At 60.1% G+C, this 57,671-nt stretch carries 45 protein-coding genes and 1 riboswitch (2 of these 46 running past the window's edge); of the genes, 34 read left to right on the top strand and 11 right to left on the bottom strand.

The window, feature by feature from the left end:
• Positions 1–5, bottom strand: partial view of a response regulator gene (locus BM235_RS05465; RefSeq protein ID WP_090110322.1) — the 5' end (the start) only. 694 nt of this gene lie to the left of the window's left edge; only the first 5 of its 699 coding nucleotides appear in the window; the start codon lies at positions 3–5; the stop codon falls past the left edge of the window.
• Positions 1–1,563: the 5' portion of an ATP-binding protein gene (locus tag BM235_RS05460; protein WP_090111045.1), read on the bottom strand. Its footprint begins 3 nt before the window's first position; 1,563 of the gene's 1,566 nt are visible here — the first part of the coding sequence; its start codon is at positions 1,561–1,563; the stop codon falls past the left edge of the window. The genes BM235_RS05465 and BM235_RS05460 overlap by 8 nt, the downstream gene beginning before the upstream one ends.
• Before the next feature lie 340 nt (positions 1,564–1,903).
• A riboswitch (cyclic di-AMP (ydaO/yuaA leader) is annotated at positions 1,904–2,067 on the top strand.
• A gap of 2 nt (positions 2,068–2,069) precedes the next feature.
• Here BM235_RS05460 and BM235_RS32455 point away from each other — a divergent pair.
• From BM235_RS32455 to BM235_RS05400, 13 genes are all read left to right on the top strand, one after another.
• Positions 2,070–2,198, top strand: coding sequence for a hypothetical protein (locus BM235_RS32455; RefSeq protein WP_255374069.1), 129 nt, complete (start codon positions 2,070–2,072; stop codon positions 2,196–2,198).
• Positions 2,199–2,258: 60 nt separating this feature from the next.
• Positions 2,259–2,375 carry a K(+)-transporting ATPase subunit F gene (gene kdpF, locus BM235_RS05455; RefSeq protein WP_090110320.1) on the top strand — a complete coding sequence of 39 codons (117 nt, stop codon included), beginning with the start codon at positions 2,259–2,261 and terminating at the stop codon, positions 2,373–2,375.
• Between the two features lie 43 nt (positions 2,376–2,418).
• Positions 2,419–4,101: a potassium-transporting ATPase subunit KdpA gene (kdpA, locus tag BM235_RS05450; RefSeq protein WP_090110318.1), complete on the top strand. Its 1,683-nt coding sequence runs from the start codon at positions 2,419–2,421 to the stop codon at positions 4,099–4,101.
• An 18-nt stretch (positions 4,102–4,119) separates the two neighbouring features.
• Positions 4,120–6,156, top strand: a complete 2,037-nt coding sequence (kdpB, locus tag BM235_RS05445) for a potassium-transporting ATPase subunit KdpB (RefSeq protein ID WP_090110316.1) — start codon at positions 4,120–4,122, stop codon at positions 6,154–6,156.
• Between the two features lie 61 nt (positions 6,157–6,217).
• The gene (gene kdpC, locus BM235_RS05440; protein WP_090110314.1) at positions 6,218–6,865 is read left to right on the top strand and encodes a potassium-transporting ATPase subunit KdpC; all 648 of its coding nucleotides are present in this window, start codon (positions 6,218–6,220) and stop codon (positions 6,863–6,865) included.
• 14 nt (positions 6,866–6,879) lie between these two features.
• Positions 6,880–7,671, top strand: a complete 792-nt coding sequence (locus BM235_RS05435; protein ID WP_090110311.1) for an alpha/beta fold hydrolase — start codon at positions 6,880–6,882, stop codon at positions 7,669–7,671.
• A gap of 23 nt (positions 7,672–7,694) precedes the next feature.
• A complete protein-coding gene (locus tag BM235_RS05430; RefSeq protein WP_090110309.1) occupies positions 7,695–10,019 on the top strand; it encodes a histidine kinase in 2,325 nt (774 codons plus the stop codon).
• 161 nt (positions 10,020–10,180) lie between these two features.
• Entirely contained in the window at positions 10,181–12,565 is a 2,385-nt protein-coding gene (locus tag BM235_RS05425; protein WP_255374068.1) for a helix-turn-helix domain-containing protein, read from the top strand.
• A 274-nt stretch (positions 12,566–12,839) separates the two neighbouring features.
• Positions 12,840–14,456 (top strand): type 2 periplasmic-binding domain-containing protein, encoded by a 1,617-nt coding sequence (locus BM235_RS05420; RefSeq protein WP_177244193.1) that lies wholly within the window; start codon positions 12,840–12,842, stop codon positions 14,454–14,456.
• A gap of 80 nt (positions 14,457–14,536) precedes the next feature.
• Positions 14,537–15,469 (top strand): ABC transporter permease, encoded by a 933-nt coding sequence (locus BM235_RS05415; RefSeq protein WP_090110307.1) that lies wholly within the window; start codon positions 14,537–14,539, stop codon positions 15,467–15,469.
• Positions 15,470–15,481: 12 nt separating this feature from the next.
• The gene (locus BM235_RS05410; RefSeq protein ID WP_090110304.1) at positions 15,482–16,357 is read left to right on the top strand and encodes a carbohydrate ABC transporter permease; all 876 of its coding nucleotides are present in this window, start codon (positions 15,482–15,484) and stop codon (positions 16,355–16,357) included.
• 12 nt (positions 16,358–16,369) lie between these two features.
• Entirely contained in the window at positions 16,370–19,504 is a 3,135-nt protein-coding gene (locus tag BM235_RS05405) for a glycosyl hydrolase family 95 catalytic domain-containing protein (protein ID WP_090110303.1), read from the top strand.
• 103 nt (positions 19,505–19,607) lie between these two features.
• Positions 19,608–22,397, top strand: coding sequence for a discoidin domain-containing protein (locus tag BM235_RS05400; RefSeq protein ID WP_090110300.1), 2,790 nt, complete (start codon positions 19,608–19,610; stop codon positions 22,395–22,397).
• Between the two features lie 115 nt (positions 22,398–22,512).
• On the opposite strand, the gene BM235_RS05395 is transcribed toward BM235_RS05400, so the two are convergent.
• The 8 genes from BM235_RS05395 to BM235_RS05365 form a co-directional block, all read right to left on the bottom strand.
• Positions 22,513–22,761 (bottom strand): hypothetical protein, encoded by a 249-nt coding sequence (locus BM235_RS05395; RefSeq protein WP_090110298.1) that lies wholly within the window; start codon positions 22,759–22,761, stop codon positions 22,513–22,515.
• On the bottom strand, positions 22,758–23,990 hold the full coding sequence (locus BM235_RS05390) for a Ger(x)C family spore germination protein (protein ID WP_158543904.1): 1,233 nt from the start codon (positions 23,988–23,990) through the stop codon (positions 22,758–22,760). The genes BM235_RS05395 and BM235_RS05390 overlap by 4 nt, the downstream gene beginning before the upstream one ends.
• The gene (locus BM235_RS05385; protein ID WP_090110295.1) at positions 23,971–25,086 is read right to left on the bottom strand and encodes a GerAB/ArcD/ProY family transporter; all 1,116 of its coding nucleotides are present in this window, start codon (positions 25,084–25,086) and stop codon (positions 23,971–23,973) included. The genes BM235_RS05390 and BM235_RS05385 overlap by 20 nt, the downstream gene beginning before the upstream one ends.
• The gene (locus tag BM235_RS05380; protein WP_369803474.1) at positions 25,083–26,633 is read right to left on the bottom strand and encodes a spore germination protein; all 1,551 of its coding nucleotides are present in this window, start codon (positions 26,631–26,633) and stop codon (positions 25,083–25,085) included. Before BM235_RS05380 ends, BM235_RS05385 begins: the two co-directional genes overlap by 4 nt.
• The gene (locus BM235_RS05375; protein ID WP_090110293.1) at positions 26,630–27,721 is read right to left on the bottom strand and encodes a GerAB/ArcD/ProY family transporter; all 1,092 of its coding nucleotides are present in this window, start codon (positions 27,719–27,721) and stop codon (positions 26,630–26,632) included. Before BM235_RS05375 ends, BM235_RS05380 begins: the two co-directional genes overlap by 4 nt.
• Before the next feature lie 207 nt (positions 27,722–27,928).
• On the bottom strand, positions 27,929–28,081 hold the full coding sequence (locus tag BM235_RS31955) for a hypothetical protein (RefSeq protein WP_158543905.1): 153 nt from the start codon (positions 28,079–28,081) through the stop codon (positions 27,929–27,931).
• Between the two features lie 157 nt (positions 28,082–28,238).
• Positions 28,239–30,599: an MMPL family transporter gene (locus BM235_RS05370; protein ID WP_090110291.1), complete on the bottom strand. Its 2,361-nt coding sequence runs from the start codon at positions 30,597–30,599 to the stop codon at positions 28,239–28,241.
• 51 nt (positions 30,600–30,650) lie between these two features.
• Complete coding sequence (locus tag BM235_RS05365) at positions 30,651–31,268, bottom strand: TetR/AcrR family transcriptional regulator (RefSeq protein ID WP_255374067.1); 618 nt, start codon at positions 31,266–31,268, stop codon at positions 30,651–30,653.
• A gap of 215 nt (positions 31,269–31,483) precedes the next feature.
• Between BM235_RS05365 and BM235_RS05360 the strand changes: the two genes are divergently transcribed.
• The 21 genes from BM235_RS05360 (at position 31,484) to BM235_RS05265 (ending at position 56,413) form a co-directional block, all read left to right on the top strand.
• Positions 31,484–32,509 carry a helix-turn-helix domain-containing protein gene (locus BM235_RS05360; RefSeq protein ID WP_090110286.1) on the top strand — a complete coding sequence of 342 codons (1,026 nt, stop codon included), beginning with the start codon at positions 31,484–31,486 and terminating at the stop codon, positions 32,507–32,509.
• 134 nt (positions 32,510–32,643) lie between these two features.
• Positions 32,644–33,438, top strand: a complete 795-nt coding sequence (locus tag BM235_RS05355) for an SDR family NAD(P)-dependent oxidoreductase (protein ID WP_090110284.1) — start codon at positions 32,644–32,646, stop codon at positions 33,436–33,438.
• Between the two features lie 173 nt (positions 33,439–33,611).
• Positions 33,612–34,781 (top strand): GntR family transcriptional regulator, encoded by a 1,170-nt coding sequence (locus tag BM235_RS05350; protein ID WP_255374065.1) that lies wholly within the window; start codon positions 33,612–33,614, stop codon positions 34,779–34,781.
• A 233-nt stretch (positions 34,782–35,014) separates the two neighbouring features.
• A complete protein-coding gene (locus BM235_RS05345) occupies positions 35,015–36,106 on the top strand; it encodes a glycoside hydrolase family 76 protein (protein WP_090110231.1) in 1,092 nt (363 codons plus the stop codon).
• Between the two features lie 25 nt (positions 36,107–36,131).
• The gene (locus tag BM235_RS05340) at positions 36,132–37,445 is read left to right on the top strand and encodes a glycoside hydrolase family 125 protein (protein WP_090110229.1); all 1,314 of its coding nucleotides are present in this window, start codon (positions 36,132–36,134) and stop codon (positions 37,443–37,445) included.
• Between the two features lie 79 nt (positions 37,446–37,524).
• Complete coding sequence (locus tag BM235_RS05335; protein ID WP_090110227.1) at positions 37,525–38,859, top strand: ABC transporter substrate-binding protein; 1,335 nt, start codon at positions 37,525–37,527, stop codon at positions 38,857–38,859.
• 87 nt (positions 38,860–38,946) lie between these two features.
• The gene (locus BM235_RS05330; RefSeq protein ID WP_090110225.1) at positions 38,947–39,834 is read left to right on the top strand and encodes a carbohydrate ABC transporter permease; all 888 of its coding nucleotides are present in this window, start codon (positions 38,947–38,949) and stop codon (positions 39,832–39,834) included.
• A 13-nt stretch (positions 39,835–39,847) separates the two neighbouring features.
• Positions 39,848–40,777 (top strand): carbohydrate ABC transporter permease, encoded by a 930-nt coding sequence (locus BM235_RS05325; RefSeq protein WP_090110223.1) that lies wholly within the window; start codon positions 39,848–39,850, stop codon positions 40,775–40,777.
• Positions 40,778–40,795: 18 nt separating this feature from the next.
• Positions 40,796–41,998 (top strand): glycoside hydrolase family 76 protein, encoded by a 1,203-nt coding sequence (locus tag BM235_RS31950; protein ID WP_255374064.1) that lies wholly within the window; start codon positions 40,796–40,798, stop codon positions 41,996–41,998.
• 78 nt (positions 41,999–42,076) lie between these two features.
• Entirely contained in the window at positions 42,077–43,159 is a 1,083-nt protein-coding gene (locus tag BM235_RS31945; RefSeq protein ID WP_177244202.1) for a glycoside hydrolase family 76 protein, read from the top strand.
• Positions 43,160–43,408: 249 nt separating this feature from the next.
• Positions 43,409–44,380 carry an ABC transporter permease gene (locus tag BM235_RS05315; RefSeq protein WP_090110221.1) on the top strand — a complete coding sequence of 324 codons (972 nt, stop codon included), beginning with the start codon at positions 43,409–43,411 and terminating at the stop codon, positions 44,378–44,380.
• 28 nt (positions 44,381–44,408) lie between these two features.
• Entirely contained in the window at positions 44,409–45,299 is an 891-nt protein-coding gene (locus BM235_RS05310) for a carbohydrate ABC transporter permease (protein WP_090110218.1), read from the top strand.
• 88 nt (positions 45,300–45,387) lie between these two features.
• A complete protein-coding gene (locus tag BM235_RS05305) occupies positions 45,388–47,124 on the top strand; it encodes a type 2 periplasmic-binding domain-containing protein (protein ID WP_090110216.1) in 1,737 nt (578 codons plus the stop codon).
• A 127-nt stretch (positions 47,125–47,251) separates the two neighbouring features.
• Complete coding sequence (locus BM235_RS05300; RefSeq protein ID WP_158543906.1) at positions 47,252–49,120, top strand: cache domain-containing sensor histidine kinase; 1,869 nt, start codon at positions 47,252–47,254, stop codon at positions 49,118–49,120.
• Positions 49,120–50,685 (top strand): response regulator, encoded by a 1,566-nt coding sequence (locus tag BM235_RS05295; protein WP_090110211.1) that lies wholly within the window; start codon positions 49,120–49,122, stop codon positions 50,683–50,685. The genes BM235_RS05300 and BM235_RS05295 overlap by 1 nt, the downstream gene beginning before the upstream one ends.
• Before the next feature lie 104 nt (positions 50,686–50,789).
• Complete coding sequence (locus tag BM235_RS05290; RefSeq protein ID WP_090110209.1) at positions 50,790–51,164, top strand: hypothetical protein; 375 nt, start codon at positions 50,790–50,792, stop codon at positions 51,162–51,164.
• A 596-nt stretch (positions 51,165–51,760) separates the two neighbouring features.
• Positions 51,761–52,675: a hypothetical protein gene (locus BM235_RS05285; protein WP_090110207.1), complete on the top strand. Its 915-nt coding sequence runs from the start codon at positions 51,761–51,763 to the stop codon at positions 52,673–52,675.
• Between the two features lie 71 nt (positions 52,676–52,746).
• Positions 52,747–53,517, top strand: a complete 771-nt coding sequence (locus BM235_RS05280) for an ABC transporter ATP-binding protein (RefSeq protein WP_090110205.1) — start codon at positions 52,747–52,749, stop codon at positions 53,515–53,517.
• Entirely contained in the window at positions 53,486–54,238 is a 753-nt protein-coding gene (locus BM235_RS05275; protein ID WP_090110203.1) for an ABC transporter permease, read from the top strand. Before BM235_RS05280 ends, BM235_RS05275 begins: the two co-directional genes overlap by 32 nt.
• Before the next feature lie 10 nt (positions 54,239–54,248).
• On the top strand, positions 54,249–55,730 hold the full coding sequence (locus BM235_RS05270) for a sensor histidine kinase (RefSeq protein ID WP_090110201.1): 1,482 nt from the start codon (positions 54,249–54,251) through the stop codon (positions 55,728–55,730).
• A complete protein-coding gene (locus BM235_RS05265) occupies positions 55,727–56,413 on the top strand; it encodes a response regulator transcription factor (protein WP_090110199.1) in 687 nt (228 codons plus the stop codon). The genes BM235_RS05270 and BM235_RS05265 overlap by 4 nt, the downstream gene beginning before the upstream one ends.
• A 26-nt stretch (positions 56,414–56,439) precedes the next feature.
• On the opposite strand, the gene BM235_RS05260 is transcribed toward BM235_RS05265, so the two are convergent.
• Positions 56,440–57,567: a glycoside hydrolase family 88/105 protein gene (locus BM235_RS05260; RefSeq protein WP_090110197.1), complete on the bottom strand. Its 1,128-nt coding sequence runs from the start codon at positions 57,565–57,567 to the stop codon at positions 56,440–56,442.
• Between the last annotated feature and the right edge of the window lie 104 nt (positions 57,568–57,671).

Genomic DNA, 57,671 nt, shown 5'->3' with positions numbered 1-57,671 from the left:
TTCATTGCCACCGTCCTCCGTCTCCTGTTCCTTTAATCGATCTTGCCGAGTTTGCCGTTCAACCGGCTTGCTCATCGGAAGCGCGATCGTCATGACCGTGCCTCGCGGCTCGTTGCGCCTTCCCGATATCGTACCGCCGTGCAGCTCCGCGATTCCTTTGCAGATGGCGAGCCCCAATCCCGTGCCCGTCACTTGCCTGGTGGCATCGGCGCGATAAAACTTATCGAAGATCCGGGCATATTCCTCATCCGCGAGTCCGACCCCCTGATCGGCCACGGCAATGACGAGCGTGTCCGAATCGGACGACACCGCGATGTCGATCTCGCTGTAGTCCGGGCTGTACTTGATCGCATTGCCGACCACGTTCGCCAGCATCTGCTCCAGCAGCACTTCATCCCCGGACACCAACGGAATTTGCTCGGGCAGCCGTACCTGCAGCTTGCGATGCTCCTTGTAGTCCTGGACCTGAGCCAGCGTCACCCCGATCAAATCCTCCACGCCGCACCAGTTTTTACGCAGACGCAGCATGCCGCTTTCCAGCTGGACCATGCTGAGCAGATTTCTTACCAACCGGTTCATCCGCAGCGCGCCGTCGCGAATGTTGATCAAGAGCTCCTTCCGGTCCTCGGGCGTAAAAAGATCGTCGTCCGCCGCCAGCACGGTGGCGGAGCCGATAATCGCAGCAAGCGGCGTACGCAGCTCATGCGATACGGAGTCGAGGATGGCCGTGCGCAGACGTTCGGATTCGGCCGTCAGGTGGGCGAGCTTGGCCTCCTCGGCCAGCTTCGCGCGGGCGATGGCGCTGGCCGCCAGTCCGCCCAGCGCCTCGAGCATTTCCCGCTGCCCGGCGTTAAAAAAGCTTTTTCGCTCCTTCAGATTCAGCGCGAGCACGCCGTATACGCGGTCCTCGGTTCGCAGCGGCAAGTAGTAGCCGGGCAAGTCCCGCAGCGTATACGAACCGTAGCCGATCGCTTCGCCGTGGTCGAAGGCCAGCTTGGCGGTCGCTTTTTCCGCATCGCCTTGTCCCCAGTCGCTATCCGAAGCAGAGCGGTGGGTGAGCGCCAGAAGTCCCGAGGGGCCTGGCATATAGATCGCGATCTCGCTGCCCATCGACTGCGCTGCTTGGAGCGAGACGTTATCCAATAAGGCATGCACGTCGGTGATTGCGTTCATCTGCCTGCTCAGCGTATATAAAGCAGCCGTTTGCGCTTCTCTCTGCTTGGAATAGCGCAGCTGCTGCTTGAGCCTCGAAGCCAGACTGGCGGTCAGCGCGGCGACGGCTACATAGACGGCGAATGAAACCAAATACCGCAAGTCCGCGACCGAGAAGCTGAGCGTCGGGGGCACAAAAAAGAAATCCAACGCGACGATCGCGAGCACGGCTGCAAAGACCGCAGGCCGAAGGCCCCACCACACCGCGCTGACCAGCATCGGAAATAAATAGATCAGCGCAATGTTCACCAGGTCGAACGCAAGTCCGAGCAGATGCATGACCAACGTCATGAGCGCGATCAGGAGGGCGATGCTGGCATAAGGCCGCCAGAGCGCCCATAAAGCTTGCATATTCCGCACGAAATTCCACTTCCCGCCCGCTCGATTTTCCGGACTCGTTTTCCTTAAGGTTACTGTAAAAAGCGGAGAAAATAAACCGTAAAAGGGTGTAAAAATACTATAAAAATCACTCATAATCGTAATAATATTTAGCATTTGAGAGAAATCCGGAGCTTAAGAGTCTATTTATTTCCATCCCGAGCGAATGTTATAGAATATCGTCTGAAATGAAAGTTGGGTTCCTTTACAGCAATTGCGGCCGGGCTTAAGATACGTGCAGAACGATGCCTCGCAAGCAAGGAGGCGCGGATTTGACGGCTCGATGAAAGAAGGGATCAAGAACCGCTTTACGCATCGTTAGACGCTGAATCCTGGTACGACCAGGAACGGGGGAACCAACCGGAGCCATCATCGGCTCCAGGGGTGAATCGCTTGGCACAAGAACCGTGCCCGGCGTAGGGCGACTCTCGCGCCCGAATCCGACAGCTAACCTCGCAAGCGTATCGGAGAGGCAACGCTTGTCGCGCGCGATCCAAGACGACGGTCTTGATCAAGAAGCCGCGGTAAAGGTTCCTCCTTTGCCGGGCTTCTTTTTTGTTGCTTTTTTTCTACTTGCGGAAGGAAAAGGAGTGTATGAATTTGCTTGATATTTGGATGACGTTGACGTTGATCGCCGCCTTCGCGCTTGTCGTCGGGTTCGTGATCTGGTGCGACAGATCGATCGACAAGACGGGAGAGGAGCGCGCATGACGATCGTGCTGATCTTCACGGGCCTGCTGCTGATCTACCTGGTGTACGCCCTGCTGCACCCGGAGAAGTTTTAAACATGTTCTCGTCTGAGTCGCTAATGCCCAAGGAGGAAAGGCCATGGATTTCTTGCAAATCGTCATCGTGATCGGCTTGCTCATGCTGATCGCGCAGCCGCTCGGAAATTACGTCTTCCACGTCTTCTCGAACGAGCCCAATCGGACCGACAGGCTGTTCGGCTGGGTCGAGAAGCCGATCTTCGCGCTCGTCGGACTTAAAGTCCGCGCCGGGATGAGCTGGAAGCGGTATGCGTTCAGCTTCGTCGCCATCAACTTCGCGCTCGTGGCGGTCAGTTATATCCTGCTGCGCGTACAGAACGGGTTGCCGTTCAATCCGAACGGAATCGGCAATATGGAGCCGACGCTGGTGATGAATACGGTCATCAGCTTCATTACGAATACGAATCTGCAGCATTACAGCGGCGAGACGGGCTTAAGCTACTTTTCGCAGATGGCGGTCATCATGATGATGATGTTCACGTCCGCGGCGACCGGCTTCTCGGTGGCGGTGGCCTTTGTCAGGGGCATTACGAGCAGAGGCAAGACGCTGGGCAACTTCTTCGAGGACTTCGTCAAGGCGCACACCCGGATTTTTTTTCCGCTTGCGATCATCGTCACGCTGCTGTTGGTCGCGCTGCAAGTGCCGCAGACGCTGGATCCGACGCTGTCGGTGACGACGCTTCAAGGCGCCGCGCAGCAGATCGCGATCGGGCCCGTCGCCTCGCTGGAAGCGATCAAGCATCTGGGCACGAACGGCGGCGGCTTTTTCGGCGCGAACTCGGCGCATCCGTTCGAGAATCCAAGCGCGCTGACGAACGTGATCGAGATTCTGTCGATGTGGGCGCTGCCTGCCGCGCTGCCCTTTACGTACGGCCGGTTCGCGAAGAGCCGCAAGCACGGCTGGGTCATTTTTTCGGCCATGATGGCTTTGTTCCTCGTGTTTCTAACGGTTGCATATACGACGGAAAAGAGCGGCAATCCCGCGCTTGAAGCGCTGGGCATCGACGCTTCGCAGGGCAGCATGGAAGGGAAGGAAGTGCGCTTCGGCATCGCCCAGTCCGCGCTGTTCACTACGGTCACGACGGCGGCAACGACGGGCACGGTCAACAATATGCACGATACGCTCACCCCGCTGGGCGGACTGGTGCCGCTCTCCGAGATGATGCTGAACGTCGTATTCGGCGGCAAGGGCGTCGGACTGGTCAACATGCTGATGTACGCGATGCTCGCCGTGTTCATCTGCGGCCTGATGGTCGGCCGAACGCCGGAGTTCCTGGGGCGGAAGATCGAGCCGCGCGAGATGAAGCTGATCGCGGTCGCCATATTGACGCATCCGTTCATTATATTGGCGCCGACGGCGATCGCCTTCCTGACCGATCTGGGCAAAGGCTCGATCTCGAATCCGGGTTTTCACGGCATCTCGCAGGTGCTTTACGAATATACGTCGTCGGCCGCCAACAACGGCTCCGGCTTCGAGGGCCTGGCGGACAATACGCCGTTTTGGAATATTACGACCGGCCTCGTTATGTTTTTCGGACGCTACGTATCGATGATCGCGCTGCTGGCCGTCGCCGGTTCGATGACGCGCAAGCAGTGGGTGCCGGGGACGATCGGCACGTTCCGTACGGACAATGCGCTGTTCACTTTTCTGTTAATAGGGACGGTCATTCTGATCGGCGCGCTGACCTTCCTGCCCGCGATCGTACTCGGACCCGTCGCGGAGCATCTGACGATTCGCCAATAAGAGATGGAGTGAACTGCCGTGAACGATAAACGCAAAAAAAGCATGTTTTCCGGACCGCTGGTCGCAGACGCCCTGAAGGCGAGCGTGATCAAGCTGAATCCGGCGGTCATGATGAAAAATCCCGTCATGTTCGTCGTCGAGGTCGGCACGGCGATCGTACTGCTCATGACGCTGTTTCCCGGTTACTTCGATGCGAAGGACCGCATCGGCTTCAATCTGGCGGTATTCCTGATCCTCCTGTTCACGGTGCTGTTCGCCAACTTCGCCGAAGCGCTGGCGGAGGGCAGAGGCAAAGCGCAGGCCGACACGCTGAAGCGGACGAAAAAGGAAATCACCGCGAATAAAGTCGTAAACGGCGGCGGCGTGAAGACTGTGCCCTCGACCGAGCTGCGAAAAGGAGACGTCGTCGTCGTCTCGCAGGGCGAGATGATCCCCGGAGACGGCGAAGTGATCGAGGGGCTGGCCTCCGTCGACGAATCGGCCATCACCGGCGAATCCGCTCCCGTCATCAAGGAAGCGGGCGGGGACTTCAACTCCGTCACGGGCGGCACGCGCGTCATCAGCGACCGGATCAAGGTGAGGATCACGAGCGATCCGGGGGAGACGTTCATCGATCGGATGATCGCGCTCGTCGAAGGCGCCAAGCGGCAGAAGACGCCCAACGAGATCGCCTTGAACACGCTGCTCATCAGCCTGACGATCATCTTCCTGATCGTCGTCGTCACGCTCGGGCCGATCGCCTCCTACGTGGACGTCGAGCTGGAGGTGCCGGTGCTGATCGCGCTGCTGGTCTGCCTCATCCCGACGACGATCGGCGGGCTGCTGTCGGCGATCGGCATCGCCGGCATGGACCGGGTGACGCAGTTCAACGTGCTCGCGATGTCGGGCAAGGCGGTCGAGGCCGCGGGCGATATCAATACGATGATCCTCGACAAGACCGGCACGATCACCTTCGGCAACCGGATGGCCGGCGATATCGTGCCGGTCGGCGAAGCCCGCATCGACGAGACGGCAGCCTGGGCGGCGATCGCTTCGACTCAGGACGAGACGCCTGAGGGCCGTTCCGTGCTGGAATGGATGAAGAGAAACGGAAAAACCTACGACGCTTCGCTGGGCGTGGGCGGCAGCTTCGTGGAATTCAAGGCGGAAACACGGATGAGCGGCATCGATCTGCCTGACGGACGCCAGGTCCGCAAAGGCGCGGTCGACGCGATCCGCAAGTGGGTGTCGGCGCAGGGCGGCGCCGTTCCCGACGATCTCGGCAGGCAAGCGGACCGCATCGCCTCGGAGGGCGGCACGCCGCTGGCCGTGGCGGTCGACAAGCGGGTGTTCGGCGTCATCTACCTGAAGGACACGGTGAAGCCGGGGATGAAGGAGCGGTTCGACCAGCTGCGCGCGATGGGCATCAAGACGATCATGTGCACGGGCGACAATCCGCTGACGGCGGCGACGATCGCCAGGGAAGCGGGCGTGGACGACTTTATCGCGGAGAGCAAGCCGGAGGACAAGATCGCGGTCATCCGGCGCGAGCAGGCCGACGGCAAGCTGGTCGCCATGACCGGAGACGGGACGAACGACGCGCCGGCGCTCGCGCAAGCGGACGTCGGACTGGCGATGAACAGCGGCACGACCGCGGCCAAAGAAGCGGCCAACATGGTCGATCTCGATTCGGATCCGTCCAAGATCATCGAGGTGGTCGCCATCGGCAAGCAGCTGCTCATGACCCGCGGCGCCTTGACGACCTTCAGCATCGCCAACGATATCGCCAAATACTTCGCGATCATCCCGGCTATGTTCATGCTGGCGATTCCCCAAATGGACGCGCTGAACGTGATGCAGCTCGGGTCGCCGCTGTCGGCCATAGTGTCGGCACTCGTGTTCAACGCCATCATCATTCCGCTGCTGATCCCGCTTGCGATGAAGGGCGTCGCTTACCGGCCGATGAGCGCCTCGCGCCTGCTTAGCCGCAATTTGCTCGTCTACGGATTAGGCGGGATCGTAGCTCCCTTCGTCGGCATCAAGCTGATCGATTTGCTCGTCCATGTATGGATCTGATCGCGACGGCGCATGCCTTTTATTTTACAGGACCCTAATTGAAGGAAAGAAGGAACCCGCCATGAGCACGTTGGTACAAAACGGACAAAACGGACAAGACGGGCAAGAAGAGCGCTCCGGCGGCTCGACGCTATGGATCGCCATTCGCATCAGCCTGCTGTTCATCCTATTGTGCGGCATCGTATACCCGTTGGTCAGCACGGGTCTCGCGCAGTTGCTTTTCCCCCATCAGGCGAACGGCAGCTTGCTCAAGGATAAGGACGGCAACGTGGTCGGCTCCGAGCTGATCGGGCAGTCGTTCGCCGATCCGAGCTATTTTCAGGGACGCGTATCCAGCATCGACTATAAGGCGGAGGCCTCCGGCTCGAACAATTACGGGCCTTCCAATCCGGACCTCCTCGCCCGCGTCAAGGCATCGATCGCGCAGTGGCAAACGGAGAATCCGGATGTGCCGGCCGATCGACTGCCCATCGCGCTGATCACCAATTCGGGCTCGGGGCTCGATCCCCATATTACGCCGCAATCTGCGCTTGTGCAGATTCCGAGAATCGCCAAGTTGACCGGCTTGTCCGCGGCCTATCTGACGTCGCTGGTCGGCGCCTTTACCGAGGACCGCGACCTGGGCGTCTTCGGAGACAAGCGGGTGAACGTGCTGAAGCTCAATCTCGCTTTGAAGGAAAAGCTGGCCAATAACGAATATCCCAAATAAAAGAGGTGGACAGTTTGCCGGTCGTCAATCTCAATGGAACGTCGCTCTACTATGAAACGCAAGGAAGCGGACCCGCCCTTCTATTTATTCATGGGCACGGCTGGACGCATCGCATGTTCAAGCCCCAGCTCGATTACTTTTCCGAACGATACCGGGTCATTGCCTGCGATCTGCGCGGCAACGGGCGCTCCGGCGAATTGCGGCAGTCTCCGGATGATATTATCGATACGCAGTGCCTGGATTTGATCATGCTGCTCAACGCGCTCCAGATCCGCGAAGCGGTGTTCGTCGGCATCGCGTACGGCGGCTTGATCGTTCAGCAGATCGCGAAGCAGTATCCGGAGCGGGTCAAGGCGATCGTCATCGCCGACAGCTTCTGCCGCAGCGAAGTTTCGACGATCTTGGGCAAGCTTCAGCTGGCGGCGGCGTATCTTAGCTGGATGGACTACTACGCGCCAGGCGAGCTGCTGCTCCCCTCGCTGCGCCTCGCATACCGGCGTTGGGGGCTGGCTTACAGCGAGCTCAGACGAAACGTGCTTGACCGGAGACCGCGCGAGCTATACCGGCAGCGGCTGGCGACCAGGCGTATCGACTACTCGGCCCATTTAACCGATTTTAATCGGCCTGCATTGGGCGTCGTCGGCGATTGCACGGTATATGGCGTCGAGCGAATGAAGGAAGTCGTCTCTCATCTGCCGCAAGCCAAATTGGCGATCATCCCCGATGCCAACGAACCGAGCAGCCTATGCCAGCCGGAAACCTTTAATGCCGTTATCGAGCAATTTTTGGAACGGCAGGCGCTGTAATCGCGGATATAGGAGGGGAGCCGGTGACGGAGTATCGGCGCAAAACGCCGGAAGAGATTCTGCATTCGATATCGAAACTGCATCGGGGCCGCTTAAAAGTCATCATCGGCGCGGTAAGCGGATCGGGCAAAACGTATCATATGCTGCGCGAAGGCAACCTCTTGAAGCAGCAAGGGATCGACGTAGTCATCTGCGCGGTATCGACGATGCAGCGCGCGGAAACGGTGCAGCAGACGCTCGAGCTCGAGCGCGTGCCCAGCATCCGTTGGCGCAAGGGCGACATGGAGCAGAAGGATCTGCCGCTCGAGGCGCTGCTCGCCCGCAACCCGGAGGTGGTGCTCGTCGACGGCCTGGCCCACCGCAACCGCGAGGGAGCGCAGTTCAAGACGCGGCTGGAGGATATCCGTTACCTGATGGATCACGGCATCAGCGTCATCACGACGATCAACGTGTACGAGCTGGAAGGGGAAGACGAGATCGTCTACAAGCTGACCGGCATACGCGCGGAGGAGACGGTGCCTTCCGACACGCTGGAGCTGGCGGACGAGGTGCGGCTGATCGACGTGTCGCCGGAGACGATCCTGAAGCGGATCGACGAAGGCGTTCTGGGCGGCCGGCGGCATCCCGCGATGTGCCGCCGCGGCAATCTCGGCGTGCTGCGGGAAATCTCGCTCAGATTGATGGCGGAGGGCGTGAACGATTCGCTGGAAAAGCACCGGGAGCAGCAGGGACTCGTCGGCCCGTCCGGAGCCGCCGAGCGTATCCTGGTCTCGGCGCAGTATCATTGGAACGGCTCGCTTCACGTGCGCAGAGGACAACAAATTGCCAGACGGTTGAACGGCGATTTGATCGTCGTTACGTTCGTGCGTCCGAGGCGGGCGCTGTCGAAGGACCAGCAGGCGTTCAAGCGGTCCATTCAAAAGCTGGCCCAGAAGGTGGACGCCAAGTTCGAGGAGCTGCCGCTCCCCAATAGGCGCCAGCTTCCGTCGCTGCTCGTGCGCTACGCGACCGACAACAATGTCACGCGCATCGTGATGGGGCATTCCGATAAGAACCGCTGGCAGGAGCGGTGGCAGGGCTCCATCGCCAACCGGGTGCTTCGGAAAACGAGGAACATCGACGTGTTCATTATGGCGGATCGCGCGGAACAGACGGGCGAGCGCATCCTGCCGATCAAGCCGAAGCCTAAAGCGGCCGCGGAGCGGTATCGCCGTCTCAGCTCGGGAGAAATCGAGCAAAAAATCGAAACGATCCGCCGCGGCACCTTTAAGGTTTATATCGGAGCGGCCCCGGGAGTCGGCAAAACCTTCAAGATGCTGCAAGAGGGCAACAGCTTGCTCGCAAAAGGGATCGCTGTCGTCATCGGCCTCCTGGAGACGCACGGGAGAAAGGAGACGGCGGCGCAAGTCGGGGGTCTGCCGATCGTGCCGAGAGCCGTCATCCCTTATCAATCGGCACGGCTCGAAGAGATGGACACGGACGCGATCGTCGCGCGCCGGCCCGAGGTCGTCCTGGTCGACGAGCTGGCGCATACGAACGTGCCGGGAAGCCGACACAAAAAAAGGTTCGAGGACGTCCTCCGCTTGCTGGATCAAGGCATTTCCGTCATTTCTACCGTTAACGTGCAGCATCTGGAGAGCCTGAACGACGCGGTGGAGCAGTTGACGGGCGTGCGCGTGCGGGAGACGGTGCCGGACGCGATCCTGAAGCTGGCGGACGAGGTGGAGCTGATCGACGTCACCCCGCAAATGCTGCAGCAGCGCATGCGCGAAGGGAAGATTTACGCGGCGGAGAAGGTCGATCAAGCGTTAGGCTCTTTTTTCAAAATCGGTAATCTGATCGCCTTGCGGGAGCTGGCGCTCCGCGAGCTGGCGGACGACGTGGACGAACGCCTGGAAGCGTGGGACCGCAACGCCTCGCTTCGCGGCCAATGGCGCCGGCAGGAGATGATCTTCGTCTGCGTGGACGCGGGCCCGCGCGCCGAGCGGCTCATTCGCCGCGGGTTCCGTATCGCGCACCGGCTGAAGGCGGAATGGCACGTGCATTATGTGCAGAAAAGCGCCGAGCCTGGCGGCGATGCCGCCAAACGACTGGATACGCTGCGCCAGCTATGCGAACGGCTTGGGGGCAGGATGGAAGTCGCTCCCCTCGGCGGCCGCAAGCGGATCGGCGAAGCGCTGATGCAGCGCATGAACGAGCTCAACGCGACTTTGCTGATCGTCGGCCAATCCCGCCGGCCGCTATGGTACTCGCTGCTGAAGGAGACGGTCGTCCATTTTATGCTCCGCCGGGCGCGGGGGACCGATATGCTGATCGTCGCGGATTTCGACCGGAGCGCCAGGGAGTAAAGCGGCTCCGCCAGACACAAGCCATCCTATGCGGGAGGGCTTGTGTCTCTTTGCTTTGCCGTTCTCGTAAAGCGTTTTCAGCCTAGCCAATGCAGTTGATAGAAGTTATGATATTTAAACAGCCAGGGACGAACTTGCCCCGCCGAACGAGGTGAACGGGTTTGAAGCTTCGAATTCGATTATGGCCGTTTCGCAATCCCAGAAGCGCGCTTCGCACGATGATCGTCACGAGCCTTTGCATTTTGCTGATCCCGCTGTCCATGGGACTGTTTTTGTACATGAAGGCGGAGGGAAGCCTGGAGAAAAGCACGAACCGCTCGAATGCGGCGCTGCTGGAGCAGCTCAAGCTGATGCTCGACAACAAGCTGTCGGAAGTGGACATCCTGGCGCGTCAGGTCGTATTCGACCCCAAGCTGGACTATATGCTCAAGATTCCGGATCAAATGAGCAGCGCCGACCGGTACAAGTTCGTCGAGTTCATGCAGGACAAGATGGCCCGGTACCGCAGCATGATCAGCGATTTCATTTTCGACTACTTTGTTTACTTCGCCCGCAGCGATACGATCGTCAAGTCCGACATGATCACCGACTCGCGAACGTTTTATTCGACGAACTATACCTTCAAGGGGCAATCGTACGAGCAGTGGCAAAAGGGCATGCTGGACAACCTGCAGACCGGGACGTACTCGCCCGTCGCATCGCTGGCGAGAGGTTTGAATCCGCTTGCAAGCCTCGAGGACATCCCGGCGGAGGTCATCGTCTATTCGCAGACGTTGCCCGTCCGCTCGCCGTCGGACAACCAGGGCCAGTTCGTCGCGCTGATCGACGTCGACCTGATCAAGCGAATGTTCGCCCAGCTCGAGTCGGCCAGCCATAGCTCGATCTATATTATCGACGAGAAGGGCCGCACGATCATGAGCACGAGCGAGACGCCGATCCCCGAAGCGCTGCTTAAGCGGACGGAGCAGGCGAGCGCGCCGTTCGCGTACAAGATGGACGGCGTCGATCAGATGGTCTCGTTCGTCTCCTCGCAGCAGGCGCATCTTCGCTACGTTTCCGTCACGCCCAACGATTTCTTCATGCGCCAGGTGAACCAGATTCAGACCTGGTCCGTGCGGCTGCTCATTCTGTGTCTGCTCCTCGGTCTGCTGGCCGTCATCGCAAGCGTCTATCGCAATTACAAGCCATTGCAGCATACGCTAAACGCGATCATGAGCGGCAAGCCGCTGAGCGGGCGCCCTTCCTCCGGCGAATACGAGTTCATCCGGCAGACGATCGAGGGTTCGATCCACGAGGAGAAGCACCTGCGCAGCACCTTGTCCAAGCAAGCCCCGTTCATCCGCGCCAACTACTTGTCCCGGCTCCTTCACGGCTATACGGAGCCGGACCTCTCGGCCGGAGGCGAGGAGACGCTTCGGTTCATGGATCTCAAGTTCAGCGGGGACCGATTCGCCGTTCTGCTCGTCCATATCGACGATCTTCCGCCCGCTTCCGAAGAAGGCGAGCGGCAGCGGGCGCTGGCGAGGTTCATCGTATCCAACGTCAGCGTCGATCTGATCGAGCCGTACCATGCCGGATTTCCCGTCGAACTGGACCGGGACCGGATCGCGATCATCGTCAATATCGGGCCGGAGCGGGAGCCCGAGGGGCCAGCCGACATTCGGACGATCGCGGAGTCGCTGTTCGACACGTTGAAGCAAAGATTCAAGATGAGCCTCACCGTCGCCGCCGGCGACATCCATCAGGGGCCGAAGGCGGTCCGCGATTCCTGCACGGAGGCGCTCGCCGCGCTGGAATACCGATTGATCATGGGTAACGACGTTATTATTCATTTCCGGGATATCGTCGGCTCGAGCGAGCACTATTATTATCCGCTGGAGACCGAGGTTCAGCTGATCAACCTGGTGCGCGGCGGCGATGCCGACAATGTCGCAAAGCTGCTCGATAAAATCTTTTCGATGAACTTCGATGCCAGTCCGATCACCCCGGAGCTTGGAAAATGCTTGTTTTTTAACGTCATCAGCACCTTCCTGAAGATCAGGAACGCCACGAACGCGAATCCGGAAGCCGAGCTCGGCTCGGACTTCGATCCGATCAAAGCCGTGTTCAGCCATCAGACCGCGGAAGGCATGCAGCGAATCACGAAGGAGCTGTACGCCAAGCTGACGCTCTCCTTCAACGTCGGGCGCACGGGGCATCATGCGCAATTGCTGCAGGAGGTCGTCGGGCTCGTAGACGGCAGTCTCGGCGATCCGAACCTTGGACTTGCGATGGTCGCGGAGCGCCTCGGCATGACGCCGCAATATATATCCACGTTTTTCAAGAAACACCAGGGGCAAACCCTTCTCGAGTACATTACGCAAAAACGGATCAAATCCTCGAAGCGGCTCATGCGCGACAAGGAGCTGACGATCGGGCAAATCTCCCAGATGGTCGGATACAACAACGACGTCGTGTTCATCCGCGCGTTCAAAAAACTGGAAGGCGTCACGCCGGGCAAGTTCCGGGAGGCGTTCGCGATGGACCCGGCCGGCGACCCTTCATAAACACGACGACCCAAAGCGCGGAATAATTCAAAGGCATCGGCAGCAAACCGGGCAGCGCCGACTGCCCTTTTTTTCGTTGCCGGGCCGTTTTCGACTGACGTTTTTAAAGGCGCGACCGATCTTTTTTAAGCACCGGCGTTTTTCTTACGATTGTACAACGGATGTGAAAAAGAGGTCGTATACGGCATCCGGACGCGGCGCCTACACTGATGACGAACGACGAGAACAGGCCGGGTCCGCAACAGCCCGCCAACGATTAAAGGGAGGTTCGAATATGATCAGAAAAAAACAGGTCATTCCGATCATCATGTCCGCCGCGCTCGCATGCTCGCTTGCCGCATGCAGCGGCAAGGACGGCGGCACGAATGCGGCAGCCGGATCGGCGTCGGCGTCTCAATCGGCCAATCCGCCGAAGCTGACCGATTTGAAGTACTGGGTGGCGAATCATACCGCGGCCACGTCCCAGATGAAGACGTACGCCGAGATGGGCATGTATAAGGAGATGGAGAAGCTGACCGGCGTAAAGGTCGACTTTCAGCATCCGCCGATCGATACCGCCCAGATGCAGGAGCAGTTCAACCTGATGATCGTCTCGAACGAATTGCCCGACGTGATCGAGTACAACTGGATCAACTTCCCCGGCGGGCCGCAGAAGGCGATCAAGGACAACAAGATCATCAAGCTGAACGATCTGATCGATCAATACGCGCCGAACCTGAAGAAGCTGCTGGACGCGAATCCCGATTGGAAAAAACAGATCATGACGGACGACGGCAGCATCTACGCATTCCCGTTCCTGCGCGGCGGCGAGAAGGTGAGAGTGTTCTTCGGCCCGGCGATCCGGCAGGATTGGCTCGACAAGGTCGGCATGCGGATGCCGACGACGATCGACGAATGGTACAACGTTCTGAAAGCGTTTAAAGAAAAGGATCCGAACGGGAACGGCAAGGCGGACGAGATACCGATCTACCTGGACAAGGATTTGTTTAATATCGATGCGCCTTTCCTCGGCGCCTGGGGGATCAACAACAGCTTCTACCAGGACAACGGGACGGTCAAGTTCGGCCCGATTCAGCCGGAATTCAAGTCGTTCCTCGAGACGATGAACAAATGGTACAAGGAAGGCCTGCTCGACCAGGACTTCGCCGCGCCGAACGCGAAGCTGCTCGACAACAAGATGACGACCGACCTGCTCGGCTCGACTGCCACCTACAATGGCGGCGGCATCGGCAAGTACGCCGGACTCATGAAGGACGACCCGAGCTTCAAGCTCGTCGCGGCGCCGTATCCGGTGTTGAAGGCGGGCGACCCGGCGATCTGGGGACAGAAGGACTTCGCCTTCAACGGCATCGGCGCCGCGATCACCGCCAGCAACAAAAACCCGATCGAGACGGTCAAGTGGCTGGATTACGCCTATGGCGAACAAGGGCAGCTGCTGTTCAACTTCGGCATCGAGGGCCAGAGCTATACGATGCAGGACGGCAAACCGGCGCTGACGAAGGAGATTCTCAATCCGTCCGGCGGCGTCAGCATCCAGCAGGCGATCGCCAAGTACAACCGGGCGACATGGAGCGCCCCGTTCGTCCTGAGCGACGACTTCCAGGTCCAGTACATGGCGCTCCCGCAGCAGAAGGACGCGCTCGCGATCTGGTCGAAGCCGACGGCCGAGCGCAAGATGCCGCTCGTCACGCCGACGGACGAGGAATCCAGCAAGTTCGCCTCGATCATGGCGGATATCAATACGTACAGGGACGAGATGCTGCTGAAGTTCATCATGGGCGCCGAGCCCATCGACGGCTTTGACGACTATGTCAAAAAGATCGAGAGCATGGGCATCGACGACGCGATCCAGGTCCAGCAGGCGGCGCTCGAACGCTACAACGCCCGCTAAATGCTGGCGGTCCGGAGAGAGGCGTCGCCTGACTCCGGACCCGCCTCGCGCCGAGCTTAAAGGGAAAGGCAGGAGAAACGATGCCGAAAAGCGCAGGCCATCCGGCAGCATGGCGGACGATCAGAACCGACTTGAGGCGGCACTGGTCCATTTATATGATGGCGATGCCCGTCATCGCTTACTATGCGATATTTCAGTACGGACCGATGTACGGCTTGCAGATCGCCTTCAAAGACTTTCAGCCGACGAAAGGCATTGGGGGAAGCCCCTGGGTCGGTTTTGAGCATTTCAACCATTTCTTCAATGGGATCTACTTCTGGCGCTTGATCAAGAATACGCTGCTGATCAACGCCTACGATTTGCTGTTCGGCTTTCCGGCGCCGATCGTGCTGGCGCTGCTGCTCAACGAGATTCGCGGCCGCCTGTTCAAGCGGTTCGTGCAGACGGTATCCTATTTGCCGCACTTTATCTCCATCGTCGTCGTGGCCGGGATGATGGCCGATTTCTTAAGCCGCGCCGGTCTCGTCAACCAGATCCTCTCAAGCTTCGGCATGACGCCGGTCGACTTCCTGAAGGAAGCGGGCTGGTTCAGGTTCCTGTTCGTCTCGTCGGGCATCTGGCAGAGCGTCGGGTGGGGATCGATCATCTATCTGGCGGCGATCACGACGATCGATTCGACGCTGTACGAGGCGGCGAGGATAGACGGCGCAGGACGATGGAAGCAAACGCTCCACGTGACGCTGCCGGGCATCATGCCGACGATCGCGATCCTGTTCATTTTACAGATGGGCCATATGATGACGGTCGGGAGCGAGAAGGTGCTGCTCCTGTACAATCCGCTCACGTATTCGACGGCCGATGTCATCTCGACCTACGTATACCGCAAAGGCGTGCTGGAGGCCAGCTACAGCTTCACGGCGGCCGTAGGCCTGTTCAACTCGGTCGTAAGCCTCATTCTGATCGTGGCGGCCAACAGCCTGTCCCGGCGCCTGGGCGACAACAAACTGTGGTAAGGAGAATCGCGCATGAAAACTTCGGCGGGCGAGCGCGCGTTCGGCTGGCTGAACGCGCTGCTCATGATCGGTCTGTGCTTCATTACGCTTTATCCGTTCTTGTACGTGCTGTTCGCATCGTTCAGCGATGCGACGTCCTTCCTACAGAGCAGCGGCCTGCTGTTCAGGCCGGCGGGCTTCGACCTCGGCGCTTATCGCGCGGTGTTCCACAATCCGATGATCATGAAGGGCTACGGGAACACGCTCATCTACGTGACGCTGGGAACGGCGATCAATCTGGTCATGACGGCGATCGGCGCCTATGTCACGTCGAGATCCCAGCTGTACTTCAATAAAATTCTGATGTTTCTGATCGTGGTGACGATGGTGTTTCAAGGCGGTCTCATTCCAAGCTACCTGCTGGTCAACGAGCTTGGCATGATGAATTCGATGTGGGCGCTGCTCGTCCCCGTCGCGATCAATACGTTCAACCTGATCATCATGCGGACCGCGTTCCAGAGCGTGCCGGTCAGCCTGGAGGAGTCGGCCCGATTGGACGGCGCCGGCGACTGGACGATCCTGTTCCGGATCGTGCTGCCGCTGTCGATGCCGGTCGTGGCCGTCATGATCCTCTGGTATGCGGTCGGCCACTGGAATTCCTACTTCGCCGCGCTCGTCTATTTGCGAGACAGCGAGAAGTATCCGCTTCAGCTCGTGCTTCGCGACATTCTGATCGCCAACAATACCGATACGATGATGGCCGGTTCGGCGAGCGACGACAAATACGCCATCGGGGAGACGATCAAATACGCGACGATCATCGTCTCGACGCTGCCGATCATTTGCCTGTACCCGTTTTTGCAAAAGTACTTCGTCAAAGGCGTCCTGGTCGGCGCCGTGAAAGGGTAGGAGGGAAGCCGCGTGACGACCGTAACGTTCGACAACGCGCCATGCGGATGGAACGAGGCGCTGCCGCTCGGCAACGGGCACTTCGGCGGCATGGTTTATTGCGAGGACCGGCGGCTCGCGATCGCGCTCAATCATTACGAAGTGTATTACCGCAAGCTCCATCGCTACAGCCGCAAGTACAAGGAGAGCGAGGCGCCCGATTACGGCCGCCAATACGGCCGCACGTTCGAGGAGCTCGAGCAGCGGGCGCGCGATTCGTATCGCGATCCGGCCAAGGAACCGATTTTTCTGTACGGCGACGCGCTGTCCGAGCATAGCATGCACCGGGCCTACGGCAAGGCGCCCGGCGGCGTGTCCCATTATCCGACAGGCGAGCTCCATCTGCATCCTTCGGCGGAGCTGGACCGGCCGGACGACTGCTTCCTGCAGCTGGACGTTCGGCGGGCCCTCGTTCGATATCAGATCGAAAAGGAAGGGAAAAGGCTCGAGGCGAGCACGTTCGTCGCCGAGGCGGGCGATTATGCGGTGACGCAAGTCAGCCAGACGGACGACGGCTTGTTAAGCGCCATCGCGCTCTCCGTCCCTGCTCGGCGGTATGCGGAGATGGAAGTCGCCTACGAGCGGCAGGATGCCTCCACCTTTTACTATATAGGCTCCTTCTATCCCGACGGGGAAGACAAGGAGAGATACGCGCCGTTTTCCTTTATCGTCATGACGCGGCTGCTCGGCGCGGCGGGGGACTTCGAGCTTTTGCCGTCCGGGGGCGCCCGCATCCGGCTTCGCGAAGCGGGCAGACGCGTCACGCTCCTGACGACGGTCGTGACGGAGGCGCAGACCGACGACCTATTGTCCGAAGCGATGCGCCGCATGGAACGGGCCGGGGCGCGGATCGGGGAGCTTGAGGCCGGCCATCGCGAATACTGGCGGCAATTTTGGGCCCGGTCTGACGTGTCGCTGCCCGACAAGCTGATAGAGGACCTGTGGCATATCAATCTGTATGCCATCGCTTGCAGCAACGGCAGGGGCGGTACGATGCCTGAGCAGGCGTGCGGCTTGAACGGCCTATGGGACATCAAGCAGCCGACCAAATGGGGCAGTATGTGGTACTGGGACGTCAACATCCAAGCCGCGTTTTGGCCGCTGTATACGGCGAATCGTCTGGATCTCGCGCAGGCGTTCAACGACGGCCTGCTCGCGTACGTCGGCGAAGCCGAGCGGATGGCCCGGCAATTTCACGGACTGGACGGCGTGGCCGGCGATTATCCGCATGCGTTGTATCTTAGCATCTGGCCCTGGTGCGCGCAGTTTGTGTGGGATTATTACCGGTATAGCATGGATGCGGCGTTTTTACGGGATACGGCTTATCCCTTGCTGCGGAAGATCGCGCTGTTTTTCGAAGGCTACGCGCAGTACGAGGCCGACAGCGGCGCGTACGTCATCTTCCCGGACATCTCCCCTGAGCAAGGCCCGCTGACGCGCAATTCCACCTGTACGCTGGCATCGGTGAAGTACATGCTGCTTCGGGCGGCGGAGGCGGGCGAGCTGCTCGGTACTGCGGAGGAAGAGCGCGTCCGATGGAGGCTTCTCGCCGAACGGCTAGCGCCTTATCCGCATGCGGATTCCCCGCGGTACGGCGATACGCTGCTCGACTCCGAATGGGCGCCCGCCGATCTGCATCTGCGGCACCCTTCGCTCCTTATGCCGATTTATCCGATCGGAGAGATCGACCGACACGGCGAGGCGCCAGTTCGCCGAAGAGCGGAAAATACGCTTCGCTACGCCGAGGAAAATACCGAGTTCGGCATGTTCCAGTTCGGCTGGCTGTCGTGCGTGGCCTCGCGGCTGGGCAAGGGGGACGCCGCGCTTCGGCTACTGTACGAGCAGGGCATCGATCTGTCGCTCCGCTGCAACGGCTTGTTCGCCGAAGAGACGGAGCGCTGGATCAACTATTGCAACATTACGAACGAGCCGCTGTACCATCCGTGCATGATGGAGGCCTCCGGCGAGCTCGTCGCGGCCGTGAACGAGATGCTGCTGCAGAGCTATGACGGCGCGATCGACGTCTTCCCCGCCGTGCCGAAGGGGGAAGTCGGTCGCGAGCGCGCAGCCGGACGCTACGATCATCTCGCTGGAGATTACCTCCGGGCGTACGGAAAATGGAACGACTGCGCGTTCCGGGGACTGCTGGCCGTCGGCGGCTTCGAAGTGAGCGCGCGCCTGCAGGACGGACGCACGGCTTGGATCGGCGTTCGCAGCTTGGCCGGAGGCCAGGCCATCCTGCGGCGTCCGTTCGGGGAAGCCGCGCGCGTCGTCGTCGCGAGGCTGACCGGATCGTCCCGATCGGAGACGGAGCATGTAACGGACGACGACGGATGCCTGCGCTTCGAGACGGAACTAGGCGGCGAGTACGAGATCTATCCGCGAGCGGACGCAGCGCGGCCCGACAGGCAGGAGATGCTGGCGGATGTCGGGGAGGACGTCGCTCCCGCTCCGGAACCCCGCCGCGCTCCGCGCATTCATGAGGCCCATACGCGGCGACGCGTCTTCCTTGGCAAGGATCGCGATACGCACCATTTTCGCATGCTCGATCACTTCACGTTCGACTATTACGCGGGCAATCGCCGGGAATCCCGGGTTGCCGTCTACCGGCTCGACTTTGGCGTGAGGCCGGAGCTGCTAGCCAAGGACTATGGCGAGGCGCTTCCGAGGCAGATGCACGCGGAAGGCGTTCCCGGCCAGACCTTCCGCAAAATATCGGCGGATAACGTCTTCTCTCCGCGAACCGGCATCGGTTGGACGCACGGCGACAGCATCGAAGCCGTCGACCGCGGCGGACCGGACCTTTTGCGCAGGGACTTCATCGGGGGAACGGAAGAAGCGGTCCTTGTCGTCGAGCTGCCGAAGGGCAGGTACGATCTGCTCATCGTGTCAGGAGATGCCGCGGAGCCGTCCTGCACGGTGATGGAGATTCCCGGTGCCTTCCCATGGCGAACGGAGCCAGCGCTTCGGGCGGGCGAATTTTCGACGGATATCCTCCCGCTGACGCATCGGCGGGACGGACCGGTCTCCCTGCGTTTCCGGCCCGACGCGGGCTTGCCTTGGCGGCTGAACCTGCTCGTGATCAACAAAAATTACACGTATTTGTAGCGCGAGGCTGCTTGGAGAGGAGGGGATGCCGCGAACGGTCGGGCAATGCTTGCAGGCGCTTTCTGTAGTTTGGCAATCTATCATCTGACAGGAGGTTGTGTTTATGCAGGTTAAAAGAAGAGCAAAGCTCGCGGCGCTGCTGGCCATCCCGGCGCTGATCGCATCCCAGGCGGCTGTAGGGACGCAGACGGCGCACGCCGCGACGGAGAAGTTCCCGACATACGTCCAGCATGCCGTCCCCAGCCTGTCCACCGGCACGGCCGATATCGCCGGCACCGCGTTCGTCGACCAGGACGGTCAGTTTCACTGGATGTACTCTGTCGCCAACTACGAGCAGTCGGACGCGGGCGGCTCCTGGATTAAGTACAACACGAGCACGGACCTCGGCAAGCTGAATACTTCTTGGGGTACTGCGGTCACCTACAATTCGTATTGGAATCGTCCGGGCACGATCAACTACAAGATTGACGACGCCTACGGCATCCCGACGCCCTATCAGGACGATCACAACGACGGGATCGGCATCTGGGTCGATCCGTCGAACGGCTATTGGTATTCGCTCACGAACGACGAATATCAATTCGCGCCGTTCGCCGCCGGCAGTCCGACCAACAACGAGCGAATCGCGACCGGCATCCACAACAACCGCGTCATGTCCATGTATTCGACGGACAAAGGCGCGACGTGGAACCTGATCGGCCAGGTCGCCACGTCCCCTTGGAACGACGCCAACGAAGCGGCCACGGCCGCGAATTTCCCGGGCACGACGTGGTCGTACGGCGTGGCAGGCACCCGGCTGTTCGTCGACAACGTGAACGGTTATTTCTACGTGCTGTACAACAACCATATCAACTGGAAGCCTGGCTACGGCAACATACTGACGTTTTTCAGCCTCGCCCGTTCGCCGATCAGCGCCAAGATGGCCGAAGGCTCCTGGGACGTCTGGTACAACGGCACCTGGACCCGCTCCGCGCTCAAGGGCTATGCCGGCTGGATCGGCAGCCCGATGGGGGCGGGCAGCGACCACAATCTCACCGTCAACTACACGCCGGCGACGGACCAGCTCACGTTGACCGGGACGGGCATGGACGGTTCCGCGTTGAATATCGGCTATACGAAGGTGCCAAGCGGCGGCAGCTTCACGTTTAAGGACGCAGCCGGCAACGCGTACAACGCCAATGCGGTCAGCGGCGCGATCTCTGGAACAGGCGGCAGCGTGCCTTCCGTTTCTTATTCCGACCCGGCCTTGGGCGCGACGATGACCGTGTATGCCGACGGCGGCGCGATCTGGCTCAAGCAAGAGAACAACGCGACCGGCTACGTTACGAACGTCAAAGTCGGAGCAGGCAACGCCGTTTTCAAAAATACGGCGACCGACAGGCTGTTCGTGCCGGTCAACACGCAATACGAGAATGCCTTCTCGTACAACGTGTACAGCGGCAAATACAGATCGGTGGGCTATGACGGCTACGTCTACGAGACGGACGATCTGGGCGCTCCCGACACGTTCAGGGTCGTCGGCAAGCTGCCCGCGCTCGTCGGCAGCTACCTGTCTCAGATCGATTCGGGCAGCCTCGCCAATCAACAGACGAGCGGCTACTCGTTCCGCACGATCTCGGACTTGTCGGGCAAACAGATCTCTTACTCGGCGGCGGACCCCGCTGCCGGACAGACTTATTATTCCGCTTATCAACCGCCCAAGGACAACGGCGGCGCCGCGATCTCCCAAGCGTCCGCCTATACCGTCTCCATCGGCGGCACCGCGCTCAAAGAAGGCACGTCCGACAAGTGGCAATTCATTCCCGTGCCGGACGAATTCGACGGCTCGAAAAACAGCGGATACTACCGGCTCCAGAACGTGTCCACCGGCCATTATTTGAAGGTCGCCGGCTCGACGCCCGCGGCGACGCGCGCGATAGGCGCTTCCTTAATCTACGGTCCAGCGGAGCCGAACGCCGATCCGAACGGCAACGGCGGCAACGGCGCCGCGTCGGGGAGCGACCAATGGTACCTGCTGCCGGTCGGCAACGCGACGCCGGCGTATTTGACGCCGGCCTCCACGGCATCGGCGATCGCCGCTGCGACGAATACGAGTCTAAGCGGCATCGCGAAGTACCGGTTGGTCAGCCGTTCAGGCGACCTTGCCGTAGAGTTCGTCTCAGGCCAGGCCAAGCTGCAGAGCATGAAGTTCGGCGCCGGCAATCCGCAAGCGCTGACGATCTCCCTGGCCACGCCGAATACCGGCGCGCCGTCCGCGCCGACGGGTCTGATCGCTGCTGCGGCCGGCCAATCCCAGATCAACGTGAATTGGAATTCGGTATCGGGCGCCGCGAGTTACGACCTGATCGTGGACGGGACGCTGGTGACCGGGGCGAGCAGACCGTATGCCCATTCGGGACTTGCGGCAGGCTCCTCGCATACGTATCAGGTACGGGCCATCAATGCCTCGGGCGCCAGCTTATGGAGCGCGACGGTCGGTGCGGCGACCTCGACCGGCATCGTATCGCAAGGCAAGCCGGTCACCGTCAGTTCGGTCCAGCCGGGCAACGAGGCCGACTACGCGAACGACGGCAGCGGCGGCACCCGCTGGGCGGCGGCGACCAACACCTACCCGCAGTGGTGGAAGGTGGACCTCGGCAGCAGCATGAACCTCACCAAGCTCGAGAGCAGCTGGTACAACAGCGCGACGTATCCGAGATCTTATCAGTACAAGATCGAGGGGAGCAACGACGATGCGACGTACACGACCATACTGGACCGGTCGAACAATACGACGCAGGGAACGACGACCGATACGTTCAGCGCGACGTACCGGTACGTGAGAGTAACCGTCACGGGTTCAAGTTATAGCGGCGGCAGCGCGTCGAGCTTCGAGTTCAAGGTTTACAACTAAAAGGAAACAGCACCGCAAGCAAGAAGAACCTCAAGCAAGCAAAGAGCCGTTCGTCGACCCGGGGACTTCCCCGCGGCGACGACGGCTTTTGCTTGCCTACCGTCGGGCCGCGCCGTCACCGGTAATGAATCAAATGCAAGAGCCAACCGCCGGCCGGATTGATCACGGATTGTTGCAGGCTGATCAGCGTCAGGCTGGGCCATTCGTTCAAGTTGGCCAGACCCATGTAGGCGCTCCAGGCGATCAGCGCGAGGAAGCCGGCGGATTCGCTTTTTCTGCCGTGCGCCAGCATCGCTTTGCATCCGATATAAGCGAACAGGAACAAGCCAACTGCGGCAATTCCGAGGAGCAGGGTCAGCTTCATTCGGTATCCTGCTCCTCGAGCTTTTTGAACGATTTGGTGCTGACGCCGACCCGCTCGATTTTCACTTTGACGTCGGTCTTCATCGAGATCGCCGCGAACTGCTCGTCCCAGTTTTTCTTCAATTTCTTCCAGTATTTCGGATCATGCCGATGGACGGCGTCCGCGAAGCCGAGAACGTCGGTTTTTTGCGTTCTGACGGCCTCCCAGGCCTCGTCGACGAAATTTTCGATTTCCTCCTTTAACCGGGCTTCCAATTGTTGGAGGACGCTCGGATCCAGCAGATCGAGCGCACAGTTCATCTCTTCGAGCGCGCCTTCCGTCCGAATGCGAACGTCCATCGTCAGCCGATCGCCGGCTCGCCTCGGCACGAGCTTCGTCGAAGACTTCGTGATTCGGAAGGTTCCCAGCTGCTCCGTCTGGCCCCTGTTGCCGCATGGAAAAGCGAAGGTGGCAAATTTGATGCGGTCGGCGATAAAGGAGACGCCGAGCGCTTCCCGCTGGTTCAGCCAGCCGACCATCTGATCGGCTTTGAACAACGCCAGGCGTCCGAGCTTAAGTCTCGCCGTCAAGCTGGTCTTCGACAGTTGATCCGTCCCGTTCACGTCCGGCGAGCCGCCGATGTAGATTTCGGGCAATACGCCGCTCCGGGCGTCCCCCACGATGCTCATCGCGAATTCGTATACCTTGACGGCGGGCAGCATCGAATCGATCCTGCTTTCCTTCGCGATCAGCGACTGCAGCCCCTCTCCGCTGATGCGCTGCATGGCGAACAATTGACGGAGCATTCGCGAAGGATCCCCCTCTGCAATCAAAATATTGACGGTCTCCCGCGCTTCCGGCTGCCTGAAATACACGTCCAGGATGGCGTTCATACCGGCGCGGGCGGCTCTCTCGCTCACGATCAGCACGCGGTTATGCGCAAAATAGAGCTGCCTCGGACTTTCCAGGACACTGCGGGACACCGCCTCCCGGATTGTCTTTCCCGACGTCGTGTAGACAGTGATCGGCGCGCTTCCGCCGCCCGAGGCGCCGCTGCCGTAGCCGGAGGAGATCGCGGACGGAATGATGACCTGGTAGGAGATGGTCCATCCCTTATCGGTCTTGTCGAAGCTCGTGGCGGAAGTGATGGCGAGCTCGTTGAGCTCGGTCCGGTCCCAGCAGCCGGACAGCATGAGGCAGACGGCCAGGCAGGCTGCAGCCAACATGCCTTTACGAATCGTTCGCGTCATAGGACCGTTGCCTCCTCGTTCCTTTGGCGGTGACCAGCAGGCCGGCCGCGATAAGCGCCGGCAGCAGCACGTTGCTGAACAGCAGGTCCAAAAATCCGGCTTTAACCGTGAATGAATAAAAATCCGCGGCATTGCCCCACGAACAAATCGCGTTCAGCACGACAAACAGGCCGAGCGCGAGCAGGAACGGCCGCTCGCTGCGGATCCGGAAGGTTTGAATCAGGCACTGGGCGGCCCCGAACATCAGCACCGAGAGCTTCAAATACATCGTCAGCAGCCAGATCGAGATGAACACGATCTCGAGACGCTCGAGCAGGCTGCCGATCTCGACGACGCTCACAATAAAAAAACCGGGATAGGTGATGAGCGGTACGAGCTTCGGGCCGAATGTCGCGATCGAGACGGCGACGGTGGCGCTGATCGCCGCGCCGGCCAGCGCTACGCCGGCGACTCCCGTTCGAATCGCGCTGTTTTTTTCCTTGATATAAGGCGCCAGCAGCAGCAGTACGGCGACCTCGGACAGCCAGCTGGCGGGCAGGAGACTGCCTTTCAGCACGGGCGCGAACGAACCTTCCCACAACGGGAGCAGCGGCTTCGCATGCATGTTTTCCACGATCAGGAGAGAGCCTGCGGCGATCAGCAGGGCCGAGACGAGAAACGTGATCATATTCACCCTGACGATCGTCTCGATGCCTTGGCCGACCGCATAAAGCACGACCAGCATGATGATCGTCATCGTCAGCCATTGAGGCGTGCGGTGCAGCACTTCGTCGGATATAAAGTTCGAAAACTCGCTCAGCGTGATCACGGAGACCGTGATATAGTAGCGGGCCAGGAACAGGCCGATCAAGACGCAAGCCCATCGTCCGAATCGTCTTTCCAGCCAGGTCATCAGGGGCATGCCGGGGTTTTGATTGCATATGTAGCCGATCAGCGCCGCGATCCCAATTCCGATAAGCGTGCCGAGCACCGCCGATTGCCAGGCGTTTTGCTTCGCGAACGCCGTGATCGCGCCGGGAACCAGCAGGATGCCCGTCGGCGCGATCGTGAACATGATAAGCGCCGACACTTGAAAGGACGTGATTTTCTCTTTCATTCGTCGTTCCTTTCGCCGGCAGATGACGAGGGCGGAGCGGGCTTCTGATTTTTTCCTTGCCGTACGTTCGCCTTCGGATCCGCGATCAGCCGCGGCCTGGTCGAGAGGGCCCACCACGGCAGCCGGATGAATACATCCTTCAGATTGGAGATCGAGAGCGGCGACATCGGCAGCATGAACGGAATGCCGAACGACCGCAGGCTGACCATGTGAATCAGCAAAAACATCAGTCCGGTCATGACGCCGAACAAGCCGAAGGTACCGCCCAATATCATCATGGCGAAGCGGATGAGCCGGGAGGCCGTCGCCATGTTGATCGCCGGGATGACGAAGTTCGCGATGGCCGTAAAGGAAACGACGATGACCATCGCCGCCGATACGAGCCCTGCCTGCACGGCGGCTTGACCGAGCACGAGAGCGCCGACGATCGAGATCGCCGAACCCATCGCCCTCGGCATGCGTACCCCGGCTTCGCGGAGCACTTCGAAGGTAATCTCCATGATGAAGGCTTCCACGATCGCCGGGAACGGCGTTCCCTCCCGCTGCGCGGCCAAGCTGACCAGCAGCGTCGTCGGAATCATTTCCTGATGAAAGGTCGTGATCGCGATGTACAGCGAAGGGAGCAGCATCGACACGAGGAAGGAACCGAACCGGATCAATCGCAGAAAGGAAGCGATGTCGAAGCGTTGATAATAGTCCTCGCTCGATTGAAAAAAACGGTTGAACGTCACCGGCGCGAGCAGCACGAACGGCGTGCCGTCCACGATGACCGCGATCTGGCCTTCCAGAATCCCGCCGACGATCGCGTCGGGGCGCTCCAGGTTTTGCAGCGTCGGAAACGGCGTGAACGTACGGTCCTGGATGAACTCTTCGATATAGCCGCTCTCCAGAATGCTGTCGGTATCGATGCCGTCGAGCCGTTCGTGAATTTCGTCGACGATTTTTTGGTTCGCGATGTCCTTCAGGTAGACGACGGCGATTTGGGTTTGCGTCACCGTTCCGATGCTTTTATAATCGATCCTCAGCTTCGGCGACTTGATTTTTCTCCGGATGAGCGAAACGTTCGTTCGAATGCTTTCGGTGAAGCCTTCCTTCGGACCGCGGATGACGGTCTGGGAGCTCGGTTCTTCGACGCCGCGATGCTCGCCGCCCGCCGTATTCGCGCATATGGCGTTCGCACTGCCTTCGGCAAGCACGATCGAATGGCCCTCAAGGAGCGACTTCAGGATGTGTTCGCCGGATTGCACCTCCGTGATGCCGCCGACGGCCAATACCTTCTCCTTGAGCAGCCGCAATCGTTCCGGGGCGGAAGCCGCTTCGCCAAGCGTTTGCGACGCATCCAGAATGCGGTCGACGATCCTCCCGTTGACGGCCATCGGATCGACGAGTCCTTCGATATAGACGAGCGTTATGAGCGGCTGATCGTCCGCGCCGCCGCAGGCAAACGCGCGGGTCACGATATCCGCGCCGTGGCCCAGCTCGTCCATGATCCATTCCAGCGCGGACGCGGACGATTCGGAAATCGGGGTTGAACGTCGTTCGGTCACGCGCGCACCTTCATTCGTCGGTTTTTCGCCAGCATGATCAGAAGCAGGAGCAAGGGAATGGCGATTTGAAAGATCGGAAAGTGATATTTCAAGTTGTATTTGAAGCCGACCCACACCTGCGCCATTTGGCTGCGGAACATCAGCGAGCCGCAGAAGATCGCCATCCCGACCGGGACAATCATGGTGCGGTGGTTCAGCTTGAGCAGCCGGGACGCGGCCAGCGTCGCGGCCAAAAAATAAGTCGTTTGCTTCATGAAGACGCCGGTGAAAAGAAGCAGGGCGACGAAGGGATCCATCCGTTCGATGATGCTCGCGATCTGGACGAAGCTCGTGCCCATCATGAACGGTATGGAGCTGATCAGCGACACCGGACCGAGGCTGCCGATGATGGCCATATTGGTGATGACGATGAAGACGCCCGCGAACAAATAGCTGTATAAAGTGACCCGGCTTAACGTCTTGCGGTCGCCGTAATATTGCCAGAGCATCAGAAAAACGACCATCTCTCCGAACGGAAAAGAAATGACCTCGGGAATGGCGGCGTCGAAAACCGGCCGCACGCCCTCCTCCATCATCGGCTGTAGCCGGTCGAAATGAACGATATCTGCGCCGATCAGCAAGAAGATCAGCGCGCAATAGACGATCAAAACGACCGGCAGGAGAACCTCGGCCAGGCGGAAAAACACCTCCACCCCCTGATAAACCGCATAGGCGGACAATAGAATTAATAAGAGCAAAACGACGGCAAGCGGGGTATGCGGCAGCAAATAAACGATCATGAGATCGCTGAATTCGCGGAAATTCCGGATCGATTTATAGCTGAAGTAGAAGACGTAAGAAATGGCAAGCAGCGTGCCCGCATACCGTCCGAAGTGGGCCAGCAGGATGTCGATGAGATTCTGGCGAGGCGCGAGCTTTTGGATCGTCAGGGTGACGAACGCGAGCAGCGCGAAGCCGACGAGCATGGCGAAGAGCGTGGCGATCCAGGCGTCGCGCTTGGCGTCGCTGGCCAGCAGGAACAACGAGGAGCTGCCGATCTGAAAAAGAATGATCAGGGCTGACAATTGGAAGCGGCTGTACTGGACCATGGATCGCACCTCCCTCGGCAGGGTAAAAATGGAACCCTTGTATTGTGGATAAAAGGGGGTGAAATTATGCGCCGTGCGCAAGCAAGCGAAAGGGCCGTCCCCGGTCGGGACAGCCCTATCGCTTTCAATGCTTGTCGGGAGAGCATGGACGCAGTCGTTCGCAGCTGGCTATTTTGACCAGGCGGCGGCACATCCATGGGTCATGCGTTAGCCTTTGCGGCTAGGCAGCTTCGTCACGGAACCGGTGCCAGGGGATTGCTCGGACGCGAATTCCGTGTCGAATTGGGACGAGACCGGAGCCTTGTTCGCTTGAACGTTTTGGCCTTTGCGGGTCGTTCCGTTTTGCTTGTTGTTCGGCATGTGTTGCACCTCCCGATCTTAAAGTGGAACAGCGTAAATAGGTTTCCGATTGCGGCAGCGAACTATGCCGGAACGGCACTTGAAAATAACGGGCAAAAAACCGCCTGCAGCCATGGAACGCTGCAGGCGGTTTTCAATGTTGCGTTTGGGTACGCGATCAGTTTTCGCCTTTGGCTTTTAGCTGCGCGAGCAGCTTGTCGCCTTCGACGTCCAGATTGGGCAGGAGACGGTCGAGCCACTTGGGCAGACGCCAAGCGGCGTTGCCGAAGATCGCCATGACCGCGGGGACGAGGGCCATGCGAACGATGAAGGCGTCGACGAGGATGCCGACGGCAAGGGCGAACCCGATCTGCTTGATCATGATGTCGGGCGCGAATATAAAGCCGGCGAATACGGATACCATGATGACGGCGGCGGCGACGACGACGCGGCTGGCCTGCTCGTAGCCGTGCACGACGCCGTCGATTCCTTTATGCCCGTGAACGTAGGATTCGCGCATCGAGCTGACCAGGAACACCTGATAGTCCATGGCCAGGCCGTACAGAATGCCTGTCACCAGAATCGGCATGAAGCTGAGCAGCGGTCCGCCGGTGTCGAAGCCGAACAACGAATGGAGCCAGCCCCATTGGTAGACGGCCGTCGTGATCCCAAACGTGGCGAGTACGCTGAGCAGGAAGCCGACCGTCGCCTTGATCGGCACGATGATCGACCGGAAGACGAGCAGCAGGATGATCAGGGACAAAATCACGATGATGACGATATAGACCGGGAACGCCTCCGCCAGCTTGGCGGACATGTCGATGTTGATGGCGGTGAAGCCCGTGACGCCGAGCTTCACGTCGCTGGCCTTCGCGATCGGCGAATCGGCGTCGCGGAGCGCCTGCACGAGATCCTTGGTCGCGTCGTCCGTCGGTCCGGTCGTCGGGATCAGGCTGATGATGCCGATGTCGCCGGCTTCGTTCACGCCCATCGGCGAGACGATCGCGACGCCCTTCTGCTGCTGGAGGCCCTGAACGATCGCGCCTAGCGTCTCCATCGTGATCTTGCCCGATTCGGCGCGCGGCTCGGCGACGAGCAGCAGCGGTCCGTTGTAGCCTTCGCCGAAGCCGGCGGAGATGGCGTCGTAGCTCTGACGGGCGCCCGTGTCCAGGTTCGCCGTCGCGCCGGACGGAATGCCCATTTTCATCTCGGCGACGGGTATCGCGGCGAAGCCGAGGACGACGATGACGAGGACCACGACGAGCCAGCGCGCCTTGACGATGCCTTTGACCCAGGCGTGCGCGAATCCGTGCTTTTCGGAAGCGGAGGTTTTCTTTTTGGCGCGCGCCTTGGCCGTGCAGATGCGCTCGCCGATGAGGCCGAGCAGCGCAGGCAGCAAGGTCAGGGCGATGAGCACGTTGACGAGGACGGTCGCCGCTGCAACCAATGCCATGGCCGACAAGAACGTGATGCCGATGACGAGCATGCCGCACAGGGCGATGATGACGGTCAGCCCGGCGAAAAAGACGGCGCTGCCGGCCGTGCCGACCGCCCGGCTGGCGGCTTCGCGCGCGCTTAAGTCCTGGTCGAGAATCATGCGACGCTGCCGGTTGACGATGAACAGCGCGTAGTCGATGCCGACCGCGAGTCCGACCATAAGCGCGAGTACCGGCGTAATGTCGGTCATCGTGATGAATTTGGAGAAAGCGAAAGCTGCGCCGACGCTAATCCCGACGCCGAGGATGGCGATCAGGAGCGGCAGGCCGGCTGCGACGACCGAGCCGAGCGTCATGAGCAGCACGACGGCCGCGACGACGATGCCGACCGCTTCGGTGGAGCCGATCGCGGGTTTGCTCTTCAGCGAGTCGCTGGGCAGCGCGGTGATGCCGGAGCCGCCCTGCTGGACGCTCTCCGCGGCTTCGATGATTTGATCCGGAACTTCTTCGGGCAGCGACGTCTGCTGTATGGTGAATTGGAATTGGAACAGCGCGACGCTGCCGTCCGCGGCGATCAGGACGCCGGGCACCGGCGCGCCGTCGATCATCATCGGCCCGTATGGCGCCGCTGCGGCGGCGGCTTGGCCGGCTCCGCTATCTTGGGACGCGTTCGCGGCGGCCTTGCCGTCCGCCTTGCCGTCCGTCTGGCCGTCCGCTTGGCCGCTTGCCTGGCCCGCCTCCGCCGAAGCTCCCGCGGCTGCCTGCTGGGCCAGCTCCGCCGGATTGATGACGTACTTGTTCGTGTAAACGTCATTCACCGCCTTTTGAATCAAGGCGCCGCGTTCCGCGGTATCGAGGCGTTCGCCCTTCGGCGCGGTGAACACGATGCTGGCTTGACCGCCGGATGCCGCCGGCAGCTCCTCGGCCAGCTGGTCCAGCACCTTTTGCGATTCCGTGCCCTCGATCTTCATCTCGGAGCTGACGTGGATGCCGTTCACGCCGAGCAGGGCGAGGACGACGGCAAGGATGACGATCCAGCCGGCGATGAACGGCCAAGGTTTGCCGTAGGCTGTCTTGCCCACTTTGTAAAGGAATGTCGACATAACAGGGGATTCTCTCCTTTATATATACGAAATCTGTGCGGAAAACCGAAGTTAGAAGCCTTGGCGCAAGTAGCTGAAAGCCGTGTCCAGGTATTGCTCGAACGTTATCGCATCTGGCGCATCGGCTGCGGGCTCGCCCGGCAGGAGCACCTTGAGACTGCCGTCGATGAGCGGCAGCATGACGCCGTAGGTCGCGCCGGCCAGCAGATGGGAATAGCTCTCCGGATAACGTCCGCCCGACAGTTCGCTTAAGATCGACTGCGCTTCGAATTGCAGCTTGCGAAGAACGATAAGAATGTAGGGCTCGAGCGTCGGCGCTTCCTTCGACATGGTCACGAGCGTGCGCAGCTTTCGGAACAGCTCCGCGGTCAGTCGCATTTTCAACAAGTGGTGCAGCGTATCGAGCGGATGGGCGTCCGACGGTATGGTGGCCAGCAAACGCTCCGGCTCGTGTTTTTCCTTGAAGGCGACGGTCGCCATGACGACGGCTTCCTCTTTGCAAGAAAAATGGTTGGCGAACGTTCTTCTCGAATAGCCGGCGCGCTGCGCGATATCGTCGACCACGAAGCCGTCCAGCCCGCGCTCCAGCGCAAGCTCGTAGGCCGCATCCGCCAGCGCATGCGCGGTCGCCTCTCTCTTCAGGTCGCGTAAATTTTGTTTGATCATCATATCGTCCTCGTTCGTACACCTCGTTTCTCTTATTTATATTATTGCCCAAAGGGCAAAGTTGCACAATGAGTAACGTATTACGGATTTGTGAACGCCAGCAGAGCAATCGTCGTCGGGATCCTCTCTTGATTTTTAATCCTTTGCGGCGACAGCGGGAAGGGACTATAATTTGGCCATTGATTTAGGAATCGAAAGCGACTGAAGGAGCCCTGTTCATGAACGAACATGCGACCGAACTTATCAAGATTGCGCCGGGATTTTGGTCGGCGTTGTTTCGCTTGGGGATTGCCGGCCGCGACGTGACCCGCGTAGCCGGATTACCGGATGCGATTATAAATGAATCGGCTGTCACCGCCGCCCAATATTTCGCCATCTGGACGGCTTATGCCGAACTCGCAGGCGACTTGGCCAAAGGAATCGTCGATCTGGCGACCGCGTTCGAAACCGCGCAGTATCCGCCAACCGTTCTGGCCACTTACCACGCCAGCGATTACCGGGATGCGCTGTATCGAACCGTTCGATACAAACAGTTCTGTCCGCCCGAGAGCCTAAGCATCCAAGAGGAAGGCGAGCGCTGCATGATCGACCTGGGCTGGTCGGATGCCGTTCTTGCCGGTCCGCCGGTATTGATCGGCGTTACCTTGGCCTATTTGCTGGAGCTCGGGCGCCGGGGCACGGGCCTGCGGTTGACGGCGCAGCGCGTCGAATTCGCGCAGCCGATGGGCGATGTGCGGACACTTGAAGCTTACTTCGGCTGTCCGGTCCGGATCGGCGCGAAGCGCGACCGTTTGACGCTGCGGCGGAGCGACCTGGATCGTCGCTTCGTTTCATTTAATGAAGAGATGGTTCAACTGCTGACGCCCGCCTTGGACCGTTCGCTGGACGAACGGCTGAGCGGCCGCTCCATGACGGATGCGGTCAAGCAAGAAGTGAAGCGCAATCTCGCAAGCGGACGTCTCGACGTACGAGCCGTCGCGAAGTCGCTGGGAGTCAGCGATCGCACGCTGCAGCGCCGGCTTGAGGGGGAGGGCACGGGCTTCAAGCAACTGCTGGCGCAAGCCAGACGCGAGCAGGCCTGCGCCTACCTGGCCGACCCGTCGCTCAGCATGAAGGAAGTCGCATTTTTGATCGGCTATAAGGACCAGAACTCCTTCTTTCGCGCCTTTCGCCGCTGGGAAGGCAGGACGCCGACCTGCTGGCGCGCCGATCATTCAGTCGCGCAGCATGCATCCGAGCGTTAAAGTTGGCGGGTTCGGCGAGCAGGTTGGCGCCGCCCGCTAGTTACCTGACGGGCCCGACGAGGTAAGATCATGGTTGCCCGGACCGCCGGCATGCTTGATATCATCGACGGCTGAATGAAAAGGAGATTGGCAGCATGGAATTGGGATTAAACCATAAAAAAGCATTAGTAACAGGATCCACGAAAGGCATCGGAAAAGCCATCGCAATCGAACTCGCCCAGGAAGGCGTAGACGTGCTCGTGAACGGACGCGAGCGCGAGGAGGTCGAGCGGACCGTCCATGAGATCAAGGCGCGATTCCCGTCGACCGCGCCTCGAAACGCCGCCGCCGACCTGACCGATAAGGAACAAAGAGAAGCGCTGTTCGAAAAACACCCCGACATCGACATCCTCGTCAACAACATGGGGATTTACGAGCTCATGCGGTATGAAGACGTGGACGACGACGTATGGGAGACATACTTTCGCACGAACGTGCTTGCCGCCAACGCCTTGACGCGATTTTATTTGCCGAAAATGCTGGAGAAAGCGTACGGCCGCGTGATCTTCATCGCGAGCGAGGAGGCGATCATGCCGTCGAGCCAAATGCCGCAGTACGCGATGACCAAATCGATGCTGCTGTCGCTGGCGAAAAGCTTGTCCAAACTGACGATCGGAACAGAGGTTACGGTGAACACGATCATGCCGGGTCCTACGCTCTCCGAGAAGGTGCATCGAATCATAGCGGGCATGTATCCGGAAGAGAATCTGTCATTTTCCGAAAAAGAAAAGAAGTTTATGGCCGCGAACCTGCCGCAATCCGAAATCCGGCGGTTTATCAAACCGATGGAGATCGGCAGGCTGGCCGCCTTCGTATGCAGTCCTTACGCGTCCGCGTTCAAGGGATCGCCCATCCGGATGGACGGAGGCATGGTTCCGACGATTTTCTAAGCGTTGGCAATGCGGCAACGATTAGGATCGGTCATCCGAATTGTCGATGCTATTTTTTGCGGCAGCGTCTACCGATCGGTTCTTTCGGCCCGCATGTTCTTCACAAGATATATATATCATGATATATTGTTATATATAAGGTGTGGAGGCATTGTTGGAAAGGGGAAGGAACCATGTCGAGCTCCATGTATGAGCAAATATACGAAAAGCTCCGGGAAGAGATTCGGACAGGCCATTACCAGGTCGGAGACCGCGTGCCTTCGGAGAAGGAGCTAGCGGAAGCGTATAACGTCAGCCGCATCACGAGCAAGAAGGCGCTGGAACTGCTCGCCGACGGCGGAATCATCGTCCGACGCCCCGGGCGCGGCTCATTCGTGGCGGATCCGGCTTCGAAGGCCGAGGCAGCTTCAGCGGCGCCGGGCAAGGGCAACGCGCGCGGAGGGATGCCGGGCGCAAGGCCGATGATCGGGCTGGTCATGACCGACTTCAGCGACAGTTACGGCACCGGTCTCGTCTACGGGATGGAGGAAGCTTCCAGGGAGCATGATGCGTTTCTCGTCCTGCGCCGCTCGTTCGGCATCCCGTCACTCGAGGAGAAAGCGATCCAGAGCATGCTGGAGCTCGGCGTAGACGGACTGATCATCTTCCCCGCGCAGGGAGAGTATTTTAACGCGGAGATTCTGAAGCTCGTCATCGACAAATTCCCGTTCGTGCTCGTCGATCGGCATTTGAAGGGGATATCCGCAGGGTCCATTAGCACGGACAACGTGTCCGGGGCGAAGCGCGGCATGGATTATTTGTTCGAGCTGGGGCACAAGCATATCGCGATTATCACTCCCCCGCCGACGGATACGACGGCGGTCGAGGACAGGATCGAGGGATACGTGCAAGCGCACGCGGAGAAAGGGATCGTCGTCGACCGCGAGCTCTGGCTCAGCGTCACGTCCACGCTTCCAAACGCCTACACGGAGGAGAATAAAGCCAAGGATATCGAGAAGATCAAGCGGCATCTGCTCGACCACCCGGAGATCTCCGCCTTCTTCGCGATGGAGTACAATCTAGCGCTGCTCGTCAGAGAAGCGGCCCGGCAGTTGAGCCTGGACGTGCCGCGGGACTTGTCGATCATCTGCTTCGACTGCCCGGACAACGGAAGCGGGTTCTCCTTCACGCACCTGCGCCAAAACCAAGAAGAAATGGGACGCTCGGCCTTCGAGAACGTGCTGCAACTGCGCGACGGCAAGACGGTTCCGCACAAAATCGCGCTCGAGGCGGAGCTGATCGTAGGCAAATCCACGGCTGTGCTGTCGCCGTCCGGGATCGAGCAGCTATCGCAAAAAGAATAGGCTGCAGATGAGCCGCATCAATCGAATGAAAACAAACAACCGTCAGGAAGACCGTGCCTGACGGTTGTTTGTATTTGCATGAAGGAAAAGTTCGAAGGTATTATTCACGACATTAATATATTAATATAAAATTTAATTGTTATTTTGATTATAATATATATTGACATATTATTTACATGATATTATACTCGATTTTGTAAGCGTTTCATAACGCAAGGAGGGAATAATGGCGCATGAATGTGACGAAGCTCCCGATCGAAGTTACGACAGTCGGACAGCGGCAAGCCCGCGCCGAGGCCGCCCAGGAAGAGCTGCTATACAACTTTTGGAACGAGAAGCTCGGGATCATGAACCAACTGGCTCCGTTCGAACCGGATTGCAACGATCATTTTATTTACTGGTGGCATGCGCATGTCGTCGACGCGCTCGTTGACGGCTACGAACGCACGCGCGACGCCGCTTACTTGGCACGGATCGATCGGGTCGTCGAAGGGGTCCGCCGATTGAACGGGAGCACGCTACTGCACAATTACTATGACGATATGGAGTGGATGGCGCTAGCGCTGCTCCGCGTGTACGACGCGACCAGGCAGGAGCGGTACCGGACAGACGCCGGCGTGCTCTGGTCAAGCATTCGGACCGCCTGGAACGGGCATATGGGCGGCGGCATGGCATGGAAAAAGGACCAGCTGGATTACAAAAACACGCCGGCTAATGCCCCGGCGGCGATCCTGGCCGCGCGCCTCTACCAGCGGTTCGAGGATCCGGCAGATTTGGCTTGGGCCGTGCGGATCTACGAATGGACCAAAGCCAATCTCGTCGATCCCGCCACCGGCTTCGTCTGGGACGGCATGAATCGGCTCGGCGACGGGAAGATCGACTACGACTGGCATTATACATACTGCCAGGGCGTGTTTATCGGAGCGGGTCTGGAGCTGTACCGCTGCACCGGGAACCCGGACTACCTGAAAGACGCGGTCCGTACGGCCGACACCGCGATCGAGCGGTTCGCGCAGCCGGATACCGGGCTCCTCCCGAACGAGGGAGAGGACGACTGCGGACTTTTCAAAGGCATTTTCGTCCGCTACCTGCACGAGCTTCTGAAGCTTCGCCCGGAGCGCCGCGACATCCGCGAGCTGCTGCTGCGAAATGCGAATGCGCTGTGGGACGCCGGGCGCAGCGAGCGAGGACTCATCAGCCGTTCTTGGACGTCGCCTGTGGAGCCGAAGGTTCAGCTCTGCGCCCAGCTGAGCGGGCTGATGCTGCTCGAGATGGCCGCCGCGCTTCCTGCCGGCAGTATCCGCGCGGACGAGACGAATGCTTGACGACAACTAGAGAGGAGGCTGGCAGATGGAGTTATCGCCCGCTACAAAGCAAGCGCTTACAATTTTAGTGGACCGCGTCGCAGCCGCAACGCAAGCGCATCCTAAGCTGGCCCGCATCTTTCAAAATGCGCTGCTGAACACGCTGCAGACGACGGTTCGGCGGATGGAGGACGGCACGACCTTCGTCATCACCGGCGACATCCCCGCGATGTGGCTGCGGGACTCGGCCGCGCAGGTCCGGCCGTTCCTCGCGCTCGCGGCCGAGGCCCCCGAGCTTGCCGACATGATCGAAGGGCTCGTCCGCCGGCAGACCGACTGCATCCTGCAGGACCCGTATGCGAATGCGTTCAATGACGGTCCGACGGGGAAGGGGCATCAGGCCGACCGCACCGAGATGAGCCCGTGGCTATGGGAGCGCAAGTACGAGATCGACTCGCTCTGCTACCCGGTCCAACTGGCCTACCTGCAATGGAAAAACACCGGGCGGACCGCCCACCTCACGCCGTCGTTCGCGGAGGCGGCCAGGCGGATTCTTGCGGTCTGGCGCACGGAGCAGCATCACGAATCGCAATCTCCGTACCGCTTCGAACGAACCGATTGTCCGCCCACCGATACGTTGACCCGGGACGGTCGGGGCGCGGCAGTCGGCTACACCGGAATGACCTGGTCCGGCTTCCGTCCGAGCGACGACGCCTGCACGTACGGCTATCTGGTGCCGGCGAATATGTTCGCGGTCGTCGCGCTTCGGCAACTCGCGGAGATGGCGAGGGAGGTGCTCGGCGACGAGCGGCTGGCCGAAGAAGCCGCTGCGCTGCTAAGCGAGATCGACGGAGGCATCCGCGCGCACGCGATCGTGGAGCATCCGAAGCACGGCCGCATTTTCGCCTACGAGACGGACGGCTTGGGCGCGCATGGCTTGATGGACGACGCCAATGTGCCGAGCCTGCTCTCCATCCCGTATCTCGGCTATGTCTCCGCCGAGGATCCAATCTATGCGAATACGCGACGATTCGTCCTTAGCTCCGACAATCCTTACTATTATGAGGGAACTGCAGCCCGGGGCGTCGGCAGCCGGCATACGCCGGAAGGCTATATCTGGCATATCGCGCTCGCGATGCAAGGTCTCACCGCGACCGACCGGACGGAAAAGCTGCGACTGCTGCTCCTTATGGCCGACACCGATGCCGGCACTGAGATGATGCACGAAGGTTTTTCGGCGGACGATCCGACAGTCTATTCCAGGCCTTGGTTCTCCTGGGCGAACATGATGTTTTGCGAGCTGCTCATGGACTACTGCGGCATTCGCGTCGCCGTGCACGACCGCGAGGTCCGCGCATAGCAGGCCACGGGTTTCAGACGGGGAACACGCCCTCGTATTGAGATAGCAAGTCCGATGATAAAAAAGGGAGGCTTCACGCATGAAAAAATGGATCTCGCTTATGGCTATCGCAAGCATCTCCGCAGCAGCGCTCGCAGGCTGCAGCGGCGGCTCATCCGGAAATGACGACGCCAACGCCAACCCTTCCTCTACCGCAGCTTCGTCCGCTAGCGAGCCTGCCGGCAAGACCTCGGGCAAACCCGTCGAGCTGACATTCTGGGGCGACTGGAGCGGCGAAGGCCAGAAGCAGTTCGAGACGATGGTCGACGCCTTCAATAAGTCCCAAGACCGCATTAAGGTGAAGTATGTCCTCCAGCAGGATATGATCACGAAGTTTCTGACCGCGGCCACCTCCGGCGGCTCGCCCGACATCTTGTTCTGGGACCGCTGGCGCACGTCGCTCTACGCGCCGAAAAACGTGCTGCACCCGCTTGACGAATTCCTGGCCAAGGACGGCGTCAACAAGGACGACTTCTACGGCGAAGCCCTGAAGGAACTGACTTACAAAGATCAATTGTACGGCTTGCCGCTCACCGTCGATGCGCGTGCGTTGTTCTACAACAAGAAGCTGCTCGCCGACGCGGGCGTAGCCAATCCGCCGACGAACTGGCAGGAGCTCGAGGACGCCGCGATCAAGACGACGAAGTGGAACGGCAGCAAGCTTCAGGTCGCAGGCTTTTCGTTGGGCGACGCGGGCTTGTTCAACATGTATCTGCAGCAGGCGGGCGGCACGATGCTGACCGACGACGGCAAGACAAACTTCAACAACGACAAGGGCAAAGCCGTGCTCGACTATTGGGATCGTCTGCTGAACCAAGACAAAGTGTACAAAACCGGCTTCGAGCAAGGTCTCGGCGAATCGACCGACGCGTTCGCGACGGGCAAGCTCGCGATGACCTACAATGGGCCCTGGATGCTGACGACGTACAAGAAGTACGGCAAAGACCTCGACTTCGGCGTCGTGCCGCCTCCGGCCGGACCGAACGGAGACAAAGGAAGCGTCATGGGCGGCTTCGGACTCGTCATTCCGGAAGGCTCCAAGCATCAACAAGAGGCGTGGGAATTCATCAAGTGGTGGACGGCGAACAAGGACAACGCGCTCCTGTGGGCCAAGACGAGCTTGAACATTCCCGGCTTCAAGCCGGCGATCGAAGACGCGTTCTTCCAAGACGATCCGTTCTGGAAGCCGTTCCTCGAGACGCTGGAGATCGCGAAGATCCGTCCGACGCACCCGGGCTACTCCGTCATGGAAGGCGACGCGCTTATCCCGAACGTGCAGCTGTTCCAGCAAGGCAAGCAGAGCGCGGAGGATACGCTGAAAAAAGCGCAGCAGCAAGGCGACAAGTTGCTGCAGGATAACGCGGTCGTCGAGTGACGAAGAGGGAGGGCGACCTCCCTTTTCTCTGTCGCGGACGGCACGGCCGCACGAATTCGACCGCCCGATCCGAAAGGAGGAGCGCCAATGGCTTCCATCAGCAAACTGAACCGCCATCAGGCCAGAACCGCATACCTGTTCATCGCGCCGACGATTCTCTTATTCGTGATCTTCACCGTCGTTCCCGTCGTCATGGCGTTTTATTTCAGCTTCACGAATTATGACGTAGTCAAAAACCGCGATTGGGTGAACTTCGACAACTACAAGCGACTGCTGCACGACGACCTCTTTTGGACCACCTTCAAAAACGTCGCGTATTATACGGTTATTTTCGTGCCGCTCAACATCCTGATCTCGCTCGGCATCGCGATGCTGCTCAACTTCCGGCGGCTGGGCATCCGGCTGTTCCGCACGATGAACTACATGCCGACGCTCACTTCCGCGGTCGCCGCGGCCACGGTATGGGTATGGCTGCTCCATCCGGAGTACGGCCTCGTGAATACGTTGCTCGGCTATGTCGGCATTACCGGTCCCGCCTGGCTCGCTCAGACGGAGACGGCGATGCTGTCGATCATTCTCGTGACGCTATGGCAGTCGATCGGCTCGAATATGATCATCTATATCGCAGGCCTCCAGGGCGTGCCGGATTATCTCTACGAATCCGCGAAGCTCGACGGCGCGAACGCGCTCCAGCGGTTCCGCTATATCACGTGGCCGCAGCTGCGGCCGACGACTTTTCTCGTGAGCACGATGTCGATCATCGGCGCGCTGCAATTGTTCGACCAGGCGTTCGTGCTCACCCAAGGCGGTCCGGGCAACGTCACGAAGACGCCGGTCTACCTCATCTACCAGCAAGGCTTCAATCAATTGCAGATGGGATATGCTTCGGCGCAGGCATTCATCCTGGCGCTCGCGATCCTGATCTTCTCGATCGTCAACATGCGCTTCAACAAATCCGAAGAGTCGGTCGTATGAGGAGGGTGCGGATATGAGTGTCAAATCTGCGGCCGCAGGGGCCGCTCGCGCAAGCCGCAGGCCCGCCGTCTCGGCGTCCGCTTCGCGCGTATTATGGCGGATCGTTTTCTACGCGGTCAGCATCGCGATCTCGGTATTCATGTTTCTCCCGTTCTTCTGGAGCCTGATCACCTCGCTCAAGCCGAGCGACGAGATTTTCTCCATGCCGATCAGATGGCTGCCGTCGCGCCTGACGCTTGAGCATTATCGCGCGGCGTTTACGACCGTTCCGTTCGGCCTGTACTTCTGGAACTCGCTCGTGCTTGCCGTAGCGGGCGTGGCGGCGAACCTGTTCTTCGGCTCGCTCAGCGGGTTTGCGTTCGCGAAGCTGAATTTCAAGCTGAACAAGCCGCTGTTCCGCGTGCTGCTCGCCGCGATGATGATACCGGGCATCGTGACGATGATTCCGAGCTTCTACGTGCTGAAGCATTTTCCGTTCGCCGGGGGGAACGACTGGTACGGAGCCGGAGGCAACGGGTTCCTTAACTCGTTTTGGGGGATTATCCTTCCCGGCGCATCCGGATCGTTCGCGGTGTTTTTCATGCGCCAATTTTTCCTCACCTTGCCGTCCGACATGATGGAGATGGCCCGGATCGAGGGGGCGGGAGAATTCCGGATTTTCTGGAATATCTATTGGCCGCTTACGAAGCCGGCGCTGGCCACGCTTGGCATCTTCACCTTCCAGGCGGGGTGGAACAGCTTCCTCTGGCCGATGATTATTCTCAACGACCCGGACAAGGCGACGATTCAAATGGGACTGCAGGCGTTCTCCTACAACCATCAGACCGACTTCGGTCCGATGATGGCGGGCGCGTTGATCGCGATTCTGCCGATTCTGCTACTGTTCCTCGCCCTGCAAAAGTACTTCGTTCAAGGCATCGCGTTCAGCGGCACGAAGGGTTAAGGCGTGCGGATGACGAGGATGACCGGATGGATGCTCGTCGCCGTCGCCGCCTTGCTGCTGGCGGCCGCAGGCTGGGCGTGGCGGACAGGCGCACTGCACGGAGCCGCCGGGGCGGACGATTCCCGCGCCGGCGTGTGGGCGGAGCGCGCGGAAGCCGCGCAGTCCGCGCTGGACGGGGCTTTTTGGGATGCCAAGCGCGGGCTGTACAACAACGCCGCGCCTTGCATTTTGCAAATGTGCACGGATCCTTTTAATTACTGGTGGATGGCGCATGCAGCGGACGTACTGACGGACGGGTACGAACGGACAGGCGAAGCCAAGTACGCGGAGCGCCTCGCCTCCCTGTACGACGGACTGCTCGCGCGCAACGCGGAAGTGTGGCCGAACGATTATTACGACGACATGGCGTGGATGGGACTGGCCTGGCTCCGCGCGTTCGACGCTACGGGCGAAACTCGATACAAGGAAGCCGCGCTGACGCTGTGGGGAGATATCCGGGGCGGCTGGAACGACGAGGCCGGCGGCGGTATCGCTTGGCGCAAGGCGCAGACGGACTACAAGAACACGCCGGCGAACGCGCCGTCAGCCATTCTCGCGGCCCGCTTGTACGAGCGTTTCCAAAACCCCGAGGATCTGAGTTGGGCAAAGCGCATCTATGAATGGGAAAGCCGTACGCTGGTCGATCCCGACACCGGCTTCGTCTGGGACGGCATCAACCGGACGGGCGACGGCGCGATCGACAAGGCGTGGCAATTCTCGTACAACCAAGGCGTCTACATCGGCGCCGCAGTGGAACTGTACCGCGCGACGAAGGATGAAGCGTACCTGGCGTCGGCCAGGCGGACGGCAGATGCGGCGGCAGCAGTGCTGGCCGGAGGCCCGGCAGGCATGCTTCCGTCCGAAGGGGACGGCGACGGCGCCTTGTTCAAAGGCGTATTCGTTCGCTATCTGGGCGAGCTGATCGAAGCGGACGGCGCGTCGTCCGGGCAGGCGAAGCTGCTCTTGGCGAACGCGAGCAGTCTATGGACGGACGGACAGGCGACGGGCCGTCCGGAGGGCGATTCCGATGGAGAGATCGAAGGCGACGCAAAAGGGAACGGTTTGTTCGGACCCGCCTGGTCGCAGCCGCCCGAGACGGTCGTCGGGCTGAGCGCCGATCTTAGCGGCGTTATGCTGCTCGAGACGGTCGCCCGCCTGGAACGGGCAGGCCTGTTGAAATAGCGCTAGGCGCTTCGGCCGGAAGTCGACGGAGAGCCGCGAAAATAAAGGCAGCATTGAGGAACAGGGAGCGTGAGCGACATGTTGTGGAACGAGCGGGCCGAAAAAGCGCAACAAGCGTTAGACAGGGAATTTTGGAATCCATCCATTCGGATGTACGATATCGAGACGCCGTGCCCGGACGGAACGTGCAATACGATCTTTCATTACTGGTGGATGGCGCATGCCGCGGACGGTCTGGCGGACGGTCTGCTGCGCACGGGCGACGACCGGTATGCCGACCGGCTGTCCGAGCTTCACGAGGGTATCCGCACGAAAAACGGCGGAGCGTTCCCCAATCTGCTGTACGACGATATGGAATGGATGGCGATCGCCTGGCTCCGCGCATATGACGCGACAGGCGAGGAACGGTACAAGCAGACGGCGCTGTCGCTCTGGGCCGATATCCGTACGGGATGGAACGATACGATGGGCGGCGGCATCGCTTGGCACAAGGAGCAGCTAGGGTACAAAAACGCCCCGGCCAACGGGCCTGCCGCGATTCTGGCCGTCCGGCTCTATAGGAGTTTCGGCCGGGAGGAAGACTTGTCTTGGGCAATCCGAATCTACGATTGGCTTAAGCGGCATCTCGTCGATCCGGAGACCGGCTTCGTGTGGGATGGGATGAATCGTCTGGGCGACGGGGCGATCGACAAGGAATGGCGCTTCACGTATTGCCAAGGCGTCTTTATCGGCGCCGCGGTCGAGCTGTTCCGGGCGACGGGGGATGCGGCATACCTCGCCGACGCGAATCGGACCGCAGCTGCTGCGTCTGCCGAGTGGGCCGGCGCCATTCTCCCGGACGAAGGCGACGGAGACGGCGGTTTGTTCAAGGGCATTCTCGTCCGGTACTTGTCCGAGCTCATCCTGGAGACACAGGAGGCGATGTCCGCGCCGGCGGCCTGGTTGTTCCGCAATGGGGTGACGCTATGGGCGGCGACGCATGGCGCGCAAGACGAAGGCCGTCATTTGTTCGGTACGGATTGGCGCTCCGCGCCTGCCGGGAAGGTGACGCTTAGCGCGCAGCTCAGCGGCGTCTTCCTGTTCGAGCGGCTGGCAGCGTTGGAGAAGCGCGAGCTGTTGCCCGCTGCGGATGCCGCCTTCGCCTCCCACACGGATAGCTGAATTTGTCCATGCTTTTTTAGAACGCCCTCCGTATACGGGGGCGTTTTTGACTTGTCGCTTGGAAGTCGTAGGAGCAAATCGGTCAGAAGCCTTTGCGCAAATAAGCGAATGCCGTCCGGACACGCGTCAAGTTCCGAAAAACGAAGACGCAATACGAAATATCGAGCCTACCCACGCCGCGGGAGGGATCGTACAATACAAACAGATGAAAACACTTACAACGCTTGAAAAAGACAGGAGGTCGATCGTATGGATGCCCGGGCGGAGGCGCTGGAAGCGCAGCGAACGCCGGCGCGCGCGCGCCGGGGCGGGGCGGCCGGATGGGCCAGGAAGCTGCTCGCCCAGCGCTACCTCCAAGCGATGGCCTTGCTCGGCGTAGCCTGGATGCTCGTGTTCAACTACATCCCGATGTACGGCCTCATCATCGCGTTCAAGGAATACAACATCATCAAGTCGGTCGGCGAGGCGCCTTGGGCGGGGCTGACGCATTTCCGCGAATTTTTCTCGGACGAACAGCTGCCGGGCGTCATCCGCAATACGATCGGCATCAGCCTGCTCAAGCTGATCGTCGGATTCCCGCTGCCGATCCTGTTCGCCCTCTTCCTGAACGAGCTCCGGTCGATTCGGTTCAAGAAGGCCGTGCAGACGATCTCGTATCTGCCGCACTTCCTGTCCTGGGTCATCCTGGGCGGCATCCTGACGACCTGGCTGTCGGACGTGGGCGTCATCAACAAGGTGCTGCTCGCGCTCGGCCTCATCCGCGATCCGGTCGATTACCTGGCCAGTCCGGGCTACTTCTGGACGATCGTGGTGAGCTCGGATATTTGGAAGGAGCTCGGCTGGTCGGCGATCATCTATCTGGCGGCGATGGCGAGCGTGTCCCCGGAAATGTACGAGGCCGCGACGATCGACGGCGCCGGACGCTTCCAGAAGATGCGGTACGTGACGCTGCCCGGCATTGCCGGCACGATCTCGATCCTGTTCATTCTGGCGGTCAGCGGTCTCCTGAACTCCAACTTCGACCAGATCTTCGTCATGCGCAACGCGCTGAACGACAGCACGAGCAACGTCATCGACATCTTCGTGTACCAGACGGGCATCTCCCAATCCCGCTATTCGTACGCGACCGCCGTCGGCCTGATCAAGTCCGTCATCACGCTCGGCCTGCTGCTCGGCGCGAACGGCATCCTGAAGCGCATGAATCAATCCACATTGTTCTGACCGAGAACTATGGAAGGGAGGGCATCCGATGTTCGCATTAAAACGAAGAACGAGAGGCGAGGCCGTCTTCGACGGGGTCAACGTCCTGCTGATGCTCGTCATCTGCTTCGTGACGATCTACCCGGTCTGGTACGTGCTCGTCAACTCGCTGAACAGCGGGCAGGACGCCATGCGCGGCGGCATCTACTGGCTGCCCCGCGTTTTCACCCTGGACAACTACGCGGCGGTCGTCGACAATCCCGGCATCGTGACCGCGATGGGGATCACGGTCGCCAAGACGCTCGCCGGCACCGTCCTGCACGTCTTTTTCACGGCGATGGTCGCCTACGCGTTCTCCCGGCGGGAGCTGATCGGACGCAATCTGTACATGATCCTCGGCACGGTCACGATGATCTTCAACGGCGGGCTCATCCCAACCTTCCTGCTCATCCGCGACCTGCAGCTGCTGGACAACTTTTTCGTCTACATCATCCCGGCCATGTTCAGCTTTTTCGACCTGATCATCTTCGTCTCGTTTTTCCGCGAGCTGCCGCAAGGACTCGAGGAAGCCGCCAAGATCGACGGCGCCAACGACCTGGTGCTGTTCCTTCGGGTCGTCATCCCGGTCTCGCTGCCGGTCGTCGCGACGATCGCGCTGTTCCACGGGGTGTGGCAGTGGAACGACTACTTCGCGGGCGTCATCTACATCACGCAGAACACCGAGCTGCAGCCGATCCAGACGTTCCTGTACCGCGTCGTCGCGCAGAACGATACGAGCCAGATGGTTACGGCGGCTGCGGGCGGCATCACGAAGTCCGTCACGTCCAATTCGGTGAAAATGGCGACGATGGTCGTCACGACGCTGCCGATCGTGCTCGCGTATCCGTTTCTGCAGCGGTACTTCGTGAAGGGGCTTATGATCGGTTCGATCAAGGGTTGATCCGGGTGGACGCCGCTTCCATTATAAAGAGGGCAACGACGACTCACCACATAGAAGACTGTCAATTAGATCGCAAAGGGGAACGAACATGAACAAACGCGTATCCAACAAAACGATCGCTTCCACGCTGCTGCTCGCGCTGACGTTCTCGCTGTCGGCCTGCGCCGGCGGCGGCAACAACGAGAATCAGGCGAGCCCGAGCGCCTCTGCTTCCAGCAGCGCCAGTCCGTCCGCCAGCGCGCCTTCGGCTTCGGCTACCGCCTCCGCGAGCGCGGACGGCGGCGAAGCGTCCGCCGACGCGCCCGGCTGGCAGGCGGACGCCGCCAAGCCGATTACGTTCGACTGGTACCTGAATTTCTCCTGGTTCCCGAACAAGTGGGGCGTCGATCCGACCTCCCAGTACGTCACGAAGAAGACGGGCGTCAACATCAACTTCATCGTCCCGGCGGGCAACGAAAACGAGAAGATGAACACGATGATCGCTTCGGGCAAGCTGCCGGACTTCATCACGCTCGGCTGGTACGAGGACGCGGTCAAGAAAATGCAGGAGGGCGGGCTCGTGCTGCCGCTCAACGAGCTGGCCAAGGAATACGATCCGTACTTCTTCAAGGTCGCCGACCCCGCGAAGCTGAGCTGGTACACCCAGCCTGACGGCAACGTCTACGGCTATCCGAACGCGTCGTCCTCGCCGAAGGATTACGAGACGTACGGCACGAATTTCACGTCCAACCAGACGTTCCTCGTCCGCAAGGACATGTACGAGGCGCTGGGCAAGCCGGATATGCGCACGCCGGAAGGCTTCCTCGCCGCCCTCAAGGCCGCGAAGGAAAAGTTCAAGGACGTCAACGGCCAGCCGCTCATTCCGCTCGGCCTCCACGAATTCACGCCGACGGGCAACTATTCGCTCGAGGATTATCTGGCCGACTTCCTGGCCATTCCGCGCGACGTCGACGGCAAGTTGAACGACAAGTATGCACTCGTCGACAACGAGGAATACGTGAAGTGGCTCAAGGTATTCCGCCAGGCGAACCAGGACGGCCTGCTTGCGAAGGATATCTTTATCGACAAGCGCACGCAGATGGAAGAGAAGATCGCGCAGGGACGTTACTTCGCGATGATCTATCAGCGCTCCGATCTGGCCGCCCAGGAGAACGTGCTCTACGCCAAGGACCCGAACTCGGTGTATATCGCCGTCGACGGTCCGGCCAACGCGAAGCAGGATCCGCCGAAGCTGGCAGGACCTTCGATCTCCGGCTGGACGGTCACGCTCATCTCCAAGGACGTCAAGGACAAGGCGCGCGCCATCAAGTTCCTCAGCTACCTGATCAGCGAGGAAGGGCAGAAGGATCTGTACCTTGGCGAGAAGGGCTTCTCGTATGATACGATCGACGGCAAGGACCAATTCAAGCCGGAAGCGCTGCAGCTCATGCAGACCGACCGTACTTCTTTTGACAAAAAGTATGGCTCGTCGTACACCTTCTGGATGCTGATGGACACGAACATGAACCTGCAATGGGCGCCGCCGAGCGTCGAACCGACGAAGCAGATGGAGGACTGGACGCGCGGCAAGACGGTCAGCTATTCGCAGTACGACCTGATCGACCCGCCGGCCACGTCGCCCGAAGGCATCGCCAAGACGAAGATCGACACGCTCTGGAGCAAGGCGCTGCCGAAGCTGCTGCTGTCGAAGTCCGACGCGGATTTTGACAAGATCCTGCAGCAGTTCAAGGACGACCGCGCCAAGGCCGGCTATGACGCCATGCAGGCGTTCCGCCAGAAGAAGTTCGAGGAGAACGTCAAGAAGCTTGCGGATTTCATGAAGTAAGGCATTGACCAAGGACTGTCGTCCCTTCCGGGACGGCATGTCCTTTTGGAGTTTCTGGGGCGCAGCTTCGAATTCGACGGCAAACGGAAGTGACGGCATGCGGATGCGGACATTTTGGAAAAAAACGATGAGAAGGCTGGTTGAGCGGCAGGAGCAGTGGTCGCTGCAGACGCGGCTCATCCTGGCGTACGTGATCATATTGCTTATTCCGAGCGTCCTGATCTCGCTGCTGCTGTTCAGGCAGTTCACGGGCAGCGCGATCGACGAGATGGAAAAGAAGAACGAGAATACGCTCGAGATCGAGCGGCTCAATATCGACAACAACATCGAGACGATGCAGCGGGCGGCAGAGCTCAGCCAGGCAGACCAAGACGTGCTCGATTATATCTCCCGGACGACGGAGCCGGACACCGCCGAGTTGATCGATTTCAGCACGAGAGTCGTTCCGGTCATTAACCGGCTCCAGTACAACAATCCGAATCTGCTGCATATCCGCATCTTCTTCGACAATGCGCTGATCAACGAGATGTATCCGGTGTTCGCGGAAGAGGGGCGGGTCGCGTCGGAGCCTTGGTTCGGCCGCTTGACCGCTTCGAAAGAGAGGAAGGAGTGGCGCTTGGCGCCTGACGACCCGGATCCGTTCAAGATGAAGATCGGGGAAGCGACGGGCGTCGGCCAGGCGAAGGTCGCCTTCTTGAAGGAAATCGAGTATCCGCTGGGCGTCCATGCCGGCATCCTCGAGGTCGACATGCTCATGTCGAGCTTCTTCCCCAAGACGTTCGGCAGCAGCGAGGACGACGTGTCCCAGCTCGTCATCGCGGATCCGCAGGGGCATCTATTCTATAACCGGCAGCAGAAGCTGCTGGCTTCGACCGGCGTGACCCCCGAAGGGCTGGCTAACGCGCTGAAGCCGGCGGGTTCGGAGCCGTCGTCGAGCTTCCGCTTGACGCTCGGAGGCAAGCCATTCCTGGCCGTGTCCCGGACGATCGAGCCTTTGGGCGCGCGGATGGTCAATCTCGTATCGCTGCAAAACGTGCTGGACAGCGCGAGGCATACGCGCGACCGCATCATCGCGGCCAACGTCATCCTGATCGCGATCCTCGGCATCGCGACGTACGTGCTCAATTCGTTTATTTTGAAAAAGCTGCATATCTTGGCGGATTCGATGAAGAAGGCGCGCAAGGGCGACTTCGGGTTCGACCTGACGGTCCGCGGCGGAGGCGAGGTCGGCGAGCTGGCCCATCACTTCCGCAAGATGCTGCGCAAGATCAACGAGCTGATCGCGGACGCGGTGAACAAGAAGGCGGCCTCCAAGGAGACCGAGCTGCGGTCGCTGAAAAACCAGATCGACTCCCACTTCCTGTACAACACGCTGGAAAATATCAAGATGATGGCGGAGGTGGAGGGGCAGTATCCGATCTCCGACGCGCTCACCTCGCTCGGCGGGCTGATGCGCTACAATCTCAAGTGGACGAGCGAATACGTCAGGCTGCGCGACGAGGTCGCGCATATCACCAACTATATCGCCATCATGAACATCCGTTACGAGAACAAGATTCGCCTCGCCCGCGACATCCCGTCCTCGCTCCTCGATCAGGAGCTGCTGAAAATGTCGCTGCAGCCGATCGCGGAGAATGCGGTCAAGCACGGGCTGCGCGCGTCGTCCACGCAGGAGCTGACGATTCGCATCGAAGCGGAAGCGCGCGAGGGAACGCTGATGCTTGCCGTTCGGGACGACGGCTGCGGCATGCCGGCGGAGCGCGTCGCGCAGCTCAACCGGTCGATCGCCGCCGAGGCGCCGCAGCCGTCCGGCACGGCGGCGTCCCGCGAGGACGCCGGACAGGAAGGCGGAGGCATCGGGCTGCGCAACGTTCATCAGCGCATTCAGCTGTACTACGGCAAGGAATACGGATTGACGGTGGAGAGCGAAGAGGGCGCGTACACGCGCGTCGTGATTCGGATTCCTTACTTTATTTTGACGGGAGGCGCAGGCTGATGCGAACGCTGCTCATCGTCGACGACGAGAAAAACATACGCGCGGGTCTGAAGGCCATGATCGAGCGCCAGTACCGGGAGCGGTACGACGTGTCGCTGGCCGCCGACGGGGCGGAGGCGCTGGCCGTCATCGGCGCCGGACGGATCGACATCCTGATCACGGACATCCGCATGCCCGAGATGGACGGCTTGGCGCTCATCCGGCATGCGGCGGAGCTGTCCCCGAAGACCGCCGTCATCATCCTGAGCGGCCACGACGACTTCGGCTATGCCAAGGAAGCGATCAAATTCAACGTGCGGGAATATTTGCTGAAGCCGATCGTCCGGGAGGAGATGTACGGCATCCTCGACCGGGTGGAGGAGGAGCTGAGCCGCGCCGAGGAAGCGGAGAGCCGGCTCGACGAAGCGGGCCGGGTCCGGGAGGCGCTGCGGGCGGCTCAGTTGAACTACATCTTCGTGCATCCCGCCGTCGATCCGGCCGAAGCGGCGGAGCGCTGCCGCTCCGCCGGACTGCAGCGCCTGGAGCCGGCCTACCGCGTCGGCGCGCTCAAGTTCGCCGGCGACCGACGGCAGAACGTGCTCGCGCAGGAGTTTCTCGCGCGCAGCGCGGAAGGGCGCGCCTCGTTCCATCTGGAGGATCAGGACGGCTACCTGATCGTATTGACCGAAGAGGCGGCGCTGTTCGACCGGCTTATGCTGTATTTGAAGGATAAAAGCGTCTCCTCCGCCTATCATATCGGGCTCAGCCGCACGAAAGAGAAGCTCGAGGACGTTCGCGCCGGCTACGCCGAGGCCCGGCGCGCCGCGGGCTACAGCCTGCTGCAGCCGCGCTGCAGCTCTTCGCTCATTCGCTACGAGAGCGTCATGGACAGAGCCGGCGCGCCGGAGCTGCCGGTCGACGACGTGCGCAGGCTCGCCAATATGCTGGGAACGGACCGCGAGCCGGACATGAAGGCGATCCTGATGCGTCTGTTCGACTTGAAAAAGACGTCGGAAGTCTCGCTCGACTATTTGGAGCGCCTCAGCAAGCTGCTGAACGAGACGGTATTCGACGAAGTATTCCGCGCGCACGGCGAAGAATCGCTAGAAATATTGCGTCTGTATAAGCGGGTAGGCAGCATCTATCACTTTTCGGACATTCACGAATATTTTCACGAGGCCGAAAACTTGCTGTTCCGGCTGAACGATTACGTCCGGACGGTTCGCTCGGCGCTCGCGGACAACCGGGAGATGCGGAAGGCCGTCGCGTATATCGAAGCGCATTATGCGGAGGACCTGAACATGGCCACGGTATCCAATCACGTGTCGCTAAATTACTCGTACTTCAGCGAGCTGTTCAAGGAATTCACGGGCCAGAGCTTCGTATCGTACGTAAAAGCCGTGCGGATCGGAAAGGCGAAGGAGCTGCTGGCGCGGACGGACGGCAAAATTTTCGAGATCGGCCAAAGCGTCGGATTCGAAAACGCGAAGCAATTCAACCGCGTGTTCCGGGAGCTGGAGGGCGTCCCCGCGTCGGAATACCGCGCGCGGCTGCAGGCGGCGGGTCATCCCGGCGCGGGATCTTGAGACCTACGGATCGTAAAACAAGCTTTTTTCCTGCTCGATCTGCCTTATGCCGTTTCTTGTCTTTGGAATACGATGTTGTATCCTAAGACAAGGAAGTGATTGAATTGGCCAATCGAAATTTACGCCTCGCGCTCTGGTCCGGTACCAACTTTACGGGCCGCCGCATCGTATTCAGACGCGGAGGCGTGGCGGTTCGAGATCTGGGCGCATTCCGGTTTAACAATGTTCTGTCGAGCTTCAGGCTGAACAATGTCGTGCAAAGCGCACAGGTCACGCTGGTCCTGTTTTCCCAAGTAAACTTTCGAGGCTCGTTCCGCGTGTTCCGCGGCAGCCAGAGCGTGGCGAACCTGGGAAGCCTTAATTTCAACAACGTCACGTCTTCGTTCGTCCTGGTCGGACGCAGATTGACGAATGAGGAGATCGCCCGCATTCAAAGCACGGGCATTCCGCCGCGCGACGTGCTCGTCATCAGGCAATAACGGCTCCACCGCCAAGCTTGCACAGCCAAGCTCGGTCCCGAATTCCGGACGCGCGCTATCGCGCAAAGGTACAGGATCGAGCTTCGTATCCGCTCGTCGTTCGGCCTATCGCGCAAAAGTGCAGGATCGAGCTCCGCGCCAACTCGTCGTTCGGCCTATCGAGCAAAAGTGCTGCATTTTCACCGGAATCACGCCGGATCTCAAGTAAAGAGGCGATCTATCGTGCACATTTGCGCGATAGATCGTCAAAAGCCCCCTTACCGGCCTTGGATGATGTACTTTTGCAGGATGGCACGGATAGGGGAGCGACCGGAACGTCAGGCCGGCCAAAATGGAAGCAATGAACTGCGGGGTTACTGGAGCAAGCCTTCCAGCCTTCCGCTACGACCGAATCGAAAAGACCGTCAGGGCGATCTTCCCTGGCGGTTTCTTTTTTGCGCCGGGAGCTTCGTCGCCCCGCTCTCCGAAAGTTTATTTTTTTTTAATCTTTTCCTTATTTCCGGTTTATTTTCGTTTTCAGGCGATTTAGAATTGGCCGCTAATATGAACTCAGGCGGTCGACGAAGCCGCGAATCGAAATCAGGAGGTCATGAAGGATGAAAAAGAAATTGGCGATGGTAGGAGCGGGGCTGACGATCGGGAGCGCGCTGCTGGTGACGTCCGCATTCGCGGACATCGGAGGCGCGGGCGGCGGCTACGAGGCTTACAAGACGGCGGTAAAAACGACGACGGCGGCTTCGAACGCGACGCAGCACTACGTCCTCTCGGTGAAGGATAACGGCCAGGAACTGCTGAACGTCAACGGGACGCTGAAGGAAAGCAAGGCCGCACGGGGCGTCAGCGGCAACGCCGAGATCGCGACGGGCGCGGCATCCGAACAGCTCGAATTCTACCATCAAGACGGTACGACGATCTTCAAGTCCGGCAGCAGCGATACGTACAACGTGGCGACGGAGACGGACGAATCGAATCGCGCCGAAGGCCATGACTGGGGTCCCGAGGATCCCGCCGTACAACAAGGGCTGGAGAAGCTGGTCGACGCGCTGGTCGGCAATCTGAAAAATAACGTGAACCTGAGCGGAGGAACGGGCGGCGCGCAAGCGGTCGACATGACCTTGAAGGGTTCGCAAATTCCGGCGACATTCAACGTGATCGGCTCGCTCGTCGTGAAGGAAGCGCTGAACGCGGAGAACTTGCATCAGGATTCGGGGATGAAGGATACGGGCGTCGTCGGCATCGATCTCTCCCGCCTGGACGCGAAGCTTCCCCGGTTGACGCAGGACGTGAACATCGACGAGGTCTCGCTGCACGCCGAGATCGACGCGAATCATTTTATCGTCCATCAGATCGTCGAACTCGCGGTCACGGGCAAGGATGAAGCGGGCGCAGCGCATCGCCTGACCGTCAGCGCGGATATCGATACCTGGGACGTGAACGCTACGACGCCGGATACCGTGGACCTGGCCGGCAAGAAGACCAACAAGATCGAAGCCGACAAGCTTCAAGACTAACGGGCGGATGACATCCGGAAAAGGGAGCGGCCTGGCGGCCGCTCTGCCGCTTCACTAAGAGGAGGGAGATTATGTCGGAAGCCGCGGTGCTGGATATACAAGGGCTAACGAAACGATACAGGAACAATCGGGGCGTAAGCGAGGTCACGCTCCAGGTCAACAGAGGCGACGTCTACGGTTTCTTCGGACCGAACGGCGCCGGCAAGTCCACGGTCATGAAGATCGCCGCGGGCTTGGTCCGGGCGGATCGCGGAAGCGTCCGGCTGTTCGGAGCCGATGTCGCCGAGGATTACGAGCGCGCCATGCGGCGCGTCGGCGTGCTGATCGAGAAAGCCGAAGCCTTTGAATACATGAGCGCCTACAAAAATCTGGAGCTGGCCGCGAGGCTGTATCCGGAGCTGCCGAGGACGCGGATCGACGAGGTGCTCGAGCTGACCGGACTGTCGGCGAGCAAGCGGGAGAAGGTCGGCCATTTTTCGCTCGGCATGAAGCAGCGGCTGGGAATCGCGTCCGCGCTGATCGGCAGGCCCGAGCTGCTCATCTTGGACGAACCGACCAACGGGCTGGATATCGAAGCGACGGTCGACCTGCGGGAGCTGATCGGACGGCTTGCGAGCGAGGAACGAATCACCTTTTTCCTGTCCAGCCACCTGATCTCGGAGATGGAGTCGATCTGCAACCGCATCGGCATCATTCAGGAAGGCCGGATCATTCGGGAAGGCAGCTTGACGTCGCTGAAGCAAGCTTCGGGCCAGTCGCTGGAAAGCTACTACATCAGTCAGATTCGATCGGAAAGAGGGGGAGAGACGAATGGAACTGCTCAAGCGGACGACCGTCAATGAGCTTGCGAAGCTGTACGCGAGAAAGAAAACGATCTGGCTGCTGGCGGTCGCCTTGATCCTGCCCTTCGCCGGGCTGCCCGCGGTCCGGCAGCTGCAAGACGGACTGGGCGTCGCAGGCGTCGCAAGCGATCAGTATGCCGTCACGATATTGAACGTCATGACGCTGTTCGTGCTGCCGCTGCTGATCTTCATGACCGCGTCCGATATGGTATCCGGCGAGATCGGCGACAAGACGATCCGATCCGTGCTGTCCCGGCCGGTGAACCGGTCCAAGATCTATGCCGCGAAGCTGTTCGCGCTGTTCGTTCATACCGCCGGACTGCTGCTGCTTGTTTTCGTCGCATCGGAGGCCGCGGCCTTCATGCTGCCGGACGCCGGAAAAGCGGCGGGGGGACTGGCCGAAACCGCCGTCGCCTATGCGGCGTCCGCTCTCCCTTTATTCGTGCTGTGCACGGCGGCGGCATGGGTAGCGCTCGGTTTCAAAAACGCGAGCGGCGCGCTGACGGTGTGCATCCTGCTGTACGCGGCCGCCAAGGGACTGGCGCTCGTCTTCCCCGACTACATGGTCTTCTCGCCCGTCACGTACATGAATTGGCATCAACTCTGGCTGGGCGGCTCGCTCCCGGCGGGGAGATTATTCGCGATATTCAGCCTCCTGCTAGGGTGCGGTATGGTATTCTATACAACAGGCTATTACGTTTTCGATAAAAAAGAAGTGTAGGAGAATGCATATGTCGATCCGGGTAAGGCTCTTGCTGTCCTATCTGGCGATGCTGATCATCCCGCTCATCCTGATCGGCATTTCCTTCCTGGTAATCGTCGTCTCGGCGGTGGGCGATCTCAAGACGGTGTTCACGCTGGATACCGGCGACGGCAATCCGCTTGCGGCGATAATGGGCGAAGAGGCGAGCATCGCATCGGATATCCGGACGCGAATCGCGGGCGACCCCGATTCCTTGCGCGACCCGTCCCTGATGAAGGCCTACGACGACCGGCTGCAGAAGATCAACATGGGGTTGATCGTCCGGCTGGGCGACCAGGTCGAATATATCTCGCCGGACCTGAAGGAGACGAAGGTCGCTTCGAAGCTGCCGCCCTTCGGCAGCGAAGTCCGCTGGATGGAAGGCCACGATATCGGCAACGGCAGCTGGATGCTGGACCGTCAGTACAATGTCGTCTTCCAGGACGGCTCCAAAGGCAGCTTTTATATGCTGCTGAACTTGGATTTTCTGGGCTGGCTCGCGGAGCGCATTTCCAAGCCCTTTTTGCTCGCGCTCCTGATTATCCTGGTGGTGGTCAACGGCATATTGACGTATTTCGTTTCCCGCAGCATCATTCGCCCGCTTCGTTCCCTGCGGCGAGCCGCAGAGGAGATTAAGGAAGGCAATCTGTCCCACCCGGTCCGCCCCGAATCGCGGGACGAGATCGGCGAGCTTGCCGCCGCGTTCGAGGAGATGCGGATCAAGCTGAAGGATTCGGTCGACCTGCAGCTGCAGTACGAGGACAACCGCAGCAACCTGATATCGAACATTTCGCACGATCTGAAATCTCCGGTCGCCGCGATCCGGGGCTACGTCGAGGGCATCATGGACGGCGTCACGCATACGCCCGAGATGCTGGACAGCTACATCAAGACGATTCACCGAAAAACGGTCCAGATGGACCGCTTGATCGACGAGCTGTTCCTGTTCTCGAAGCTGGACCTGAAGCGGCTGCCGTTTCACTTTGAAGAGGTGGCGCTGGACGGCTTTCTGTCGGATTGCGCCGAGGAGCTCCAGCTGGACGCGGAAAAGCGCGGCGTGAAGCTGAGCTACGAGCCGCCCGCGCTTGCGGAGCCGGCCATTGTCGTGGCCGACCGCGAGAAACTGAAGCGCGTGTTCGTCAACGTCGTCGAGAACGCGGTGAAGTACGCCGACAAGGCTGACGCCGCCATATGGATCGGATTCATAGAAGAAGACGGGTATTACAAGATCGGGATCCGGGACAACGGGAAGGGGATCTCCGCGGAATCGTTGCCCCATATATTCGAACGCTTCTACAGGGCGGACCCGGCCCGCAACGTGGATACGGGAGGCAGCGGACTGGGACTCGCGATCGCGCAGCAGATCGTCGAGGAGCACGGCGGCCTGCTGACGGCGGCGAGCCAGCTCGGGGCGGGCACCTTGATCACGATCTCGCTTAAGAAATGGACAGGAAAGGGGCGCGCCGGATGAAACGCATCCTGATCGTCGAGGACGATCTCAGCATGGCGGAGCTCGTGCGGGATTATCTCGCGATTCACAACTATGAACCGCATATCGAGACCAGCGGCGACCGCGGGCTGAAGCAGGCGCTCGAGGGCAAATTCGATCTCGTCCTGCTCGACCTCATGCTGCCGGGAATCGACGGCTTCGAGATTTGCCGCCGCTTGCGCAGCGAGCTCGATATTCCGATCCTCATGGTCTCCTCCAAGAAGGAAGACATCGACAAGATCCGAGGACTCGGGCTCGGCGCGGACGATTATGTCGTCAAGCCGTTCAGCCCGAGCGAGCTGGTGGCCCGCGTGAACGCGCACCTCGCCAGGTACGAGCGCCTGTCGGGCGGCGGCCAGAAGCGCGAGGAGATCCGGATCCGCGGCCTGCTCATCGACAAAGCCTCGCGGCGCGTCTACGTGAACGACAAGGAGGTCGCGTTCACGACGAAGGAGTTCGATCTGCTCGCGTACCTCGCCTCCAATCCGAACCGCGTCTTCAGCAAGGAGCAGCTGTACGAGCAAATCTGGGGCATGGACTCGCTCGGCGACCTGCCTACCGTCACGGTTCATATCCGCAAAATCCGGGAGAAAATCGAGATCGATTCCTCCCGGTCGCAGTACATCGATACGATATGGGGAGCCGGCTATCGCTTCCAGGTTTAAGGGGAAGGCGTTAGGGCGCTGCCGCATCAAGCGCGATGCCGGCTCATCTCCACGCACATCAGGATAAACGCGCCCGCTCCGTGCAGATCGTTCGCGCTGGTCGGGCGCGCGATATAGTGGGCGTAGTCGCCGATGCCCGTGCCGATGCAGATGCCGCCGATGACGACGCGGTCTTGCTCGTCGAACGTCAGCGTATCGATCACGCCTTGATAGCCTCTCCAGGCGTTCGCCATATACTTGGCGTCCAGGCAGCCCATCCGCACCGCTTTGGCGATCGCATGGACGTTTAGGGCGGTGCAGGAATTTTCAAGCCAATTGTCCGGCCGGTCGGTCTTGTCCACGACCTGGTACCAGCGGCCGGTGGCGGCGTCCTGGTACTTCGTCAGCGCGACGAGCAGATTTTGCAGGATGGGCGTCAGCTTGGCTTTGTCGCGGTGATCCGCGGGCATGTGCTCGAACATCTCCAGCAGGGCGACCGGGTACCAGCCGATGGCGCGCCCCCAGAACTCCGAGGCGAGACCGGTCTTCGGATCCGCCCACGCGGCGGTCCGGGTCTCGTCCCAGCCGTGGTACATCAAGCCGGTGACGGGATCCGTCGTATGCTCCGCCATGAGCAGCGCCTGATGCGCCATCAGATCGAAGTACGCATCGTCGCCGAACGTCCGGCCGTATTGGACGGCGATCGGGCCGCCCATGTACAGGCTGTCGAGCCACATTTGATTCGGGCAATAGTCTTTGTGCCACAAGCCGCCCGAAGGATTCGTTTTCCACGTCTTGATCAGCGGCACGAGCGCGTCCAGCGCCTTCTTGTAGCGTTCGTCTCCGGTTTGCTCGTACAGGTTGAACAGGAGCACGCCGGGCTGGATGTCGTCGAGCTCCTCCAGGTTGATCTTCCGGATGCTGCCGTCCTCGCGTACCTGGCTGTCCACCCAACGCTTGATGTAGTCTAAGTATTCGGGCTTCCCCGTTTCCCTCCAGCATTTCTCCATGCCCGACAAGAACACGCCCTGATGATAGTGGAACCGGTCCGGGGGGAGCTGCTCGGGTTCGAACTTGGCCATCAGCGCCTCGCAGGCCAGCTCGGCCCATCGGATCGGGGAGTACGTATCCCGGGACTGGGTTCCATAGGCGGTTGCCGTTTGCGGCTGTTCCATCTTGCGCATTCCTCCTTTGTGTTATAAACCTATAGTAGCAGCGATAAATGTTCATTTTTTGCGATTTATGCGGGATTCTTCTTATATCTTGCGGTATAAAAGGC

Origin of the sequence: Cohnella sp. OV330 (genome assembly GCF_900112065.1) — a bacterium.
Taxonomy (GTDB): domain Bacteria; phylum Bacillota; class Bacilli; order Paenibacillales; family Paenibacillaceae; genus Cohnella.
This window is presented reverse-complemented; position numbering and strand designations above follow the sequence as displayed.

What these genes read in the sequence shown, in the direction of transcription:
- kdpA (WP_090110318.1), top strand. Translation starts at nt 2,419, where the DNA reads ATGGATTTCTTGCAAATCGTCATCGTGATCGGCTTGCTCATGCTGATC.
- kdpC (WP_090110314.1), top strand. Translation starts at nt 6,218, where the DNA reads ATGAGCACGTTGGTACAAAACGGACAAAACGGACAAGACGGGCAAGAA.
- BM235_RS05420 (WP_177244193.1), top strand. Translation starts at nt 12,840, where the DNA reads ATGATCAGAAAAAAACAGGTCATTCCGATCATCATGTCCGCCGCGCTC.
- BM235_RS05415 (WP_090110307.1), top strand. Translation starts at nt 14,537, where the DNA reads ATGCCGAAAAGCGCAGGCCATCCGGCAGCATGGCGGACGATCAGAACC.
- BM235_RS05410 (WP_090110304.1), top strand. Translation starts at nt 15,482, where the DNA reads ATGAAAACTTCGGCGGGCGAGCGCGCGTTCGGCTGGCTGAACGCGCTG.
- BM235_RS05400 (WP_090110300.1), top strand. Translation starts at nt 19,608, where the DNA reads ATGCAGGTTAAAAGAAGAGCAAAGCTCGCGGCGCTGCTGGCCATCCCG.
- BM235_RS05395 (WP_090110298.1), bottom strand. Translation starts at nt 22,761, where the DNA reads ATGAAGCTGACCCTGCTCCTCGGAATTGCCGCAGTTGGCTTGTTCCTG.
- BM235_RS05390 (WP_158543904.1), bottom strand. Translation starts at nt 23,990, where the DNA reads ATGACGCGAACGATTCGTAAAGGCATGTTGGCTGCAGCCTGCCTGGCC.
- BM235_RS05385 (WP_090110295.1), bottom strand. Translation starts at nt 25,086, where the DNA reads ATGAAAGAGAAAATCACGTCCTTTCAAGTGTCGGCGCTTATCATGTTC.
- BM235_RS05375 (WP_090110293.1), bottom strand. Translation starts at nt 27,721, where the DNA reads ATGGTCCAGTACAGCCGCTTCCAATTGTCAGCCCTGATCATTCTTTTT.
- BM235_RS31955 (WP_158543905.1), bottom strand. Translation starts at nt 28,081, where the DNA reads ATGCCGAACAACAAGCAAAACGGAACGACCCGCAAAGGCCAAAACGTT.
- BM235_RS05370 (WP_090110291.1), bottom strand. Translation starts at nt 30,599, where the DNA reads ATGTCGACATTCCTTTACAAAGTGGGCAAGACAGCCTACGGCAAACCT.
- BM235_RS05365 (WP_255374067.1), bottom strand. Translation starts at nt 31,268, where the DNA reads ATGATGATCAAACAAAATTTACGCGACCTGAAGAGAGAGGCGACCGCG.
- BM235_RS05360 (WP_090110286.1), top strand. Translation starts at nt 31,484, where the DNA reads ATGAACGAACATGCGACCGAACTTATCAAGATTGCGCCGGGATTTTGG.
- BM235_RS05355 (WP_090110284.1), top strand. Translation starts at nt 32,644, where the DNA reads ATGGAATTGGGATTAAACCATAAAAAAGCATTAGTAACAGGATCCACG.
- BM235_RS05350 (WP_255374065.1), top strand. Translation starts at nt 33,612, where the DNA reads ATGTCGAGCTCCATGTATGAGCAAATATACGAAAAGCTCCGGGAAGAG.
- BM235_RS05345 (WP_090110231.1), top strand. Translation starts at nt 35,015, where the DNA reads ATGAATGTGACGAAGCTCCCGATCGAAGTTACGACAGTCGGACAGCGG.
- BM235_RS05340 (WP_090110229.1), top strand. Translation starts at nt 36,132, where the DNA reads ATGGAGTTATCGCCCGCTACAAAGCAAGCGCTTACAATTTTAGTGGAC.
- BM235_RS05335 (WP_090110227.1), top strand. Translation starts at nt 37,525, where the DNA reads ATGAAAAAATGGATCTCGCTTATGGCTATCGCAAGCATCTCCGCAGCA.
- BM235_RS05330 (WP_090110225.1), top strand. Translation starts at nt 38,947, where the DNA reads ATGGCTTCCATCAGCAAACTGAACCGCCATCAGGCCAGAACCGCATAC.
- BM235_RS05325 (WP_090110223.1), top strand. Translation starts at nt 39,848, where the DNA reads ATGAGTGTCAAATCTGCGGCCGCAGGGGCCGCTCGCGCAAGCCGCAGG.
- BM235_RS31950 (WP_255374064.1), top strand. Translation starts at nt 40,796, where the DNA reads ATGACCGGATGGATGCTCGTCGCCGTCGCCGCCTTGCTGCTGGCGGCC.
- BM235_RS31945 (WP_177244202.1), top strand. Translation starts at nt 42,077, where the DNA reads ATGTTGTGGAACGAGCGGGCCGAAAAAGCGCAACAAGCGTTAGACAGG.
- BM235_RS05315 (WP_090110221.1), top strand. Translation starts at nt 43,409, where the DNA reads ATGGATGCCCGGGCGGAGGCGCTGGAAGCGCAGCGAACGCCGGCGCGC.
- BM235_RS05310 (WP_090110218.1), top strand. Translation starts at nt 44,409, where the DNA reads ATGTTCGCATTAAAACGAAGAACGAGAGGCGAGGCCGTCTTCGACGGG.
- BM235_RS05305 (WP_090110216.1), top strand. Translation starts at nt 45,388, where the DNA reads ATGAACAAACGCGTATCCAACAAAACGATCGCTTCCACGCTGCTGCTC.
- BM235_RS05300 (WP_158543906.1), top strand. Translation starts at nt 47,252, where the DNA reads ATGAGAAGGCTGGTTGAGCGGCAGGAGCAGTGGTCGCTGCAGACGCGG.
- BM235_RS05295 (WP_090110211.1), top strand. Translation starts at nt 49,120, where the DNA reads ATGCGAACGCTGCTCATCGTCGACGACGAGAAAAACATACGCGCGGGT.
- BM235_RS05285 (WP_090110207.1), top strand. Translation starts at nt 51,761, where the DNA reads ATGAAAAAGAAATTGGCGATGGTAGGAGCGGGGCTGACGATCGGGAGC.
- BM235_RS05280 (WP_090110205.1), top strand. Translation starts at nt 52,747, where the DNA reads ATGTCGGAAGCCGCGGTGCTGGATATACAAGGGCTAACGAAACGATAC.
- BM235_RS05275 (WP_090110203.1), top strand. Translation starts at nt 53,486, where the DNA reads ATGGAACTGCTCAAGCGGACGACCGTCAATGAGCTTGCGAAGCTGTAC.
- BM235_RS05270 (WP_090110201.1), top strand. Translation starts at nt 54,249, where the DNA reads ATGTCGATCCGGGTAAGGCTCTTGCTGTCCTATCTGGCGATGCTGATC.
- BM235_RS05265 (WP_090110199.1), top strand. Translation starts at nt 55,727, where the DNA reads ATGAAACGCATCCTGATCGTCGAGGACGATCTCAGCATGGCGGAGCTC.
- BM235_RS05260 (WP_090110197.1), bottom strand. Translation starts at nt 57,567, where the DNA reads ATGGAACAGCCGCAAACGGCAACCGCCTATGGAACCCAGTCCCGGGAT.